General features: G+C 67.0%; 54 protein-coding genes and 2 pseudogenes. 27 read left to right on the top strand and 29 right to left on the bottom strand.

Features of this window, described 5'->3' with window-relative positions; all coding sequences use genetic code 11:
- Positions 1-264 precede the first annotated feature (264 nt).
- From Q0D93_RS08610 to Q0D93_RS08595, 4 genes are all read right to left on the bottom strand, one after another.
- Positions 265-519, bottom strand: a complete 255-nt coding sequence (locus Q0D93_RS08610) for a hypothetical protein (RefSeq protein ID WP_294392940.1) — start codon at positions 517-519, stop codon at positions 265-267.
- 12 nt (positions 520-531) lie between these two features.
- Complete coding sequence (locus Q0D93_RS08605; protein WP_294392938.1) at positions 532-3,303, bottom strand: PAS domain S-box protein; 2,772 nt, start codon at positions 3,301-3,303, stop codon at positions 532-534.
- A gap of 215 nt (positions 3,304-3,518) precedes the next feature.
- Positions 3,519-5,648: an EAL domain-containing protein gene (locus Q0D93_RS08600; RefSeq protein ID WP_294392936.1), complete on the bottom strand. Its 2,130-nt coding sequence runs from the start codon at positions 5,646-5,648 to the stop codon at positions 3,519-3,521.
- 636 nt (positions 5,649-6,284) lie between these two features.
- Entirely contained in the window at positions 6,285-6,812 is a 528-nt protein-coding gene (locus tag Q0D93_RS08595; RefSeq protein WP_294392934.1) for a TolC family protein, read from the bottom strand.
- Between the two features lie 73 nt (positions 6,813-6,885).
- On the opposite strand from Q0D93_RS08595, the gene Q0D93_RS08590 reads away from it, so the two are divergent.
- On the top strand, positions 6,886-7,191 hold the full coding sequence (locus Q0D93_RS08590; protein ID WP_294392932.1) for a LysR substrate-binding domain-containing protein: 306 nt from the start codon (positions 6,886-6,888) through the stop codon (positions 7,189-7,191).
- A gap of 25 nt (positions 7,192-7,216) precedes the next feature.
- On the opposite strand, the gene hemN is transcribed toward Q0D93_RS08590, so the two are convergent.
- A complete protein-coding gene (gene hemN / locus Q0D93_RS08585) occupies positions 7,217-8,593 on the bottom strand; it encodes an oxygen-independent coproporphyrinogen III oxidase (protein WP_366510268.1) in 1,377 nt (458 codons plus the stop codon).
- A gap of 74 nt (positions 8,594-8,667) precedes the next feature.
- Between hemN and Q0D93_RS08580 the strand changes: the two genes are divergently transcribed.
- The 3 genes from Q0D93_RS08580 to Q0D93_RS08570 all read left to right on the top strand — a co-directional run bounded on the left by Q0D93_RS08580 (position 8,668) and on the right by Q0D93_RS08570 (position 10,460).
- Complete coding sequence (locus Q0D93_RS08580; protein ID WP_294392930.1) at positions 8,668-9,318, top strand: OmpW family outer membrane protein; 651 nt, start codon at positions 8,668-8,670, stop codon at positions 9,316-9,318.
- An 81-nt stretch (positions 9,319-9,399) separates the two neighbouring features.
- A complete protein-coding gene (locus Q0D93_RS08575) occupies positions 9,400-9,948 on the top strand; it encodes a hypothetical protein (RefSeq protein WP_294392928.1) in 549 nt (182 codons plus the stop codon).
- Between the two features lie 143 nt (positions 9,949-10,091).
- The gene (locus tag Q0D93_RS08570; RefSeq protein WP_294392925.1) at positions 10,092-10,460 is read left to right on the top strand and encodes a hypothetical protein; all 369 of its coding nucleotides are present in this window, start codon (positions 10,092-10,094) and stop codon (positions 10,458-10,460) included.
- A gap of 51 nt (positions 10,461-10,511) precedes the next feature.
- Here the strand turns inward: Q0D93_RS08570 and Q0D93_RS08565 are convergent, their stop codons facing one another.
- The 4 genes from Q0D93_RS08565 to Q0D93_RS08550 form a co-directional block, all read right to left on the bottom strand.
- Positions 10,512-11,222 carry a Crp/Fnr family transcriptional regulator gene (locus tag Q0D93_RS08565; RefSeq protein ID WP_294392924.1) on the bottom strand — a complete coding sequence of 237 codons (711 nt, stop codon included), beginning with the start codon at positions 11,220-11,222 and terminating at the stop codon, positions 10,512-10,514.
- Positions 11,223-11,369: 147 nt separating this feature from the next.
- Positions 11,370-11,492 carry a cytochrome bd-I oxidase subunit CydX gene (gene cydX, locus Q0D93_RS08560; protein WP_294392921.1) on the bottom strand — a complete coding sequence of 41 codons (123 nt, stop codon included), beginning with the start codon at positions 11,490-11,492 and terminating at the stop codon, positions 11,370-11,372.
- A gap of 17 nt (positions 11,493-11,509) precedes the next feature.
- A complete protein-coding gene (gene cydB / locus Q0D93_RS08555) occupies positions 11,510-12,655 on the bottom strand; it encodes a cytochrome d ubiquinol oxidase subunit II (RefSeq protein ID WP_294392919.1) in 1,146 nt (381 codons plus the stop codon).
- Between the two features lie 24 nt (positions 12,656-12,679).
- The gene (locus tag Q0D93_RS08550) at positions 12,680-14,251 is read right to left on the bottom strand and encodes a cytochrome ubiquinol oxidase subunit I (protein ID WP_294392917.1); all 1,572 of its coding nucleotides are present in this window, start codon (positions 14,249-14,251) and stop codon (positions 12,680-12,682) included.
- A 127-nt stretch (positions 14,252-14,378) separates the two neighbouring features.
- Between Q0D93_RS08550 and cydD the strand changes: the two genes are divergently transcribed.
- The gene (gene cydD, locus Q0D93_RS08545) at positions 14,379-16,040 is read left to right on the top strand and encodes a thiol reductant ABC exporter subunit CydD (RefSeq protein ID WP_294392992.1); all 1,662 of its coding nucleotides are present in this window, start codon (positions 14,379-14,381) and stop codon (positions 16,038-16,040) included.
- A complete protein-coding gene (locus Q0D93_RS08540) occupies positions 16,037-17,680 on the top strand; it encodes an ATP-binding cassette domain-containing protein (RefSeq protein ID WP_294392915.1) in 1,644 nt (547 codons plus the stop codon). Before cydD ends, Q0D93_RS08540 begins: the two co-directional genes overlap by 4 nt.
- Positions 17,681-17,899: 219 nt before the next feature.
- Here the strand turns inward: Q0D93_RS08540 and Q0D93_RS08535 are convergent, their stop codons facing one another.
- Positions 17,900-19,552, bottom strand: coding sequence for a peptidase S10 (locus Q0D93_RS08535; RefSeq protein ID WP_294392913.1), 1,653 nt, complete (start codon positions 19,550-19,552; stop codon positions 17,900-17,902).
- 240 nt (positions 19,553-19,792) lie between these two features.
- Between Q0D93_RS08535 and Q0D93_RS08530 the strand changes: the two genes are divergently transcribed.
- The 3 genes from Q0D93_RS08530 to Q0D93_RS08520 are packed head-to-tail and all read left to right on the top strand — an operon-like array spanning position 19,793 to position 22,088.
- Complete coding sequence (locus Q0D93_RS08530; protein WP_294392911.1) at positions 19,793-20,209, top strand: hypothetical protein; 417 nt, start codon at positions 19,793-19,795, stop codon at positions 20,207-20,209.
- A 20-nt stretch (positions 20,210-20,229) separates the two neighbouring features.
- Positions 20,230-21,804: a PepSY-associated TM helix domain-containing protein gene (locus tag Q0D93_RS08525; RefSeq protein ID WP_294392909.1), complete on the top strand. Its 1,575-nt coding sequence runs from the start codon at positions 20,230-20,232 to the stop codon at positions 21,802-21,804.
- Positions 21,801-22,088 carry a DUF3325 domain-containing protein gene (locus Q0D93_RS08520; protein WP_294392907.1) on the top strand — a complete coding sequence of 96 codons (288 nt, stop codon included), beginning with the start codon at positions 21,801-21,803 and terminating at the stop codon, positions 22,086-22,088. The genes Q0D93_RS08525 and Q0D93_RS08520 overlap by 4 nt, the downstream gene beginning before the upstream one ends.
- Positions 22,089-22,126: 38 nt before the next feature.
- Here the strand turns inward: Q0D93_RS08520 and Q0D93_RS08515 are convergent, their stop codons facing one another.
- The 4 genes from Q0D93_RS08515 to mutM all read right to left on the bottom strand — a co-directional run bounded on the left by Q0D93_RS08515 (position 22,127) and on the right by mutM (position 27,185).
- Positions 22,127-24,046 (bottom strand): peptidase M61, encoded by a 1,920-nt coding sequence (locus Q0D93_RS08515; protein ID WP_294392905.1) that lies wholly within the window; start codon positions 24,044-24,046, stop codon positions 22,127-22,129.
- 135 nt (positions 24,047-24,181) lie between these two features.
- Complete coding sequence (gene dnaA, locus Q0D93_RS08510) at positions 24,182-25,567, bottom strand: chromosomal replication initiator protein DnaA (RefSeq protein ID WP_294392990.1); 1,386 nt, start codon at positions 25,565-25,567, stop codon at positions 24,182-24,184.
- A gap of 447 nt (positions 25,568-26,014) precedes the next feature.
- Positions 26,015-26,278, bottom strand: a complete 264-nt coding sequence (gene rpsT, locus Q0D93_RS08505; protein WP_294392903.1) for a 30S ribosomal protein S20 — start codon at positions 26,276-26,278, stop codon at positions 26,015-26,017.
- A 91-nt stretch (positions 26,279-26,369) separates the two neighbouring features.
- Positions 26,370-27,185, bottom strand: a complete 816-nt coding sequence (gene mutM, locus Q0D93_RS08500) for a bifunctional DNA-formamidopyrimidine glycosylase/DNA-(apurinic or apyrimidinic site) lyase (protein WP_294392901.1) — start codon at positions 27,183-27,185, stop codon at positions 26,370-26,372.
- 46 nt (positions 27,186-27,231) lie between these two features.
- Between mutM and Q0D93_RS08495 the strand changes: the two genes are divergently transcribed.
- The 7 genes from Q0D93_RS08495 (at position 27,232) to Q0D93_RS08465 (ending at position 32,575) form a co-directional block, all read left to right on the top strand.
- Entirely contained in the window at positions 27,232-27,963 is a 732-nt protein-coding gene (locus Q0D93_RS08495) for a class I SAM-dependent methyltransferase (RefSeq protein WP_294392898.1), read from the top strand.
- 7 nt (positions 27,964-27,970) lie between these two features.
- Positions 27,971-29,500 carry a 2-polyprenylphenol 6-hydroxylase gene (gene ubiB / locus Q0D93_RS08490; RefSeq protein WP_294392896.1) on the top strand — a complete coding sequence of 510 codons (1,530 nt, stop codon included), beginning with the start codon at positions 27,971-27,973 and terminating at the stop codon, positions 29,498-29,500.
- 157 nt (positions 29,501-29,657) lie between these two features.
- A complete protein-coding gene (gene dut, locus Q0D93_RS08485) occupies positions 29,658-30,113 on the top strand; it encodes a dUTP diphosphatase (protein WP_294392894.1) in 456 nt (151 codons plus the stop codon).
- Positions 30,114-30,115: 2 nt separating this feature from the next.
- Complete coding sequence (locus tag Q0D93_RS08480; RefSeq protein ID WP_294392892.1) at positions 30,116-30,865, top strand: HesA/MoeB/ThiF family protein; 750 nt, start codon at positions 30,116-30,118, stop codon at positions 30,863-30,865.
- Entirely contained in the window at positions 30,850-31,206 is a 357-nt protein-coding gene (locus Q0D93_RS08475) for a DsrE family protein (RefSeq protein ID WP_294392891.1), read from the top strand. Before Q0D93_RS08480 ends, Q0D93_RS08475 begins: the two co-directional genes overlap by 16 nt.
- A gap of 645 nt (positions 31,207-31,851) precedes the next feature.
- Positions 31,852-32,019, top strand: coding sequence for a hypothetical protein (locus tag Q0D93_RS08470; protein ID WP_294392889.1), 168 nt, complete (start codon positions 31,852-31,854; stop codon positions 32,017-32,019).
- Between the two features lie 88 nt (positions 32,020-32,107).
- Positions 32,108-32,575, top strand: a complete 468-nt coding sequence (locus Q0D93_RS08465) for a hypothetical protein (RefSeq protein WP_294392887.1) — start codon at positions 32,108-32,110, stop codon at positions 32,573-32,575.
- 91 nt (positions 32,576-32,666) lie between these two features.
- Here the strand turns inward: Q0D93_RS08465 and Q0D93_RS08460 are convergent, their stop codons facing one another.
- Together Q0D93_RS08460 and secG are read right to left on the bottom strand one after the other, a co-directional pair.
- Positions 32,667-34,301 carry a CTP synthase gene (locus Q0D93_RS08460; protein ID WP_294392885.1) on the bottom strand — a complete coding sequence of 545 codons (1,635 nt, stop codon included), beginning with the start codon at positions 34,299-34,301 and terminating at the stop codon, positions 32,667-32,669.
- A 70-nt stretch (positions 34,302-34,371) separates the two neighbouring features.
- A complete protein-coding gene (gene secG / locus Q0D93_RS08455) occupies positions 34,372-34,725 on the bottom strand; it encodes a preprotein translocase subunit SecG (RefSeq protein WP_294392883.1) in 354 nt (117 codons plus the stop codon).
- An 87-nt stretch (positions 34,726-34,812) separates the two neighbouring features.
- On the opposite strand from secG, the gene treF reads away from it, so the two are divergent.
- Positions 34,813-36,417, top strand: coding sequence for an alpha,alpha-trehalase TreF (gene treF / locus Q0D93_RS08450; RefSeq protein WP_294392881.1), 1,605 nt, complete (start codon positions 34,813-34,815; stop codon positions 36,415-36,417).
- On the opposite strand, the gene pspF is transcribed toward treF, so the two are convergent.
- On the bottom strand, positions 36,353-37,387 hold the full coding sequence (gene pspF / locus Q0D93_RS08445; protein WP_294392878.1) for a phage shock protein operon transcriptional activator: 1,035 nt from the start codon (positions 37,385-37,387) through the stop codon (positions 36,353-36,355). The two genes, treF and pspF, sit on opposite strands and share 65 nt — an antisense overlap.
- A gap of 182 nt (positions 37,388-37,569) precedes the next feature.
- Here pspF and Q0D93_RS08440 point away from each other — a divergent pair, with 182 nt between their 5' ends.
- The 8 genes from Q0D93_RS08440 to Q0D93_RS08405 all read left to right on the top strand — a co-directional run bounded on the left by Q0D93_RS08440 (position 37,570) and on the right by Q0D93_RS08405 (position 41,375).
- Positions 37,570-38,073 carry a hypothetical protein gene (locus Q0D93_RS08440; protein WP_294392877.1) on the top strand — a complete coding sequence of 168 codons (504 nt, stop codon included), beginning with the start codon at positions 37,570-37,572 and terminating at the stop codon, positions 38,071-38,073.
- Positions 38,074-38,164: 91 nt separating this feature from the next.
- Complete coding sequence (gene pspA / locus Q0D93_RS08435) at positions 38,165-38,845, top strand: phage shock protein PspA (RefSeq protein WP_294392876.1); 681 nt, start codon at positions 38,165-38,167, stop codon at positions 38,843-38,845.
- A gap of 4 nt (positions 38,846-38,849) precedes the next feature.
- Positions 38,850-39,167: an envelope stress response membrane protein PspB gene (gene pspB, locus Q0D93_RS08430; protein ID WP_294392874.1), complete on the top strand. Its 318-nt coding sequence runs from the start codon at positions 38,850-38,852 to the stop codon at positions 39,165-39,167.
- Positions 39,168-39,207: 40 nt separating this feature from the next.
- Positions 39,208-39,591, top strand: a complete 384-nt coding sequence (pspC, locus tag Q0D93_RS08425) for an envelope stress response membrane protein PspC (protein WP_294392872.1) — start codon at positions 39,208-39,210, stop codon at positions 39,589-39,591.
- A gap of 30 nt (positions 39,592-39,621) precedes the next feature.
- Entirely contained in the window at positions 39,622-39,885 is a 264-nt protein-coding gene (locus Q0D93_RS08420) for a hypothetical protein (RefSeq protein ID WP_294392870.1), read from the top strand.
- Between the two features lie 28 nt (positions 39,886-39,913).
- The gene (locus Q0D93_RS08415) at positions 39,914-40,192 is read left to right on the top strand and encodes a hypothetical protein (RefSeq protein ID WP_294392868.1); all 279 of its coding nucleotides are present in this window, start codon (positions 39,914-39,916) and stop codon (positions 40,190-40,192) included.
- Entirely contained in the window at positions 40,189-40,422 is a 234-nt protein-coding gene (locus tag Q0D93_RS08410) for a hypothetical protein (protein ID WP_294392866.1), read from the top strand. The genes Q0D93_RS08415 and Q0D93_RS08410 overlap by 4 nt, the downstream gene beginning before the upstream one ends.
- Before the next feature lie 41 nt (positions 40,423-40,463).
- Positions 40,464-41,375, top strand: coding sequence for a DMT family transporter (locus Q0D93_RS08405; protein WP_294392864.1), 912 nt, complete (start codon positions 40,464-40,466; stop codon positions 41,373-41,375).
- Between the two features lie 7 nt (positions 41,376-41,382).
- Here Q0D93_RS08405 and Q0D93_RS08400 read toward each other — a convergent pair whose 3' ends face one another.
- Positions 41,383-42,309 carry a bifunctional riboflavin kinase/FAD synthetase gene (locus Q0D93_RS08400; protein ID WP_294392862.1) on the bottom strand — a complete coding sequence of 309 codons (927 nt, stop codon included), beginning with the start codon at positions 42,307-42,309 and terminating at the stop codon, positions 41,383-41,385.
- Between the two features lie 35 nt (positions 42,310-42,344).
- On the bottom strand, positions 42,345-42,827 hold the full coding sequence (locus tag Q0D93_RS08395; protein ID WP_294392861.1) for a dihydrofolate reductase: 483 nt from the start codon (positions 42,825-42,827) through the stop codon (positions 42,345-42,347).
- Positions 42,828-42,954: 127 nt separating this feature from the next.
- On the opposite strand from Q0D93_RS08395, the gene aat reads away from it, so the two are divergent.
- Complete coding sequence (gene aat / locus Q0D93_RS08390; protein WP_294392859.1) at positions 42,955-43,668, top strand: leucyl/phenylalanyl-tRNA--protein transferase; 714 nt, start codon at positions 42,955-42,957, stop codon at positions 43,666-43,668.
- Here the strand turns inward: aat and Q0D93_RS14875 are convergent.
- The 6 genes and pseudogenes from Q0D93_RS14875 to Q0D93_RS08360 all read right to left on the bottom strand — a co-directional run.
- Positions 43,557-44,147, bottom strand: a pseudogene (locus tag Q0D93_RS14875) (DUF2155 domain-containing protein); the annotation flags it as partial. The gene aat and the pseudogene Q0D93_RS14875 overlap by 112 nt on opposite strands.
- Positions 44,144-44,653, bottom strand: a complete 510-nt coding sequence (gene mlaD, locus Q0D93_RS08380) for an outer membrane lipid asymmetry maintenance protein MlaD (RefSeq protein ID WP_294392857.1) — start codon at positions 44,651-44,653, stop codon at positions 44,144-44,146. The pseudogene Q0D93_RS14875 and the gene mlaD, both read right to left, overlap by 4 nt.
- On the bottom strand, positions 44,653-45,042 hold the full coding sequence (locus Q0D93_RS08375; RefSeq protein WP_294392855.1) for an NADH:ubiquinone oxidoreductase subunit NDUFA12: 390 nt from the start codon (positions 45,040-45,042) through the stop codon (positions 44,653-44,655). Before Q0D93_RS08375 ends, mlaD begins: the two co-directional genes overlap by 1 nt.
- Positions 45,043-45,052: 10 nt before the next feature.
- Positions 45,053-45,541 (bottom strand): DUF192 domain-containing protein, encoded by a 489-nt coding sequence (locus tag Q0D93_RS08370; protein ID WP_294392853.1) that lies wholly within the window; start codon positions 45,539-45,541, stop codon positions 45,053-45,055.
- Positions 45,538-46,143 carry a cold shock domain-containing protein gene (locus tag Q0D93_RS08365; RefSeq protein ID WP_366510266.1) on the bottom strand — a complete coding sequence of 202 codons (606 nt, stop codon included), beginning with the start codon at positions 46,141-46,143 and terminating at the stop codon, positions 45,538-45,540. The genes Q0D93_RS08370 and Q0D93_RS08365 overlap by 4 nt, the downstream gene beginning before the upstream one ends.
- 85 nt (positions 46,144-46,228) lie before the next feature.
- Positions 46,229-46,768, bottom strand: a complete 540-nt coding sequence (locus Q0D93_RS08360; protein WP_294392851.1) for a RecX family transcriptional regulator — start codon at positions 46,766-46,768, stop codon at positions 46,229-46,231.
- A gap of 101 nt (positions 46,769-46,869) precedes the next feature.
- Between Q0D93_RS08360 and Q0D93_RS08355 the strand changes: the two genes are divergently transcribed.
- Positions 46,870-48,618: a fatty acyl-AMP ligase gene (locus Q0D93_RS08355; protein WP_294392849.1), complete on the top strand. Its 1,749-nt coding sequence runs from the start codon at positions 46,870-46,872 to the stop codon at positions 48,616-48,618.
- Between the two features lie 152 nt (positions 48,619-48,770).
- Here Q0D93_RS08355 and Q0D93_RS08350 read toward each other — a convergent pair whose 3' ends face one another.
- The 4 genes and pseudogenes from Q0D93_RS08350 to Q0D93_RS08335 all read right to left on the bottom strand — a co-directional run.
- On the bottom strand, positions 48,771-49,841 hold the full coding sequence (locus tag Q0D93_RS08350; protein ID WP_294392847.1) for a type I restriction endonuclease: 1,071 nt from the start codon (positions 49,839-49,841) through the stop codon (positions 48,771-48,773).
- A 166-nt stretch (positions 49,842-50,007) separates the two neighbouring features.
- On the bottom strand, positions 50,008-50,253 hold the full coding sequence (locus Q0D93_RS08345; protein ID WP_294392845.1) for a hypothetical protein: 246 nt from the start codon (positions 50,251-50,253) through the stop codon (positions 50,008-50,010).
- Between the two features lie 272 nt (positions 50,254-50,525).
- Entirely contained in the window at positions 50,526-54,797 is a 4,272-nt protein-coding gene (gene rpoC, locus Q0D93_RS08340; RefSeq protein WP_294392842.1) for a DNA-directed RNA polymerase subunit beta', read from the bottom strand.
- A gap of 138 nt (positions 54,798-54,935) precedes the next feature.
- Positions 54,936-55,688, bottom strand: a pseudogene (locus tag Q0D93_RS08335) (DNA-directed RNA polymerase subunit beta); the annotation flags it as partial.

The raw sequence follows: 55,688 nt of genomic DNA, 5'->3' as shown, positions 1-55,688 counted from the left end.
GGACGACACAAGGCCCGATCCCGATCGGTCCTGACAGGTGCTGCCGTCAGCGACATGCCCCGCTTTTCGTATTCCGTTACGCCCCGGCAACAACCGGGCGGAACCGATGCTATTCCAACGGGGTGACATCCACCGATCATGCACACACCCCAAGGCTCCGGACAATCACCTTCCTCTGGCGGAGGATGCGGATCGCTTCACTAACCCACATTGTCGCAGAAGCCGTTTCAGCGGTACGGACATGTGCGCCGCTGACCCGGAGGCTCAGCTCTCGACCAGTTCGACCACTTCGAAGTCATAGCTTTCCCAACCGCGTTGGCGCGCCGCGTCCCCGGTCGCGATCTGCTTGCCGGTTGCCTCGCGCAGCGACTTGGTGTGCCCCCAGAACACCTCTGTCCGGCCGCCGCCGACATGGGCGACGATGCGCCAGTAATGCGTGAATGGGGCCGCGGTCGGTCCGATCGTCTTCACATAGCCGTCGGCGAGCGTCGCGGTCAGCATCCGCTTCCTTTTCGCCATCGCGACGATCGCCTAGCCGTCCGCCGGCAGGACCGCGCCGGCCCGCAGCGCGCGTGCATGGCCTTTGTGGATCAGTTCACGGACGTAGGAGGCCAAAGCCTCCATCGCGAACGGCTTGGTCATCACGTGCATGCCGGGGTCGAGCTGGCCGTTGCCCACCACCGCATTTTCGGCATAACTCGTGACGAACAGCACTTCGAGGTCCGGGCGATGCTCGCGCGCCAGGTCCGCCATCTGCCGGCCGTTCATGCCGCCGGGCAAGCCGACATCGGTCACCAGCAGGTCGATGCGGGTATCGGATTGCAGGATCTTGAGGCCGGCGGCGCCGTCGCCCGCCTCCAGCGCAGCATAGCCCAGCTCGTCCAGCACTTCCATCACCAGCATGCGCACGGTCGGCTCGTCGTCCACCACCAGCACGGTTTCGCCCGCAATCGCGCGGGGCACGTCGGACAGCGCGGCCTCCTCCTCCATTTCGTTCGCCTCGGCATGATGACGGGGCAGGTAGATGCACACGGTGGTGCCCTCCCCCTCCTCCGAATAGATGCGCACCTGCCCACCGGACTGGCGCGCGAAGCCGTAGACCATGGACAGGCCCAGGCCCGTCCCCGCCCCCAGCGGCTTGGTGGTGAAGAAGGGATCGAACGCCTTTTCGATGACTTCCTTGGTCATGCCCGCCCCGCTGTCGGACACGCACAAGGAGATGTAGTGCCCGGGATCGAGGTCGCGCTCCTTGGCGGCACGGCGATCCATCCAGCGATTGCCGGTTTCGATCGTCAGGCGGCCGCCCCCCTGCATCGCGTCGCGCGCATTGATGCAGAGGTTGAGCATGGCGTTTTCGAGCTGGTTGGGATCGACCAGGGTCGGCCACAGCCCCGCCGCGCCGACCACCTCCAGGTCGATCTCCGGCCCCACCGTGCGCCGCACCAGATCCTCCATGCCGTCGATCAGGCGGTTGACGTCGGTCGGCTTGGGGTCGAGCGTCTGGCGGCGCGAAAAGGCCAGCAGGCGATGGGTGAGCGAGGCCGCGCGCTTGGCCGCTCCACGCGCGGCGACCACATATTTGTCGACGTCGGCGAAGCGTCCCTGCGCGATCCGGATTTCCAGCAATTCCAGGCTGCCGGTAATGCCGGTCAGCAGATTGTTGAAGTCGTGGGCGATGCCGCCGGTCAGCTGCCCCACCGCCTCCATCTTCTGCGACTGGCGCAGCGCCGCTTCGGCGTCGGCAAGCGCGGCTGCGCCCTCCAGTTCGCCGGTGATGTCGCGACCGAAGCCATAGAAGATGCCGTTTTCGGGCACAGTGGTCCATTGCACCACGCGCCGGTCGCCCGCCTTGGTGGTCAGCGTGGTCGTGTAGTTCAGCAGCGGCTTGCCGGACGACAAGGTTCTTACGCGATCTTGGAAGGCGATTTCGTCGTCCACCATGAAGTCGGTGCTGCGGCGCCCCACCGTCTCCTCGCGCGCCCAGCCCAGCGTGTGCGTCCAGGACGGGTTTACGTCGGTGATGACGCCCTCCGGATCGGTCACCACCTTCATCACCGGTGACAGACGCCAGATGCGTTCGCGCTCGCGGACGAGCCGGCGTTCGTCCGTGATGTCCCGGCCGACGCCGTGAATGCGCCCCTGCTCCGGCACCGCCGTCCAGGCGAGCAAGCGATAGTCGCCCGCCTTGGTGCGATAGCGGTTCTCAAACGCGAGCGTGGTTATGCCGCGGGCCAGCAGCTCCATTTCCGCCGCCGTGCCTGACAGATCCTCGGGGTGGAGGAAGGCGGAGATGGGCTGGCCGACCATCTCCTGTTCGCTCCAGCCGAGCATGCGCGCGGCCGATGGGTTCACCGCCGTGATCTCGCCCTCGACGGTGCAGACCAGCATCAGGTCCTGCGACATCGACCAGAGCCGGTCACGGTCGGCGGTGCTGGCGACCTCCGTGCGTTTCTGGTCGTCGATGTCGGTGTTGGTCCCGACCCAGCCGGTGATGGCCGCCGTGTCGTCGCGAACCGGCTCCCCCCGGGTCAGGAACCAGCGGTACGCGCCGTCCGCGCGCTTGAGCCGGTATTCATGCTCGTAATTGTCGCCGCTGGCGCGCGCCGCCTGCCACGCCGCCAGCGTGGTCGGGACGTCGTCCGGATGCACGAACCGCTGCCACCCGTCGGGGGCGAGCAGTTCGTCCAGCGGCAGGCCCGAATAGGCCACCAACTGATCGTTGAACCAGTAGATGGTGCCGTCCGGACGCGCCGCCCAAATCTGGTTGGGCATGGCCTGCGCGAAGGTGCGGAACTGCTGCTCGCTGGCCTGCAATGCCGCGTTCACCCGCGCATTTTCCTGTTGCGCCTGCAACAAGGCCTGGCGCGCCTCATGTTCGACGGTGCGGTCCCGCAGGATCTTCACATAGCCGACATGCTCGCCCGCGGCATCGCGCAGCAGCATCATCTTGCCCGAAGCCCAGAAACGCTTGTTGTCGGCGCGCAGGTGCCATCGCTCATCCTCCGCCCGCCCCTGATTGCGGGTCACCTGCATTTCATGCTCGGGCCTTTGCGCGGCGCGATCCTCCGGCGTGAAGAAGTATTCGGCCGATCGGCCGATCATCTCTTCGACAGGCCAGAGCAGGATCTCCTCCGCGCCGGTGTTCCAGTCGGTAACCACGCCGTCCAAGTTCGTGACGATGATCGCGAAGTCGGTGCTGCTGTCCAGAACCGCGCGGTCGCGGGCGGCGGCCTTGCGCAATGCCTGATTCTCGCGCTCCAGCGCGGCCAAGCGCGGATCGACGTCCTGTCCGGGTGCCGACATCAGCCGTGCAGGCCCCCGCAACCATGCGCTTGACGTGCGGCCGCGCGCCGGCGGTTTCCACGCCTGCCGATCGTCGCCACATCCCCGGCACGGCACGGCATGGTGGGTTCCGCCGCGAACGGCAGGACGATCGGCAATCTGCGGGTCATCATCACGGAACGCTCTACATCAACCTTCGACACATCCGGCCGATGTTGGGCCCATAAAGCTTCCGGTCACGCCTGCAAACGGTCGTGGCCAGGACGGGCGTGACGCTGTGGTACCGGACGGCAGGCGGCGGCGGTGACGATGCTGTCGACCGCCTCGGGACGGCCGATCAGGAAGCCCTGCACCTGGTCGCAGCCCCATTCGCGTAGCTGAGCGAGCTGATCCTCCGTCTCGACGCCCTCGGCCACGATCGGGATTCGCAGGCTTTCGCCCAGCGCGATGATGGTCCGCACGATGGAGGCGGACGGCGCGTGGGTCAGCAGCGACAGCACGAAGCCGCGATCGATCTTCAATTTGTCGAACGGGAAATCGCGCAGGTTGCCGAGCGACGAATGGCCCGTGCCGAAATCGTCCATTACGATCCGCGCCCCCCGGCTCTTGAGGTGGCGCAGCGTCGCCAGCACCTCCTCGCGGTGGCTGCCGAGCAGCGTGGCGCTTTCCGTCACCTCGATCTCCAGCCGGCTCGGGCTCATGCCATGCACCCCGCACAAGGCGAGCAGGTCGTTGCCGAGGTCGCCCTTGCGGAACTGGATGGGTGACAGATTGAGCGCCAGCGAGATGCCGGGGTGCCAGTGGGTCGCCACCGCCATCGCCTGATCGGCCACCCACAGCCCGAGTTCGTAGATCAGGCCGGTGGACTCGGCCAGCGGGATGAACATGTCGGGCGCGATGCGGCCAAGTTCCGGATGGACCCAGCGCAGCAGCGCCTCGTAGCCGGTAATGTCCAGCGTCCGTGCCTGAGCCAGCGGTTGAAATGCGACGTGCAGCTCGCCCCGCGCGGCGGCCGCCTCCAAGTCGGCGGTCAGCCGCCAGCGCAGGCGCACCTCGTCCTTCAGCCCGGTGTCGAAGAAGCGCGCGGTGTTGCGCCCGTCCGACTTGGCCCGGTACATCGCCATGTCGGCCAGGTTGTGCAGTTCCTCCATATCCTGTTCCGGATCGGAGATGACGACGCCCACGCTCATCCGGATCGCGGAGCCGCCCTCCATGGCGTCACCCATGATCGCGAACAGGCGGGACACCAGCGCCTCCGCCGCACGGGGTTGATCGGGCGTGACCTGGATGATCGCGAACTCGTCGCCGCCCAGCCGCGCGACCAGATCGTCCGGCCGCACCGATCCCTGCAGGATTTCCGCCGCCTGCTGGAGCACGCGATCGCCGCCGGCATGGCCATGGCGATCATTCACCGCCTTGAAATTGTCGAGGTCGATGGCGAACACGGCAAGCCGTTCGCCTGTGCGGCGGCTGCGGGCCAGCTCATGCGCGAGACGATGGTCGAACAACAGGCGATTGGGCAGTCCGGTCAGCACGTCGTGATGCGCCAGAAAGTCCGCGCGCTGTTCCGCCGAGCGCCGTTTTTGCACCGCAAGGCAATATTGCGACAGTCCCCGTGCGAGATCGCCCAGTTCGTCCCGCCGATGCATGCCGGGCACCGCCAGGTCGCCCATGTCCGTGCTGCTGAAATGGCGCAGCCGATCGGCGATCAACTCAATCGGCCGGATCACGCGGCGGCGCAGCCACGCGGTCAACAGGCACATGATCATCAGGCACGCCGCACCGCCGGCCAGAACCTGCAACATGCTGCGGTACAATTCGCCGGAGGTGCGGGACACTGCGGCATCGATGCTGCCAGCCAGACCGGAGCGGAAGTCGGCGCGTGCCGTCTCCCGTCCACGCAGGGAGGACAGGAACAGGCCCATCACCGCTCTGATGGACCCGGACTGGCTTTGGGCCGTGCGGATCAGGATTTCCGACTGGGTCGAGAAGGTCGTGGATGCCGCGCATCGATCGGCCAGCATGTGGCGAAGGTGCTGCGGCAACCTGTCGCCGGAAGCCGCGCAGTCCGCCGACATCCTGGTGAATTGGTCGGCGTGGCGGACCAATCGACGCCACTCGGATGCGGGCACCGCATTCCCGCGCTCGGCCATCCGCGTGATCTCACCAATTTCCAGCCGAAGCTCCTGCTGGTGACGCTCCTGCCGGTCTTCTGACTGTAGCAGCCCGCTCAATCGTGCGATGTCGAGATTGGAATCCCTGACTTGTTGCGCCACCATCAAACCGGTGGCGAGCAGCAGGATCGACAGGAAAAGCAGCGCCCCGAACGCGACATAGACGCGATTGGAAATAGACCAGGGCGACATCCATCCCTCCAGCGCGCCAAGCCAAACAAAGCCACGTCGAGGGGCGATTATAAAGAGTAATCCAGATTACACCAGTCGCAAGCGAACGGTGCTACCGTGCCATTCTTGACCGAAACACACACCGTAATTGCCTCTATCTGTCAGATAAATCGGCCGCAATCCGATGCGTTGGGCGCTTTACATGACAATGAACAACGTCATTGTTGCTCCGCCATTGTATACTGCAAAACAAGCAGGCTTATTACGGCACAATCGTTTTTGTCATGCAAGATTTAGCCTATTCCGGTCCACTTGCGGCAGAGTGACATCGCCTTGAGCGCATCACGAGAAGCACGAACGTGCGTGCCGCAGCCAAGCCGCCGCGGCTCAGCTATCAACTATGTTACATAAGCCATTTAGGTCCGCACCGGACCTTGTCGTGACACAATGCGCCATTATCCAGTGAAAAGGCTGGGTCGACTTGGTCGAAGGCCGCGCCTCGTCAACAGGGAGCGCCGGCTGATCGGATGGAATCGATCGCGGTCGCCAACTGTTCGGTGCGCACCTCCAGCAAGGCGCGGTCGGCATCCAGCGCCGCCGTTTGCGCGGTGACGACCTCCAGATAATCGGCCGTGCTGTCGCGGTAGCGGATCAGGGTCAGGTCGCGCGCATGTTCCGCCGCCGTGGTAGCCGTCCGCTGATTACCCCCTGCGTGGCGAGCAGGTGGGACGCCGCCAGATTGTCCTCCACCTCACGAAAGGCAGTCAGCACGGGCTGGCGGTAATCGGCCACGGCCTCATCATATTCGGCACGCGCGATCCGCACGCCGGCGCGACGCCGCCCGCCGTCGAAGATCGACAGCACCGCCGCCGCCGGACCGAGCGCCCAGAAACCATTGCTGGCGCTGAGCGGATTGCCGCCGCTCGCCTCGAACCCGCCGGATGCACCCAGCGTCACCGCCGGGAACAGGGCGGCACGGGCAACGCCGATGCGGGCATTGGCCTCCGCCATGCGCCGTTCGGCAGCGGCGATCTCGGAACGGCGTTCCAGCAAGGTCGAGGGCAAACCGGCCGGCAGCGCCGGGGGCACGATCGGCCTGCGGCGCACCGCGATCGAAAAAGTGGCCGGCGCCTGCCCGACCAGCACGGCGATGGCATGCTCGGTGCGCTGGCGATCGCGCCCCACAGCGGACAGTTCGGCCTGCGCTGAACAACTGGTTCTGCGCCCGGCTTACGTCGACGCCGGAGGCAATGCTCCCTTGATCCACGGCGAAGCACGCCCCACGGGTTTTACCGAGGAGTTGCTGGCGCTGCTGCAGGCGAACGGCATCACAGCGGTGATCGCGCAGACCGTGCAGGAAATCTCCACCCTGTTCGGGCTGACCGCCGCCGGCCTGGACGTCAGCGTGCTGGCGGATTCGCTGCGGGCTTTGCGGTCCGCGAACCTGGTTCACCGTCCCCTGCTGGACGACAGCGCGATCACGGGCATGTGGCTGATCTGCCGCCACGACAATATGGCCCTGCCCTGTCGCAACTTCATCCGCATGATCGACGAGCGGATCTGATCCGGCCACCCGCCCCGCCTGATGGTCAGACGGCCTTGCTGAAACGATGGTCGGCCGGAGCACGGTAGAGGTCGAACGCCGCCGCGATCAGGCGGGCATAGGGCAGGGCTCCCTCGGCCAGCGTCAGGCGCCAGCCGTCCAGCACCACCAATTGCCGCGCGGCCAGTTCCTGCAATGCGTCCCATGCGCCGATCAGCACCTCCGGCATGTGGCCATGCGCCTGCGCCACGGCCGCGACGTCAACCGTCCCGTTGCACAGAAACTGCTCGATCACCGCCCCGCGCAGTTGATCCTCGGCCGACCGAGCAACGCCCCGCGCCGCCGCCATTCCACCGTTGCCGGCCCGCATCCGATAGCGTCCGACATGTTTCTCATTCTGCACCAGCAGTCCGTCGAACTGACTGATCGACGATGCGCCGAGGCCGACAATGGCCGCGCCGCCTTCATCGCTGAAACCCTGGAAGTTGCGCCGCAGCCGCCCCTCCTCCGCCGCGATCGCCAGGCTGTCCGAAGGCGTGGCGAAATGGTCGAACCCGATCGCGCGATAGCCCGCCTGCACCAGCATGTGGTGCGCCAGGTCGCTTTGGGCGAAGCGCGCCGCCGCGTCGGGCAGCGCGCTGTCGTCGATCATCCGCTGGCGCGGCAGCAGACGCGGCATGTGGGCATAGCCGAACATGGCGACACGATCGGGATAGAGGCGCAGCGCCGCCGCGATCGTGTCGGCTACATCGTCGGCGGTCTGGCCGGGCAATCCGTACATCAGGTCGAAGTTGATGTGCGTGATCCCCGCATAACGCAGGTTGCGCACCGCCTCCGCAATCGTCCGATAGGGCTGCACGCGGTTGATCCGCTTCTGCACATGGGCGGCGAAGGTCTGCACGCCCAGGCTCACGCGCGAGACGCCGACCTCGGCCAACATTTCCGCATAGTCCGCGTCGAACCCGCGCGGATCCAGTTCGACCGCGATCTCGGCATCCGCCGCCACCTTGAAATGACTGCGCAGCGACGCGACCACCCGGCGGAAATCGTCGGTGGAGAGGGCATTGGGGCTGCCGCCGCCGAAGTGGATGCCGGTCACGCGACCGCGCAGGCGGGATGCGACCGCCGCCATCTCCTGTTCCAGCGCGGCGACATAGGCGTCCAGCCGCTGCGACCGTCCCACCGCGCCCGTGTTGCAGCCGCAATACCAGCAGATCTGGTGGCAGTAAGGGACATGCACGTAGAGCGACACGGCGCTGTCCGGATCGATCGCCGCCAGTGCGGTCGCCTGATCCTCCACACCGACGCGTTCGTTGAATTCGGCTGCGGTGGGATAGCTGGTGTAGCGCGGCACGGACCGCGTCGCGAGCTCTGATATATAGCGGTGCATGGCGATGCTGATGCCGAAAGCCTGCTCGGCCATCCTTGACCGTGGTCAATGTCAGGCCCGCCCGCCGCTCCTAGCCGCCCCTCATCTCAAACGAGGGAGGCAGTATCATGAAGCTTCACATTGCACTGGGCGCCGCGATGATCGTGGCGGCGGCCGCGCCGGCTTATGCGGACCAGGGGGACCTGCTGGTGCGCGGACGCGCGATCCTGGTCGCGCCGACCGAGAAATCGGGCACGGTGCAGCCCAGCTTCCCCGGCGCGCATGTGGCGGTGGACAACAGCATCGCGCCGGAACTGGACTTCACCTACATGCTGACCAACAGGATCGGGGCGGAGCTGATCCTCGGCACCACCAAGCATCATGTGTCGGGGCGCGACGGGCTGGACAGCCTGGGCAGGATCGCCGGCACCTGGGTGCTGCCGCCGACGCTGACGCTGCAATATCATTTCGCGCCGCTGGCGAAGGTCCGGCCCTATGCCGGCGTCGGCTTCAACTACACCTTCTTCTACAACGACAAGGCCAGCGACGCGCTCAACAACGCCATCGGCAAGACGGCGGTCCGGCTGAAGGACAGTGCGGGTTATGCCGTGCAGGCGGGCCTGGACTTCGACCTGACGCCCCGGATCTTCGCCAATATCGACGTCAAGTATATCGACATCGACACCACCGCCCGGCTAACCACCGGCAATGCGGTGAACCGCGTGCGGGTCAGCCTCGATCCGATCGTGGTCGGCGTGGGCATCGGCACCCGCTTCTGACTGTCCACGCGCGGCTTTGACCCCGGTCAAGGCCGCGCCCACCCTTTTCCACGATCCTGCGCCCAGGATGAGGAGTGGCGTATGGCGGTTCGGGAAGACTATCGGAGCATGGTGCCGTTCGCGCGGCGCTGGCACGTGATCGCCGAGATCGACCTGATGCGCATCGTGGCGGAACATGCCGCGATCGAGCATCTGTGCAAGCGGCTGGAGAGCATTGCCGACACCCTGCCCGAACGGCCAAGCCCCGGCGCGGTCGTGATCGTCACGGAGGAGCTGGAAGAGCTGCTGGGGGCGCACAACTCGCACGAGGATCAGGTGCTCGAAGCCATGTTCGCGCGCGACCTGCCGCGTTTGCTGACCCACAGCCTGCTCGACCATATCCACGCGCGCCATATCTCCTGCGCGGTGCAGGCGCAGGACCTCTCCGCCGCCCTCATGGCGGGCGCGGAGGGTGAACATGCCGTCCCCGCGGAAACCCTCGGCTACATGCTGCGCTGCTTTTTTGAAGGGTGCCGCGACGCCATGGCGTTCGAGCAGCTGGCGATCCTGGCGCTGGCGGGCAATCGCCTGACGGACGGCGCGAGAGCCCTGATGACCGAGCGGATGGCGCAAACATGCCGGACGGTGTGAGGCGGCGCTGAGGCTCTTCCAAGCGATCCCCTACCCCCTTCGCTATCAATCACCGATCGCGCGCTGTCCTGGTGCAGAGCGGGTGCTTGCCGCCCCTCAGGCCGCAGGACATAATCGCCCCTGATCGATGGGGGGAGAAGATCATGCGCGTAGGATTTGTCGCATTTGGTTCGGCGTTGGCCGGCCTGTTGGCCGTTCCTGCTTATGCAGCAACGGACAATTACGCGGACGCGCTCCGCACGATGCTGACGCAAGCGGTGGCCGGAAATTGCTCCGCCGAGCTGATGGCTGCTCCCTTGCTGACCGCCTGCCGCGAACAGATCGGGGCGATGGCGACCGACCTCAAGGCGGCCGGCCCGGTCACCACCTTGACCCTGGAGAAAGCGGAGGGCGAGGCAGCCCAGCGCGTCGAAACCTACAAGGTCACCTTCGCCAAGGGCGAGAGCAGCACCTGGCATATCGGCCACATGACCGACGGCAAGTTCCAGACGGTCTATTCCCTCGGCAATTGAGGCGCGGGACAATCGCCCCTGCTTTCTCCCGCACAGGAACGGGCGGCGGGACTAGGCCGGCTCCGCCCGCGCGCCCAGGGCCTCGCGGTCGCGGATGGTGACCGCACGCGCGCCCGGCAGCGCGATGATGCCGGCCGTCTTCAGCTTGGTGAGTTGGCGGCTGACCGTCTCGATCGTGAGGCCCAGCACGTCCGCGATCTGGCCGCGCGTCAACGGCAGGTCGAACGTCACCGGCCCATCCGCCGCGCCGCGACAGCCGGTCTTTTCGGTGCGTGTCGCCATGTCCAGCAGGAAACCGGCGATCCGTTCCTCGGCGGACTGGCGGGCCAGCATCAGCATCCGGCTCCGCGCCTCCGTCAACGCGGCGAAGGTCCGCTGGAGCAGCAGCCGCTCCATCCGCACATGATCCTCCAGCACCCGCTCGAACGGCTTGCGCGGAAATACGCAGAGTTCCGCATCGGTCAGCGCGGTGATCGTGAAGGCGGCGCTGTCGACATAAGGCTGGCCCACGAAATCGGCGGGATAGAGCAGGCCTACGATCTGTTCACGCCCATCGGCGGTAGAGGCGCTGAGCTTCAGCACGCCCGCCAGCAGGTTGCCGCACACGATGCTGTCGTCGCCCGCCCAGACGAACGTGTCGCCGCGCGCGATCGTCTGCCGCCGCCCAAGTTGGTTCAGCGCGGTCAGTTCCTCATCGCTGAGGCTGCCGCACAAGGCCTGGTCACGCACCGCGCAGTCGGCGCAAATCTCACTTGCTGCCATGGCGCCGCATATAGGACCGCCATTCCCGGGTGTCGCCCCTTTTGCGTCCGTTCCTAGCCACGACGTCGTAACGCTTTGGCGCGGGGAACAAAAAAGGCCGGGTGGCAATGTCGCCGCCCGGCCTGTTCTTGGCCTGAATGCCCCGCCTTACTGGTTGGCGGGCGCTTCGCTGTCATCCTCTATCGGCAGGTGGAATTCGTGCCAGATGCCGTTCAGGACACCGAAGCCGATCGCCAGGCCCAGGCCCAGCACCCACGTGAAATACCACATCGTCATACCCTCCCGGATCAATAGAAATCGACGTTGGTGTGGACGTCGTGCGACGTCACCCGGCCGAACATCACCTTGTACGCCCAGGCGGTGTAGGCGAGCACGATCGGCAGGAAGACCACCGTCACGAACACCATGATCCCCAGCGTGTGTGCGCTCGACGAGGCGTTCCAGACCGTCAGGCTGGAATGCGGATCAATCCGCGACGGCAGCAGGAACGGGAACATCGACAGGCCGACCGTGGCGATGATGCCCGCCGCCGACGCTGACGATCCGGTAAACGCCGCCACCTCGTTGCCGCGCCGAATGCCGAACAAAGCCAGCAAAGCGCCCGCAAAGCCCAGCACCGGGGCGATCACCATCCACGGATACAGGCTGTAATTGGTCAGCCAGCCGCCGGTCACCGCCTCGCTGGTGGTGCGCAGCGGATTGGACGGGCCCAGCGGATCGACCGGGCTGGTGATGCGGAAGCCCACGTCGCCATAGGCCACGAACGCCCAGCCGGCCGCGAACAGCAGGATCGAGGCGATGCCCGCCACCGTGCCGATCGCGCGCGCCTTGTCATGCACCGGGCCACGCTCGACCTTCAGCGCGATCCACGCCGAACCGTGCAGCAGCAGCATCGCCACCGACAGCAGGCCGCAGACCAAGGTGAACGGCGTGAACAGGCCGAGCAGGGTGCCTTCGTAGAAGGCCCGCATGTCGCTATCCAGGCGGAAGGGCGCGCCGAGCAGGACATTGCCGACCGCGACACCGAACACCAGGGCCGGCACCAGCCCGCCCACGAAAAGGGCCCAGTCCCAGCGGGTCCGCCAGGCAGCGTCCGGCCGCTTGGAGCGATATTTGAACCCCACCGGCCGCAGGATCAGCGCCGACAGCACCAGGAACATGGCCAGGTAGAAGCCGGAAAAGCTGACCGCGTAGACGAACGGCCAGGCGGCAAAGATGGCGCCGCCGCCAAGGATGAACCACACCTGGTTGCCTTCCCAGGTCGGGCCGACCGTGTTGATCACCATCCGCCGTTCGACGTCGGTCTTGGCGACCCAGGGCAGCAAGGCCGCCACCCCCAGGTCATAGCCGTCGGTCAGTGCGAAGCCGATCAGGAGGACGCCCAACAGCGCCCACCAGATCAGTCGCAACACTTCATAGTCGAAGAATGCCATTGTCTTGATCCTTGCTTCTGGCCGTCAGCCGACGACCGGGGTGGCCGGCAGCGGGCCGGGTGCGGGCTGCGGATCCTCGGAATGATCGTGCGGACCCTTTTTGATGGACGCGATCATCAGCCGGACCTCGATCACGGCCAGCACGCCGTAGAGCAAAGTGAAGCCGACGATGGTGGTCCACAGCGCGCCCCGCGACAGCGACGACGGCGCCAGAAAGGTCGGCAGCACCCCTTCGATCGCCCACGGCTGGCGCCCCAGTTCCGCCACGATCCAGCCCAGTTCGATCGCGACCCATGGCAGCGGGATCGACAGCACCGCCAGCTTCAGGAACCACCGGGTCTGGAGGTGCAGCCGGAGCGAGCAGAGCACGAAGGCGATCGCGAACAATGCGATCAGGTAGAAGCCGATCACGGCCATGACGCGGAACGCCCAGAACATCACCGGCACGTTGGGCACCGTGTCCCATGCCGCCAGGCTGATCTGCTGCGGCGTCGCCATGCGCGGATCGGCCATCTGGCGCTTCAGCAGCAAGGCATAGCCGAGGTCGCGGCCGTGCATCGCGAACTGCTCCCGCGCGGCGATGTCGTTCGGATTGACCTTCAGCTTCTCGACCGCGTCATAGGCGGTGATCCCTGACGCAATCCGCTCCTGCGCCTTCAGCACCAGTTCGGACATGCCCGTCACCTCCTTGTCGAGGCTGCGGGTGGCGATCACGCCCAGAACCCACGGCACTTCCACCGAATAGCGGGTGCTGCGGGCAACCGTGTCGGGCATCCCGAACAGGGTCAGGCCGGCGGGCGCGGGCGTGGTGTGCCAGGCCGCCTCGATCGCGGCCAGCTTCATCTGCTGGTTGTCGGTCAGCGCATAGCCGCTCTCGTCGCCCAGGACGACGACCGACAGCGAGGAGGCGAGGCCGAAGGCGGCCGCGACCGTCATGGAACGCTTGGCGACGCGGGTCCACTTGCCCTTCAGCAGGTAATAAGACGAGATGCCGAGCACGAACACCGATGCGAGCACATAGCCCGCGCTGACGGTGTGGACGAACTTGGCCTGCGCGATCGGATTAAACAGCACCTGACCGAAATCCGTCACCTCCATCCGCATCGTCTCGGGATTGAACTTCGCCCCGACCGGATTCTGCATCCAGCCATTGGCGATCAAGATCCAGGTCGCCGACAGGTTCGTGCCCAACGCCACCAGGAAGGTGACGATCAGGTGTCCGAGCTTCGACAGCCGGTTCCAGCCGAAGAACATCACGCCGACCATGGTCGCTTCGAGGAAGAATGCCATCAGTCCCTCGATCGCCAGCGGAGCGCCGAAGATGTCGCCGACATAGTGTGAGAAATAGGACCAGTTGGTTCCGAACTGGAACTCCATCGTCAGTCCGGTGGCGACGCCCAGCACGAAGTTGATGCCGAACAACTTGCCCCAGAAGCGAGTGATCTCCCGCCAGATGGGACGGTTGGTCATCACGTAAACGGCTTCCATGATGACCAGCATGAAGCTGAGGCCGAGCGTAAGCGGCACGAATAGAAAGTGGTATAAAGCGGTCAGCGCGAACTGCAGTCGCGACAGGTCTACGACCCCGACGTCCATCGATTGTCTCCCCAGGGACCGAGAACGGCCTCCTCGGACAGTGCGGTAGGAGCCTCGCACGCCAGCAACATTGACTCCGGTCAAAGACCCGGACGCCGCGCCGCGGCACGATCGGGCCATGGTTGCGATGACGATCGACAGGCAGGCCGCGCGGGCGCGCCGCCGCTATCTGAAGGGCGTGGTGGCGGATGGCGGGCGGGCCCGCGCCTCCACCACCCTGCTGCTGGGCGACACGCTGGCGGCGGTGGGGTTCGCCGCCGGGCTGGCGCTGGCGATCGTGGCGGTGCCGCATGGAGTAGCGGCAATGCTGCCGTGGGCGTTGCTCGCGCTCGGCTCCGGCATGGTGCGCGGCCTGTGCGCGATGCTCGCCGCGCGGGTGGGGGCCGATGGGGCGCGGACGGCCAAGCTCAACCTGCGCCGCCGGATCGTCGCCGCCGCCCTGCGCAGCCCGCCCGGAGGTTCCGCCACCGCCGGCACGCTGATGAGCGCGGCGGTGGACGAGGTGGACGCCATGGACGGCTATGTCGCCCGCTTCCTGCCGGCGCGAATGGCGGGCGGCATCGCGCCCCTCCTGGTCATGGCCGCGACCGCGGTTGCCAGCCCGATCGCCGCCGGCATCCTGCTGGCGACCCTGCTGCCATTCGTCCTGGCGATGGCGCTGGCGGGCGGCGCGGCGGCGGACGAAAGCCGCAAGCAGTTCACGGCACTGGCCCGCCTGTCCGGCCTGTTCGCCGATCGGGTGCGCGCCCTGCCGGTCGTGCTGGCATTCGGTGCGGCCGAAGGGGAGGCAGAGCGGCTGGGCCATGCGGCCGACGATCTGGCCCGGCGCACCATGCGGGTGCTGCGTGTCGCATTCCTGTCGTCGGGCGCGCTGGAATTCTTCGCGGCGCTCTCCGTGGCGCTGGTCGCGGTCTATGCGGGCTTCAACCTGCTGGGGCTCCTGCCCTTTCCCGTGCCGGAGAAGCTGGACCTGACCCGCGCCTTCTTCATCCTGGCGCTGGCGCCGGAATTCTACGCGCCGATGCGCCGGCTGGCCGCCGCATACCATGACAAGCAGGCGGCGGAGACGGCGGCCGAACGGCTCGACGCGGTGGAGGCTGTCGCGGTTACGTCCGGCCATGCGGCGGCACGGCGCCTTACGGCGGCGCCCGACCTGCGGTTCCGCAACGTGGCGATCCGCTATGCCGGGGACAAGACGGCGGCCGTGTCCGGCTTCTCGCTCGACGTGCCCGCCGGCGGCATCGTGGCGCTGGTCGGCCCGTCCGGCAGCGGCAAGAGCAGCCTGCTCCACCTGCTGCTCGGCCTTGCACCCTTGAGCGGGGGCGAGGTGCTGGTGGATGGCCTGCCGCTCACCGAAACCGGTGGCGTGGCCGCATCGGCGGCATGGGCCGGACAGATGCCGCTGATCGTGGCGGGCACGGTGCGCGACAACATCCTGCTCGCGCGGCCCGATGCTGGCCAGCAGGAAGTTGCGGCGGCGATCCGCGCGGCCGGGCTCGGCCCCGCTCTGCTGGCGCGCCGCTGCGGCCTGGATGCGCGGATCGATGCGCGCGGCGGCGGCCTGTCCGGCGGCGAAAGGCGGCGCATCGCCCTGGCGCGGGCGCTGTTGAAACAGGCGCCCTTGCTGCTGCTGGACGAACCGACCGCCCATCTCGACGATGCGTCGGAGGAGGCTCTGGTCGCGGTGATCGCGCGGGCCGCACGCGACCGCACCACCCTTATCGCAACCCATAGCAAGCAGCTGGCGGCCATCGCCGACCGCATCGTGCACCTGGGAGTGGAGTCATGACCGAGCGGCTGGAAAGCTTGATTGCCGGCGAACGGCATCGTCAGCACCGGTTGCTGCGCAGGGCCGCCCTGTTCGCCATGCTGGTGGCGACATCTTCGGTGCTGCTGCTGGGCCTGTCCGGCTGGTTCATCACCGCCGCCGCCGGCGCGGGGCTGGCGGGCGTCGCGGCGGCGCAGGCGTTCAACTACATGCTGCCCAGCGCCGGCATCCGCCTGCTCGCGATCGTGCGCACCGGAGCGCGCTATGGCGAGCGACTGGCTAGCCACGAAGCGGCCTTCAGCGCGCTCGCCCGGATCCGCCCGGCCTTGTTCCGGGCGCTGGCTGCGGCGCCGGGTGGCCGTGCCCTTGCCGTCACCACGGGCGAGGCGACGGCCCGGCTGGTGCAGGACGTGGACGCCATCGAGGCCCGCTTCGTGCGCCTGCCCGCGCCGTGGAGCGTGGCGGCGGCGTTGGCATCCGGCGTCGCGCTGACCGCCCTGGGCGGATGGTGGGCAGCCTTGTCCACCGCCCTCTGCCTGGCCATGCTGCTGATCGCCACACATCTGCTGACGCGCCGCCTGGCCGCGCCCGGCCGACAGGTTCAGCAGGCCGCCGGCGCGTTGAAGGAGGAAATCGCCGGTCTGTGCGAGGCCGCGCCCGAACTGCGCTGCTACGCCTTGGAGGCGTGGGCGGCCGACCGCGCGCAGGTGCGAAGCCGGTCGCTGGCGGATGCGCAACATGCCCAGGCCCGGATGCTGGGCTGGCTAGAACTGTTCCAGGCGACCGCCATCGCACTCGCCGCGATCCTTGCCGCCTTGCTCTCGCACGCGGCGGGTGGGCCGATCGCAGCGCTGGCCGCGCTCGCCGCCGCGATGACGGTGGACGGCGCATCGCCTTTGCTCCGCAGCTTCGCCCAACGCAGCGCGGTCGAGGAAGCGACGGCACGGATCGATGCGATCTTGCAAGGTGCCACGCCGCGCCGTCCCGAGCAGGAGATGGCGGTTGCGCCAACGATCGACCTGATCCTGCACAGGCCTCATCGCCTGCATCCGGGCGAGCGGGTGTTGATCGGCGGCCGTTCGGGTTCAGGCAAGACCACCCTGATCGAAGGTATGCTCGGCCTGCGCCTGCTGGAGAGCGAGCGGGTCCGGATCGCCGGCAAGGACGCTGCCGCAATCCCCGATGCCGTGCGCCGCCGCTGCTTCGGCTGGTCGCCGCAGGACGCCGCCTTGCTGTCGGGCACGGTCCGCGACAATCTGCTGCTGGCCCGGCCGGACGCCGACGAGGCCGCCTTGTGGGCGGCGCTGCACGATGCCGCGCTGGACCAACGGGTGCGCGCCTTGCCGCAGGGCCTCGATAGCTGGGTGGGTGAAAACGGTGCCCGTTTGTCCGGGGGCGAACGCCGCCGGCTGTCACTGGCCCGCGCCTATCTGGCGGACGCGCCCTGGCTGCTGCTGGACGAGCCCAGCGAAGGGCTGGATGCCGCGACCGAGGCGCTGGTGCGCAGCCGGCTGGCAAACAGGCTGGCACGGACCGGACAGGGCCTGATCCTGACCAGCCACAGCCCGGCGCTGGCGGCCCTGGCCGATCGGGTGATCCCCATCGAACCGCCGGCGCCGTGCTCCCTGCCCGGCCACGATGCCCTGCCGCTGGCATCCTGAGCACCGTCCCGGCGAAACCATGTGCCGCGCCAAATATTGCCGCTCCGGATTGGCATACTCGGCGCGCGCCCTCCCCGCCGTCGCCCCTGCGGAGGCAGGGGCCCATGTCTCTCCGTCGCATACCGCCATTCCGGGCAATCTCTCTGCCAGTATCTAGGCGAAAGAGAGATCGGACCCTGCCTCCGCAGGGGCGACGGTGAGTAGCCGACTGCTCCGCTCTTAGTTCGGGGTGGAAGGCGTCGGCGCAGCGCCCGCGACCGATCCCGGCTGCGGCGGCGTCGGCTGGCGCGCGACGTCCACGGCGTGGTCGTACCACGCCGCCAGGTCGCGCTTCATGGCGTGCAGAGCATCCGGATTCAGATACGCCATGTGGCCCGCCGGATAATATGTGAAGCGCAGATTGCCCTGCTGCGACCGCTCCAGCATCATGTGCGACAGGTCATTCTCCGTCCCGAAGAACGGCGTGGCCATGTCGTACCAGCCGTTCATGGACAGCACCTGCAGATAGGGGTTGGCCCGCATCGCCGCGCCAAGGTCGACGGCGGTGTTGGGGTTGTTCTGCTGCCCCATGCGGTTGGGCGCGTCATGCTTCCAGTTCCAGGTCCAGCCCGCCGCGTCGCGCGCCGACAGGCGATACGGCATGTCGGTGTTGTAGCCGAGCGTGTGCGTCACATAATCGTGGAAGGTGGCGATGAACGCGCCGGAGATGGCGTCGGACGACGCATCGGTTTCCGGCCGGTCGCCCGCCGCATCGACATCGACACCGGTGTAGCGCGCGTCGAACCGGCCGATCGTCTGGCGGGTGCCGCGCAGCAATTCCTTCTGGAATCGCGGCAGGTCGATGCGCAGATTGGCGCGCTTGATGTAATCGGGGTTGATGCCGATCAGCTGGCTCATCTGCTCGGCCACCTGATCGCGCTCCGCATCGGAAATCGCCTGCCCCTTGGCGAGCGCGGTCATGTACGGGCCGGTGGCGAAGGCGCGCGCCTGGGCGACGATCGTGGCGACATCCGCCGGCCGGTTCGGGATGCGGTTATGATACCAGGCCGTCGCCGCATAGCTGGGCAGATAATTGAGGTAGACCTGATCGAGCCCCGGCTGGCGATAGCCGTAGTTCATGATGCTCGACAGCAGCACCACGCCGTTCAGCGCCATGCCGCGATCCTGCAACTGATACGCCAGCGCACCCGAACGTAACGTGCCGTAGCTTTCGCCGAACAGGAATTTGGGGCTGTTCCAGCGGCCATATTTGGTGGCGTAGCGCAAAATCGCCTTGGCGAACGCGTCCGCATCCTCATCCACGCCATAGAAGGCGCCCGGCTTCATGTCGCCGAGCGGGCGGGAATAGCCGGCGCCGATCGCGTCCAGGAAGACCATGTCGGTCTTGTCCAGCAACGTGTCCGGGTTGGGGCCGAAATCATAGGGTGCCGGGCGAATGAATTCGGGATTGCCGGTCTTCAGCCGCATCGGCGCGAACGATCCCATGTGCAGCCAGAAGGTGGGGCTGCCCGGACCGCCATTGTAGAAGAATGTGATCGGCCGTTTGGTGCCCGGCTTGCTCCCGTCAAGCGTATAGGCCGTGTAGAACATCGACGCGGTCGGCTTGCCTTCGATGTCGCGGATCGTCAGCGTGCCGGCGGTGGCGATGTAGGGCAGGATCTTGCTGCCCACCGTAACCTTGCCGCGCGATGTTTCCGCACGCTCCTCGATCGGTGCATTGGCATATGCCGCCTCGACCGCGTCCTTCTCCACTTCGGCATTGGCCTTGCCGGCGGGCTTGGCCGCGGCGCCGCCGCTTTTCCCTGGCCCGTCCTGCGCGGCCAGAGCGGGGGAAGCGGCAAGAAGCAGGGCAGCGGCAAGGCCAAGGCGCATGATCGTTCCTTTTCGATGACGATCGGCGTCTAATCACCGCCGCCCCGGCCACGCAAGCGGCTCGCCAATGCGTTCCATCAACAATATCCCGGCAATTCATTCGGATGCGGCGTCCACCAAGCGTGCGGGCGGCTCCAAGACCCGGTTCCACCCGCATCATCCGCCTGCCCTGTCGTGGCGGTTTACTTCCGCGCCATCCATGCTATTGCGAGTTACACGCATTAGCCGGAGAATACGGACATGCTCACATCGCCGACATTCCAGCCGAACGGTTCGATCCGACGGGGGGTGTCCGTCACCTGGCCCGTTGCCACTGACGGGGCGGCGAAGCGGACGGCCGGCACGCCCAGGATCGGCAGCAGGGCGGCAGTCGGCACGGCGGATCGGATCGCCGTCGGCCTCCGCATCCTGGCGGCGACGTTGGGCAATTACGCGGTGACCTCGCTCGCCATCGCCCTGCTCGCGCGGCTGCTGCCGATGCAGCGGGCCGAGGCGACGATGACCGCGACGCTGGCATCCTTTGCGATCTTCGCCGTGATCGCCATGGCGTCGTTCGGCGTGCGATCCATCGGGCGGTGCTGGGCATGGCTCGCGGGCAGCGGCGCCCTGCTGACGCTGGCCCTGTGGCTGTCGCTGGTAATGGCGGGGCGGGTGTGAAGGAGGGATTCCGCCAGTGCATGGCGTGGCTTCACACCTGGACGGGCCTGGTGCTCGGCTGGCTGTTGTTCGCCATGTTCACGACGGGAACCACCGCCTATTTCCAGGACGAAATCACCCGCTGGATGCAGCCTGAACAGACCGAGCGCGTCTCGCCGGCCCGGGCGGCCGAGGGGGCGGTGCGCTGGCTTACGCAAAATGCGCCCGGCGCGGCCAGCTGGTACATCACCCTGCCCAATGCGCGCGGGGTCGGCACCACCGTCTACTGGCAGCCGGGTGAAAAGCCCGCCGCCGCCCCGGCCGACAAGCAGGCGAATGGCAAGGCCAAGGGGCGTTCACACCGCGCGGAGACGCAGGCGACCCTGGACGGCCAGGGCAACACGGTGGAGACGCGCGACACGCGCGGCGGCTTCTTCCTCTACCGCTTCCATTTCGACCTCCACTACATGCCCGTTATGTGGGCCCGTTATCTGGTGGGGGTGGCCGCCATGTCCATGCTGGTCGCGATCCTGTCGGGCATCGTCACCCACAAGAAGATCTTTGCGGACTTCTTCATGCTCCGGTTCGGGCGGGGACAGCGCAGCTGGCTGGATGCGCACAATGTCACGGCGGTTACGGCCCTGCCGTTCCACCTGATGATCACCTATACGGGACTGGTGACGCTGGCGACGATGTACATGCCGTGGAGCGTTGCCGCCAATTACGCGTCGCCCATGAGCTATTATCAGGAAATGCGTGGGGATTTGCCCCCGGTCGCGCCCTCCGGACGGGTGGCCGCGCTCGTGCCGATCGGCCCGATCCTGGCGGAGGCGAGCCGCCGCTGGGACGGCGCGGATGCCGGCGTGGTGATCGTCTCCAATCCCGGCGATGCGACCGCGAACATCACGGTGACGCGTGCCTGGGGTGCCGGCATGGGCACGCGTGGACCGTCCTTGACCTTTTCCGGCGTTTCCGGACGGATGCTTTCCGCCAGCCCGGCCCAGGGCAGAGCCACCGCCACCGAAAGCGTGATGGTGGGCCTGCACGCCGGCCGTTTCGCCAATCTTGCGTTGCGCTGGCTCTATTTCCTGGCGGGGGTCGGCGGAACGATCATGGTCGCCAGCGGGCTGGTGCTGTGGACGGTGAAGCGGCGCGCCAAGCTGCCCGATCCCGCCCGCCCGCACGTCGGCTTCCGACTGGTGGAAAAGCTGAACGTCGCCACCATCGCCGGGTTGATGGTAGGGCTGGCATGCTATTTTCATGCCAATCGGCTGCTGCCACTCCACCTCGCCGATCGCGCGGAGTGGGAGATCAACAGCCTGTTCATCGCCTGGGGCGCCTGCCTGGTGTGGTCGATCGTACGGCCGGCACGGCGGGCGTGGGTCGAGGTGCTGGGCGTGGGCGCGGTTTTGTTTGCCGCCATCCCGCTCGTCAATGCGCTCACCACCGCGCACAATCCGCTTGCCAGCCTGCTTGAGGGCGACTGGCTGTTCCCGACCTTTGACGTGGTGATGCTGGTCACCGCCTGGGTGCTCGCCCTTGCCGCCCTGAAAGTGCAACGCCGCCGTGCGCCAGCGGGCCGCCGCGCACCGCCCAAGGAGCTTGCCGCGGCATGATCCACCTGCTCGTCCTGCTGGTCGCGATCGCAGGCTTTGCCGGGCTGCTCTACGGCACGCCGCGGCACCAGCTTTGCCTGGTGGGACGCACCTTGCCGTCGCGGATCGGTACACGCGTGCGATGGGCCGGCTGGGTACTGCTGGTGGTCAGCTATGCAATGGCGGTGCTGTTGCTGGGCGGCGGCTATGGAACGGTGGAATGGGCGGCGCTGCTGACCGTCGCCGCCCTGCTTTCCATCGTCTATCTGACGTTGCGCACGATCGCTTACGAGGCGCGCCGCTAAGGCCTGGCCCGACGCGGCCCGCCCCTGTCATCACGCGGTCAGCGCGGCGCCAGCAGGCGGTCGAGCCCGCCATCGCCCTTTCCGACCTTTTCCAGTTTCGGGTAACGCGGCCCGCCATGATAATCGATCGTGAGCGTGCGGAAACGCGCGCCGTTCTTTACGATCAAGCGGATGGGATCCTTGCCGTCCTTGGCGGTCAGGATGGCCGCCTTGACCGCCTCGCCCGAATAAGCCTCGTCATTCACCGCCTGGATCTGCGTACCGACATCGATCCCGGCCTTGAAGGCGGGCGAGTCCCAGATGGTCGCGCTCACAATTCCGTCATTGCCGACGACCACACCTAGCGAATAGCTGAGGTCGACATTCTTCTTGGTCGCCTCGCCTTCCTTCAGGAAGCGCGACTGCTCCGGCCCATAGACCAGGCGGTAGCCGTTCATGGCGAAACCCTGCGTCGGCGCGGGCTGGCCGGTTTCGGTCAGCCGCTTGTTCAGGAACCCCGCCCAATCATAGGGCATGAGTCCGTTGAGCGTGGCGACCACGTCCTCGAACCGGTAGGTCACCTCGCCCCAATCGCCGTCACGGATGCCGAAAAAGGCGCGCGCGAAATCGTCCAGCGATTTGCCGCCGCCGGATTTCTGGCGGAGCATCGCGTCCACCTCCATCCACACCATCAGCCCCTCGTTGTAATAATCCTCCGACCGCTGCCAGCTGGTCCAGCCCTTCGGTCGTCGTTGCGAGATGACGGGATCGTTGGTGGTGTCGATCAGCGGCCGCCACTGCCGCGCGGGCGCGGTGTCGTAGATGCCCAGGATCGAGGCATAGGCGTCCAGCGTGTCCTGCTTGGACACCAGCCCCGACCGCGCCTGCAGCACATAGCCCCAGAATTGCGTCTGGCCTTCATAGACCCACAGCGACTGGTCGTGCATCGGCTGGCGGAAATCCGGCGTCCACAACTCCGCCCCGCGCCGGAACTTGCCGTCCCAGCTATGGGTGAATTCGTGCGGCAGCAGGTTGCGCGCGGCGACATTCTGGTCCCACTCGGTAAAGTAACCGGTGCGCGACCCGTTTTCGGAACTGCGATGATGCTCCAGCCCGATCCCGCCCAGCTGATCGGACAAGGACAGCAGGAATTCGTAATGGTCGTAATGCTGCGCGCCGAAGGTCTTCACCGCCTGGTCGACCAGCTTGCGATGCGCCTCGATCTGCTCGGGTTTGGCCGCCAGCATGTCGGGTTTGTCGGCAAAGACATTCAGCCTGACACGCGGGCTGAGCGGCCAGACCTTGCCGTAGCGCCCGGCCAAGATCGGTGAGTCGACCAGAATTTCATAATTGGTCGCATCATAGACGTAGGTGGATCCGCTCGCCTTGCTCGGGATCGCGCCGGCCGCGGTGAAGCCGTCCGGGAAACGGGCGGTCATCCGCACCGGGATCTGGCGGGTGAAGTAACCGGCGGGATAGAGGCTGACCGAGTTCGGCTGCAGGCTGACCAGATTGGGCGTCATCACCACCCGGCCCTGGTCGGCCTTGGTCGCCGACACGAATTGAAAACGCACGTCCAGCGTGGTCGCCCCCTGCGGCACGTCGATGTGGAAGGCGTATACGTCTGTCCGATCGCGCGTCCACGGTACGGTCTGGCCGTTGGCGGTGATGACCAACCCCGCCAATTTCTCGATCTGCCCCGTGGGCGAATGGTTGCCGGGCAGCCATTTGGGATAAAGCAGCACCATGTGCCCGCCGTCGCGCACGGGGATCGTTTCCGTCACCCGAAAGATGCCGCGCTCGGTATCGGTCGCGTCCACATCCAGCAGGATCGTGCCGCCCGGGAACGGCGTGTCGCGCGCCGTCGGGATCGTGTCGACCACGGCCAGCGGCTGGGGCGCGGAATTGCCCGGGGGCACTTGCGCCAGCGCGGGCAGCGCGGAGGAAAGCAGGAACGCAGTGACAGCCGATCGGATCATGAAGCGCCGCATCTCTCAAGCAAAGGAAGATGCGCTCGTTATCAGGTCAGCGCCGGATTGCGACATGGCATTGAAAAAACATGCGATCCGCCGCGTTCCACGGGCGGATCAGGCGATTGCCGCGATGGGTGGGGATCAGCCTTCCAGTTGGCGCATCAGCAGGCGGACGTCGCCGTCGATCTCGGCATCCTTGACGCGCAGCGCCTCGATCGTGCGGACGGCGTGGATCACCGTCGTGTGATCGCGCCCGCCGAAACGCCGGCCGATCTCCGGCAGCGACCGCTGGGTCAGCTGCTTGGCCAGGTACATGGCGATCTGGCGCGGGCGGGCGACTTCGCGGGCACGGCGGGCAGAGCCCATCTCCGCCTGGCGGATGCGATAATGCTCGCACACGCGGCGCTGGATCTCGTCGATGGTCACGCGGCGCTGGCTGGCGCGCAGCTGTTCCGCCAGGGCGTTTTCCGCGAACGCCACGTCGATCTGGCTGTTGCTGACATTGGCCAGCGCCACCACCCGGTTGAGCGCGCCTTCCAGTTCACGAACGGAGGCGCTGATCCGCTTGGCAAGGAACATCGCCACTTCGTTCGACATGGTGCCCGCCGGCATCGCCTCAAGCTTCTTGAGGATGATGTTGTAGCGCAGCTCGAAATCGGCGGGGTTGAGGTCCGCCACCAGGCCCCACGACAGGCGCGACTGGATGCGGCTCTCGATGCCGTCCAGGTTCTGCGGGCTGCGATCGGCGCTGATCACCAGGCGGCGCCCGGCCGAGATCAGCTCGTTCATGGTGTGGAAGAACTCGTCCTGGGTCGAATCCTTGCCGGCGATGAACTGCACGTCGTCGATCATCAGCACGTCGGCGCTGCGCAGCCGCAGCTTGAAGCTGTGCACGTCCTTGGCGCGGAGCGCGGCCACGAACTCGAACATGAACTTCTCGGCCGACATGTAGACGACCTTGGCATTGGGGAAGCGCGCGCGATATTCCTTGCCGATCGCGTGCATCAGGTGCGTCTTGCCGAGGCCGACGCCGCCATGCAGGAACAAGGGATTGAAGGCGAGCTTGCCGCCCTCCGCCAGCGTGCGCGCCGCATTGTAGGCAAGCTCATTGGCCTTGCCGACCACGAAATTGTCGAAGCTGAAGCGCGACGCCAGCACGCTGCCCGGCTGATGCTCGGCCTCGGCCGGCGCGGCGTCATCCTGCGGCTCGGGCGTGGGCTCCGGCGCGGGCGCGTCCACCGCCACCCGGCCCGGCGCGTCCATCGCGGCCTCGATCGCGATATGGCGGACCTGCGGCAGCATGGCGCGCCACGCGGCCGAAATCTGTTCGGCGAAGTGATTCTGGATCCAGGTGGCCATGAATGCGGACGGCGCCTCCAGCCGCACCTCGCCCGCGTCCAGGTCGCACTCGCCCAGCTGCAGCTGCTTCAGCCAGCCGTCGAAGATGCGCTCGCCGCAGCTGCGACGCAGGCTGGAACGGATCGCGTCCCATGCTGCCTCGACTGGAAGCAGTCCGTCTTCATGCATCTTCAGGCCTGCCTTCACTTCATGCTCCCACCCATGCCGCACCCGTTGCCGAAAGCACCTCGCGGCACACCGGTTCGATCAGGGCGGACAAGACTCAACGCTCGCGCAACGAGCCCCCGTGCGCGCCGACGATTACATTCCATCGGTTGGCCCGAACCGGAGAATCACCGAACGGGCAAGCGGACCTTAGGTACATCGCGAGGCCCCTTTCAAGCGCAGGAACCGTCACCGACTTGAAATAAAGGGGCTTGACGGCGGAAGTCCGCCAAATTTGCCGGAAGCACCATCCATGTGACTGATATGTATGGGTTTTCTTGTTTTGATCGCTTGCCCGGGGACAAAGAATCAAGCGATTTCGGACCATTGCCGGAGGCCGGACGGCGAACAGCAAAAAGCCCGCCGGCGGGTGCCGGCGGGCTCCTTGAAAGCCGATCGGAAAGCGCGGCTTCAGCCCAGCGCCGCAACCCGCTTGGTCAGGCGCGCAAACTTGCGGCTGGCCGTGTTCTTGTGCAGCACGCCCTTGGACACGCCACGCTGAAGCTCCGGCTGGGCCGCGGCCAGCGCGGTCGCCGCCGCATCCTTGTTGCCTTCCAGCAGCGCGCTCTCGACCTTCTTGATGAAGGTGCGGATGCGGCTGACGCGCGCGCCGTTGACTTCGGCGCGGCGATCGTTGCGGCGGATGCGCTTCTTGGCTTGCGGCGTGTTCGCCATACTTTTCGTGACCTCAAGATTCAAAAGGAATGGCGGCGCCGGGCAGGCCCGCACCGTGAAGCGCTGGCTGTACCGAAACCCGCCGCGTTCGTCAACGCTGACACTTCGGACACCACCAGGTCGAACGTCCGCCGTCCACCTGCCGCAGGATGGTGCCGCCGTCGAACGGGCAAGGCTGCTCTTCGCGCCCGTAGACACGAAATTGCTTGGAGAAATAGCCGAGCTCGCCATCGGGCCGGGCATAATCGCGCAGGGTGGAGCCGCCCGCTTCGATCGCCGCCTCCAGCACCTGCGGGATCGCCGCCACCAGCCGGGCGAGCGCGGGCCGCGACACCGCCCCGCCGGGCTTGCGCGGGTTGATCCGCGACAGGTTCAGCGCCTCACACACATAGATGTTACCGAGTCCCGCCACGACTCGCTGGTCCAGCAGCAGCAGCTTGATGGGTGCGATTCGACCGTCCAGCCGCCGCGCCAGATAGTCTGCCGTCATCTCCGGGCCGAGCGGCTCCGGCCCCAGGGCGCGAAAGGCGGGGAAATCCTCCACCGCGTCGGTCGGCAGTAGGTCCAGCGATCCGAATCGGCGGGGATCGTTGAGCGCCAGCCGCCGCCCCTCCTCCGTCTCGATCAGCAGATGGTCGTGGGTGCCTATCTCCTCCGGATCGACCCGCCAGCGCCCCGACATGCCGAGGTGGAAGACCAACGTATCGCCGCGATCCGTGTCGATCAGGCCATATTTGGCGCGGCGGCGCAGCCCCACCACCCGCGCGCCCGTCATCCGCTGGCGAAGGTCCGCCGGGATGGCGCGGCGCAGGTCGGCGCGGCGGGGCTCCACCCGCACCAGGCGGCGCCCTTGCAGCACCGGGCGCAGGCCGCGCACGGTTGTTTCGACTTCGGGCAGTTCGGGCATGGCGACCGCCTAGCCGATCCCGCATCGCCCCGCTATGGCCGCTCGCATGACCGAGACCGTCTCGTTCGGCTATGCCGAAGTCACCCCCGCCGAAAAGACCGCCAAGGTCGGCGAAGTGTTCGCCCGCGTGGCGCGCCGCTACGACATCATGAACGATGCCATGTCGGGCGGCATGCACCGCCTGTGGAAGGATCGCTTCGTGGCGCGGGTGAAGCCGCGCGCCGGCGAACGCATCCTCGACATGGCGGGCGGCACGGGCGACATCGCCTTCCGCATGCGCGCGCGCGGCGCCGACGTCACCGTGTCCGACATCAACCCCGCCATGCTGGATGTAGGCCGGCAGCGCGCGGCCAAGAAGGGCATCGCCGGTCTCGACTGGTCGGTGCAGAATGCGGAAACGCTGAGCTTCGGGGATGCCGGCTTCGACGCCTACACCATCGCCTTCGGCATCCGGAACGTCACCCATATCGACCGCGCGCTGGCGGAGGCGCATCGTGTGCTGAAGCGCGGCGGGCGCTTCTTCTGCCTCGAATTCTCGACCACCCTCTGGCCCGGCTTTGCCGACGTGTACGACTTCTACTCGCACCGGATCGTGCCCAAGCTGGGCAAGATGATCGCGGATGACGAGGAGAGTTACCGCTACCTGATCGAATCGATCCGACGTTTTCCGGACATGGAGCGGTTCAAGGGCATGATCGCCGACGCCGGCTTCGTCCAGGCCAAGGCGGAGCCGATCCTAGGCGGGCTGGTCGCGATCCATTCCGGCTGGAAAATCTGACCGGCGGATGACCCAGCCGATCACGCATATCTGGCGCCTGCTGCGGTGGGGACGGACGCTGGCGCGCCATGGCGCGCTGCGCGGGGTGGAGCGCGACCCCAATACCCCGGCGGCGGTGCGGCGACTGATCAAGCTCGCCCATATCGGCCTGCGCGTGCCGCGGACGCCGCGTTATGCCGACGCCTTCCAGGCGATCGGCCCGGCGGCGATCAAGCTGGGCCAGGCGCTCGCCACCCGCCCCGATCTGGTCGGCGAAGAGGCGGCGCACGATCTGACGCGCTTGCAGGATTCGGTGCCGCCGGTCTCCTTCGACCTGATCCGCCACGCGATCGAAAGCAGCCTGGAGCGGCCGCTGGAGGCCCTGTTCGCCTCCTTCGATCCGGAGCCGATCGGCGCGGCCTCCGTCGCGCAGGTTCACCGCGCGGTCACCACCGACGGGCGGCAGGTGGCGGTCAAGGTACTGCGTCCCGGCATCGAGGACGAGCTGCATCGCGCGATCGAGACCTATGAATGGGCCGCCGCGCAGGCCGAGGCGATGGGCGGCGAACTCGCGCGCCTGCGCCCGCGCCTGACCATCGCCACCTTCCGCCAATGGACGTTGCGCGAACTCGACCTGCGGCGCGAGGCGGCGTCCGCCTCCGAACTGTCCGAGCATATGGCGGCCGAACCCGGCTTCGTCGTGCCCGCGATCGATTGGTCGCGCACCACCCGCCGCGTGCTGACGCTGGAGTGGATCAACGGCGTCAAGCTGTCCAAGCGGGCGGAACTGGTCGCCGCCGGGCATGACATGCGCGCGCTCGCCGCCCTGCTGGTCCGCGCCTTTCTGCGCCAGGCGATCAGCGACGGCTTCTTCCACGCCGATCTGCACCAGGGCAATCTCTTCGCCTTGCCGGATGGGCGCATCGCCGCGATCGATTTCGGCATCATGGGCCGGGTCGACCGGCGCGCGCGGCTGTGGCTGGCCGAGATCCTGCATGGCCTGATCACCGGCAATTACGAGCGCGTGGCTGAAATCCACTTCGAGGCGGGCTATGTCCCGCCGCACCACAATCTGGCCGAGTTCACCACCGCGCTGCGTGCGGTGGGCGAGCCAATCCGGGGTCTCCCGGTCAAGGACATCTCCATCGGGCAGATGCTGGACGGCCTGTTCGCGATCACCCGCGATTTCGACATGGCGACCCAGCCGCACCTGCTGCTTTTGCAGAAGACGATGGTGATGGTGGAGGGCGTCGCCACCGGCCTCGATCCCGACATCAACATGTGGGAGGTGTCCGGCCCGTTCGTACGCGAATGGCTGCGCGACGAACTGGGACCGGAGGCGTGGTTGGCCGACCGCCTGCGCCGCGATTTCGGCACCTTGCTCGCTCTCCCCGATCTGCTCCGCCGGATCGAGGCGCGCTATCCCGCGCCCGGCGCCGCCCCGCCACCCCCGCCGCTGGCGGAGGTGCAGGTCGTCCGCATCGGTGGCGGCTGGCGCTATGGCGTGGTCGCGCTGCTGGCGGGGGGGCTGGGTGCCGCCGCCGCCTGGCTGCTGTAAAGTCCGTTCCACATCCGCAACGGGCGGAACTTGCCCCTGCCTCCGACGCTTTCCCCTCATCCCGCGCCAACATAGGTTGATGCGGACGGTGTATGAGTAGCATTGCGTATCGGCCGGGCGCTGGAATTGGATAGCCGCGCTCGGCTAAGACGGGGCCATGTCGCAGCTCCCCTCCCCTATCCAGATCCGCCTCAAGCGCCTGCCCCACGGCGACGGGCTACCCTTACCCCGCTACGCCACCGATCAGGCCGCCGGGCTGGACATCGTGGCGGCGGAAACCGTCACCGTGCAGCCGGGTGCGCGGATGGCGATCGCCACCGGTTGGGCCATAGCCATCCCGGACGGCTATGAGGTGCAGGTGCGGCCCCGTTCGGGCCTGGCGCTGAAGCATGGCGTCACCTGCCTCAACACGCCCGGCACGATCGACGCCGATTATCGCGGCGAGGTGAAGGTGATCCTCGCCAATCTCGGGCAGGAGCCGTTCCATGTGGCGCGCGGCGAACGGATCGCGCAACTTGTGCCCGCCCCGGTCCAGCGGGCCGCCTTTGCCGAGGTCGACGTGCTCGACGAAACCGCGCGAGGCGAAGGCGGATTCGGCTCGACCGGGCGGTGACCATGCTGTCCGACGCCCAGTTCGACCGTTATGCCCGTCACATCATCCTCAAGGAGATTGGCGGCGCGGGGCAGATGCGCCTGCTCGACGCGCATGTCGCCTTGATCGGCGCGGGCGGGATCGGCGCGCCGGCCATCCAGTATCTCGCCGCTGCCGGTGTCGGGCACCTTACCCTGATCGACGATGACGCGGTCGCCCTTTCCAACCTCCAGCGCCAGGTACTGTATGGCACCGATCAGGTCGGCACGCTTAAGGTGGAGGCCGCCCGCGCCGCCGTGGCCCGCCTCAATCCTGACGTGCGCGTGACCGGCTGGGCCGAACGCATCACCTCCGTCAACGCAGCCGCTCTGCTCGACAGTGCGGACGTGGTGGTGGACGGCTCGGACAATTTCGCGACCCGTCTGGCCGTGTCGGACGCCTGCACCCAGGCCCGCATCCCACTCGTCTCCGCCGCTGTCGGGCAGTTTGATGGGCAGCTCGGCGTGTTCCGAGGCTGGGAAGCAGACCGCCCCTGCTATCGCTGCCTGGTCGGGTCCGACCCGGACCGGCCGGATGTATCGTGTGCGGATCAGGGTGTGCTCGGGGCCTTGACCGGCATGCTCGGCAGCCTGGCCGCGATCGAGGCGATTCGCGCGATCGTTCCGTTCGGCGCCGATCCTGCCGGAACCCTGCTGCTGGCCGACCTGCTCGACCTCCGTTTTCGCACCATCGCCTTGCCCAAGGATCCGGGCTGCCGGTGCGGCGCGGGGTGACGCCGCTCGCTGTCCTCGTTTCCAGCGACGATCCCGCGCGGCTCCGCACCGCACTCGGCCTGGCGGCGGCGCAGGCGGCGCTGGGCGGGCGCGCTTCGCTGTTCTTTGACGCGCTGGCGGTTCCCGTCCTCGGCCGGTGCGAGCAGGTCAGGTCCGATGATCTGCCGAGTCTGGCCGCGCTTCTCGACACCTGCCTCGACATGAATGTCGCCGTCACCGTGTGCCAGACCGGACTGGCCGCGGCCGGATTGCGCGCGGAGGATCTCGATCCCCGCCTGACGTTCGGCGGCATGATCGGCCTTCTCTCCGTCCTGCCCGACGCGCGGCTGGTGATCGCCTGAACGCCCCTGTGGCGGCGACACCACAGCGTGACCGCAAAGATGTAGTTAACGCACGTGAGCCGATGACAAGCTATGAACCCAGGATTACCAAGCTCTCACGAACGGTGCCATGTGGCCAAGGGTTCGGGGAGGCTGAGGCCCCGCTCGTCAACGAACGAAGCGCGCGGGCCAAGCCACCGAAGAAGGGGGCTGACGAGCGATCGTCACGCAGGCGCCCGAGCTGGCAACGGCTCGGGCGTTTGCTTTTCCGGCGACGCGGGCACGATATTCCTCCGCCGGCGTTGAGTTCTCGGAAGAGGAGACACGCCATGGCCAGCCAGCCCCCGAGCCCCGAAATCCCGACCGACCTGCCGATCGACGACCCGGTCCCCAGCCCGACCGACCCGATCCCGCCTCAGCCGAGCGATCCCGTCACCAGCTGATGGAAGGCGATGGTGCCGGATCGGGGCCGTCTGCACACGCGGAGACTGCGCCTCGATCTGGCATTGCGCCCTCGCCCCGTTCGACTCGCGGGTTCACCCCCGCTCTGAGCAGGTCTCGTCCGCGGCCAGTCCACCGGCGCCATGGACTGCGCCGACTGCCTGGCACTGACCGTCGCTTTACCGCTTCGCAACCGTGGTGGCGTAAAGTCGGGCCATGATCCCGATGCGTCATGTATTCCGCAGCCGCTGGGCCGCGCTCGCCTGGGCGGTCGGCATCTGCTGGACCGCCATCAGCTTCGCCGGCGGCGAGCACGCCACCGTCAACGCCGCCAACAGCGCGGACGACACCACCGCCTCGGTCAAGGCGCTCCTGGCCGAAGATCCGGACTGACCCGGCGCGGGTTCCGCGCCGGCAAGATCGGCGGCCCCGCACCGACCGGTGCAACCTCGCTTTAAGCGTTTAGCGGCAAGAAGCGGACATGACCGCACACTCAAAGCCGCTTCGTTTCGGGCATCATGCCCTCGCTATATTGGGCGCGGCGATGCTGGGGGCGACGATCTCCGCGCTGCTCTGGGCCGCCACGGTGTTGATCACCGCTCAGGGCCGATTGCCCGGATGGGGGTGGCTGGCGACGGTGACCATCCTGTTCTGGCTTGTCATGTTCTGCCTGGCGCTGCCGGCAGCGGGGCTCGTGCTGTCGCTGCTGTTTCCGATACTCCGCCGCAGAACTGCCGCGGCAAACGGCATCTGCCTTCTCGCCGGCGCGACGACGGGGTTGATTCTGGCACCCCTGGCGAGTGCAAAGCTGCACGGCGGCACGATCCCGCAACTCTGCCTGTTCGCGCTGATCGGAGCGACCGTTTCCGGGCTCTACCTGCTGCTATGCGGGCGGCTCGCACGAGATGTGCGGGCAACTGCGCATCCCCGTGCGGCGCAGACTGCCTGACAAAGGCCAGCCGCACGAGACACAAGCCCGGCGGGGATACGCACAACGTGCGTCCCCCCGTCCTCATGCCTGCCGTCGCAGCGCGCTTCGTCTAGACCAGCCGGCTCTGCTTGACCGCCGCTTCGATGAAGCTGGCGAACAGGGGATGCGGGTCGAACGGTTTGGACTTCAGTTCGGGGTGGAACTGCACGCCGATGAACCAGGGGTGGTCGGGCCGCTCCACGATCTCGGGCAGCGCGCCGTCCGGCGACATGCCGGAGAAGACCAGCCCGCCCTGCTCCAGCGCGTCCTTGTAATGGACGTTCACCTCGTAGCGGTGACGATGGCGCTCGTGGATCTCGTTCGCGCCGTAGACGCTCGCGACATGGCTGTTGCCCGCCAGCGCCGCCTGATAGGCGCCAAGCCGCATCGTCCCGCCCAGGTCGCCGCCGGCTTCGCGCTTCTGCAGGCCTTCCGCCGTCATCCATTCGGTGATCAGACCCACCACCGGCTCATCCGTGGGACCGAACTCGGTTGTGGAGGCCTTGGCGATGCCCGCCGTGTTCCGCGCGCCTTCGATGCAGGCCATCTGCATGCCGAGGCAGATGCCGAGATACGGCACCTTGCGTTCGCGCGCGAAGGTGACGCTGGCGATCTTGCCTTCGGATCCCCGCTCGCCGAAGCCGCCGGGGACGAGGATGGCGTTCATCGGCTCCAGCTTGGCCGCGATCTCGTCCGCGTCGGATTCGAACAGTTCGGCGTCGATCCAGCGGACGTTCACCTTCACCCGGTTGGCGATCCCGCCATGGACCAGAGCCTCGTTGAGCGACTTGTACGCATCCGCCAGGCCGACATATTTGCCGACCACGCCGACCGTGACCTCGCCTTCCGACTTCTGCTGCGCGTCGACGATGTCGTGCCAGCGGCGCAGGTCCGGTGCCGTGCCCGGATCAATCGCGAAAGCGCGCAGGACCGCGGTATCGAGCCCGGCGGCGCTGTACTGGATCGGCACGGCATAGATGCTGGACGCGTCCAGCGCCGGAATCACCGCATCCTTCGGCACGTTGCAGAACAACGCGATCTTGGCGCGGTCGCTTTCCGGCAATTCACGCTCGCAGCGGCAGACCAGCACGTCGGGCTGGATGCCGGCGCTGGTCAGGTCGCGCACGCTATGCTGGGTCGGCTTGGTCTTCAGCTCGCCCGCCGCCGCGATGTAGGGCACCAGGGTCAGGTGGACGAAGCAGGTGCGTTCGCGCCCCAGGTCGTTCCGCATCTGGCGGATCGCCTCGATGAACGGCAGGCTTTCGATGTCGCCCACCGTGCCGCCAATCTCGCACAGCACGAAATCGAGCCCGTCCGTATCGGCCTGCGCGAATTCCTTGATGGCGTCCGTGACGTGCGGGATCACCTGCACCGTCGCGCCGAGGTAATCGCCGCGCCGCTCCTTCTGGATGATCGTCTGATAGATCCGGCCGGAGGTGATATTGTCCGACTGGCGCGACGGCACGCCGGTGAAGCGTTCGTAATGGCCGAGGTCGAGATCGGTCTCGGCCCCGTCATCGGTGACGTACACCTCGCCATGCTGATACGGGCTCATCGTGCCCGGATCGACGTTGAGATAGGGATCGAACTTGCGGATGCGGACCCTGTAGCCACGCGCCTGAAGCAACGCCGCGAGCGACGCCGCCATCAGACCCTTGCCAAGCGAGGAGACCACGCCGCCGGTTATGAATATATACCGGGTCATGGGAGGATGGGGTTAGCCGTCCGAATCCATGCGGCGCAAGGGGCTTGTGATCCCCGCGCCGCCAGGACCGTCAGCGCGCCAGCGGAACCGTGCCGTTGTCCGCCGGGGCGGGCGCGGGCGTGGCGGGGTTGGCAGGCGCGGCGGCGGGCGCCTCCACCGGCTGGGCACGCTTCAGCGACGTATCGATCCGTGCCGGCGCCGCCGTCATGGTCGCCAGCGCCGCCAGGCCGATCGAAAGGATGATGAAGATCGCCGCCAGCACCGACGTGGTGCGCGTCAGGAAATCGGCCGCGCCGCGCGCGCTCATCAGCCCGGCCGGGCTGCCGCCGGACGCCAGGCCGCCGCCTTCCGAACGCTGCATCAGGATGACGGCGACAAGGGCAGCTGCGACCAGCGCATGAACGACGAGCAGAAAGGTAAGCATGGGACCGGTCCGATACAGGAAGCGGCATCGCGGAGCAACCGGACCCCTTTGCTTGCGACACCGGCATTTGCGTCTTTAGATGGCGCCATGACAAGGATCGCCCGTTTCGGGGCTGTCGCGCTGCTGCTTGCGACCGCCGTTTTCGCGCAATCGACGCCGGCCGACGAATATGGCGACCTGTTCCGCGCCGTGCAGACCGCCCGCATCTTCGCGGACGGCAAGACCTTCGCCGATGCGGAGCCCAGGCGGTCCGTGGCCGCGATCATGGCGGACTATCGGGCGCAGGCTCCATCGGACCCGATCGCGCTCAAGCGGTTCGTGCTCGCCAACTTCGTCGTGCGGGGGGAGCCGGGAACGGCCGCGCCCGACGTGCGGGCTCATGTGCGCGCGTTGTGGCCGCAGCTGGTGCGCATGCCCGCGCAAAAGGTGGCCGGCGGTTCCGCCGTGCCGCTGCCCCGCCCCTATGTCGTGCCGGGAGGACGCTTCCAGGAAATCTATTACTGGGACAGCTATTTCACGATGCTGGGCCTGAAGGCGGACGGCCGTTCCGATCTGGTCGAGGCCATGATCGACGATTTCACCAGCCTGATCGAGCGCTACGGCCATATCCCGAACGGCACGCGCACTTATTATCTCAGCCGGTCGCAGCCGCCCTTCTACGCCCTGATGCTCGACCTATCGGACAATATGGATCCGGCGGTGGCACGCAGCCGGCTGGCCGCGCTGCGGGCCGAGCATGATTTCTGGATGAAGGGGCGGATTTGCGTCGATCGCGCCCGCCTCGCCTGTCTGCGGGTGGTGCGTATGCCCGACGGCACCCTGCTCAATCGCTACTTCGACGATCGCGACACGCCGCGCGACGAATCCTATGCGGAGGACGCCGCCACCGCGCGGGAGGCCGCGCCGCGCCCCGCCGCCGACACCCAGCGCGACCTGCGCGCGGGCGCGGAAAGCGGATGGGATTTCAGCAGCCGCTGGCTCCGCGACCCCCGATCGCTCGCCTCCATCCGCACCACCGAAATCGTGCCGGTCGACCTCAACAGCCTGTTATGGGCCATGGAACGGCGCATCGCCCAACGCTGCGGCGACATAGGCGACACGGCCTGCGTGCACAGCTTCGCCACCATGGCGCGGCGGCGCAAGGCGGCGATCGGCCGCTATCTCTGGCAACCCCGGCTGGGGCGCTACGCCGACTGGAGCCTGCGCGACCATCGACCCACGCCGGTCCTCTCCGCCGCGACGCTGTATCCGCTCTTCGTCGGTCTATCCGCGCCAGGCCAAGTCCGGCAGGTAGCGGATACCGTGCGCGGCCAACTGCTCGCCTCCGGCGGCCTGCGCACCACGACCCTGCGCACCGGGCAGCAATGGGATGCGCCGAACGGCTGGGCGCCGCTCCAGTGGATCGCCGTGGAGGGGCTGCGGCGCCACGGCCAATTTCCTCTGGCGAAGGAGATCGCCGCCCGCTGGCTGACCACCGTAACCGACACCTATCGCGAAACCGGCAAAATGCTGGAAAAGTACGATGTCGAGGAAAACAAGCCCGGCGGTGGCGGCGAATATCCGCTGCAGGACGGTTTCGGCTGGACCAACGGCGTGACCAGCGCGCTGCTGGACCGCTACCCCGACCTCAGCCGGCCGATTTCTCCAGCAGGTCATGCCGGCGCAGGGCATGACGCAACTGATCGTAACTGAGTTTCAGCGCGGTGGCGGTCGCCCGCTGGTTGAAGCGGCACCGCGCCAGCGCCACCTCCAACAGCTGCCGCTCAAAAGCATGGCAGGACGCGCGCAGGTCGTCGCAGTCCAGGCTCGGCACGCCGGCCGCGGGCGATACCCTGGCGGGCTCCTCCGCAGCCGCCCCGGCCGCGTCCGGCTTCAGCGCGGCCATCCGCCAGGGAGAGGCGAAGGGATCGAACTGGATCGCATCCACCGGCCGCCCCTCATCCTCCCAGCGATAGACCGCACGCTCCACCGCGTTGCGCAGCTCGCGGACATTGCCGGGCCAATCGTGCCGTTCCAGCGTGGCAGCGGCCGTGGCGGAAAAGCCCGGCCAGCGCGTCCACCCCAGTTCCGACGCCATGCGCCGCCCGAAATGGTCGGCCAGCACCGCGATGTCGCCCTCCCGCGCGCGCAACGGGGGCAGGGTGATGACCTCGAACGACAGGCGATCGAGCAGGTCGGCGCGAAAGCGGCCTTGCTCCACCAGGTCGGGCAGATGTTCGTTGGTTGCCGCCACGATCCGCACGTCCACCCGCAGCGGGCGTGACGCGCCGATCCGCGTCACCTCGCCATACTCAGTCGCGCGCAGCAATCGCTCCTGCGCGCCCTGGCTGAGCGTCGCCAGTTCGTCGAGAAACAACGTCCCGCCGTCCGCCTCCTCGAACCGCCCGGCCCGCGCCTTGGTCGCGCCGGTGAAGGCACCGGCTTCGTGCCCGAACAATTCGGCCTCGATCAATGTCTCCGGCAGGGCAGCGCAGTTCATGGTCACCAGCGGCCCGGCCCAGCGCGGGGACAGGCGATGAAGGCGCTCCGCCACCAATTCCTTGCCGGTGCCGCGCTCGCCGATCACCAGCACGGGGCGGTTCAGCGCGGCGGCCCGGCTGGCGCGCTCCACCGCATCCAGGAACGGCCCGGACTGTCCGATGAATTGCGCATCTCGCTCCATGGCCTCAACTTGGCGGATTTTCCTACTATTTAGCAAGTGGCAAGAATGCAGCTGCCAAGTCCCGGGCAGCTAAGTCGATGTATTGTCGCGAAAACTTCATTTGGCACAGCTCCTGCAATGCCTTGGTCGACACCGGACGGACCGGTGCAGGTGAAGACACCAAGGTTCTCGGGAGACAGTCCATGTTCAACGTCAACAAGACCGATCTGCAACGCTTTGCACTTTCCTCGATCGGCGCGCTGGCCCTATCCGGCGCGTGCATCCTCGCCGCCGTGGGTCCGGTAAAGGCCGCGACGTCGCCGCTGACCGCCGCCGCCTGGGAAGACAAGGTTGCGGGCAAGATCCGGAACCTGCGTGAATCGGACACGGCCTACACGCCCACCACGGCCGCCAGGTCGGTGGTTGCGGCGCATTTCGGCGCGGACGGCGAGTTTGCCGGCGCGACCCTGCTGCGCTCGTCCGGCGACAAAAGGCTCGACCGGCGCGCGGTGAAGGTCGCCCGCAGCATCCTCTATCCCGCCCTGCCCGCCGGCTATCGCGGTACGCGGCAGGCCGTCCGCATGAACCTCTATTTCGGCACTGCCGGCAGCGAGGCCCAAATTGCCGAGATGCAGCGCCGCGACGCCCATGCCGTGCAGTTCGCCGGCCGCGACGAAACCCCCACCACCCGGATCGCCGCCCGGTGAACGGCGCTGCCGGGGCGGGCACCCCCTTGACCCGCCCCGACTTTCATCATTGCCTTTGTTCAAGGCCGAACGCGTAAAAGGAGCATCACGAATGGGAATCTTCTCCCGCACCCGCGACATCATCGCCGCCAACATGACCGATCTGCTCGATCGGGCCGAAGACCCGGCGAAGATGATCCGCATGATCATCCTGGAGATGGAGGAGACCCTGGTGGAGGTGCGCGCATCCGCCGCCCGCCACATCGCCGACCAGAAGGAAATGCGTCGCCAGATCGCCAAGCTGGACCAGGTCCAGGACGGCTGGTTGGAGAAAGCCGAACTGGCCCTGTCGCGCCAGCGTGAGGACCTCGCCAAGGCCGCCCTGGTCGAGCGCCAGAAGGCCGCCGACCTGGCCGAGCAGCTGAAGGACGAGATCGGCGTGATCGACGAGGCATTGTCCGCGTGCGAGGCGGACATCGCCAAGCTCCAGAACAAGCTGCGTGAGGCGCGCGCGCGCCAGAATTCGGTCACAACCCGGCTAGAAAGCGCCGAAAACCGCACCCGCCTGCGCGAAATGTATGCCGGGCAGAAGGTGGAGGACGCGTTCTCCCGCTTTGAACTGCTGGAACGGCGGGCGGACATGGCCGAGGGCCGCGCCGATGCCGCCGGCCTGGGCGTCCAGAAGAGCCTGGAGGAGGAAATTGCCGAGCTGCGCTCCGCCGACAAGGTCGATGCCGAACTCGCCGCGCTGAAGGCGCGGGTGTCGGGCGGGCCGTCGGGACAGGAGGGCTGAGGCGATGGAGGACGTCCTAATCCCCATCTTCGCGGTCGGCATCCTGTTCCTGGGACTGCCCTGGCTGCTCTTCCACTATGTCACCCAGTGGAAGAAGACCGGCACGCTCAGCCTGGAGGACGAGAATCTGCTGGACGAGCTCCACGATCTCGCCCGCCGGCTGGACGACCGCATGACCACCATCGAACGCATCGTCGCGGCCGACAGTCCCGACTTCCGCCTCCGCGTAGCGGCGCGTGACGAGGAGGAGCGGGACGGCCGCTCCGCCTTCCACCGCCCGCTGGACCGCGACCCTCAACCACGCAGCCCCCGCAGCCTGTGAGCGCGACCGGCCACCCAACGCATCGAAAGGGATACAGACGATGACACCCCGCCGCACCAGTTTCTATCTCGACAAGCGCCACGGCAAGTTCATGGGCGTCTGCGCCGGCATCACCGATTATACCGGCATCGACGTCACCTTTGTCCGGGTCGGCGTGCTGCTGCTGACGGTGTTCGCCACGGGCGGGCTGGGCCTGGTCGCCTATCTCGCGCTCGGCCTGATCGCCCACGACAAGCCGCGCGAGCTGGATTATGCCGATCGCGAGGATCGCAAATTCTGGCAAAAGGTCCGTGCGCGCCCCGCCAATTCGATCCGCGACGTCCGCGCCAGCTTCCGCGACATCGACCGCCGCCTGGCAGACATAGAACTGCACGTCACCAGCCACAATCGTCGCCTCGCCGACGAGATCGAGGCGCTGCGCTGAGCCGCGCATCCCCAACAAGGAGCCCCGACCATGAACCCCCTCCTCATCCCCATCCTCGGCATCAGCTGCGGCCTGCTGGCCATCTTCGGCGGCGTCTTCGTCCGCCCCTGGATCCGCTACAAGCACCGCCAGCTTGAACTGCTCAGCGAACATACTGCGGAAAAGGCAGCGCAATACGCCGCCCGCACCGAACGGCTGGAACAGCGCGTCGCCGTGCTGGAACGGATCCTGACCGATCGCTCCACCATGCTGGGTGAAGAGATCGAGCGGCTGCGCGACGCGCCCGTCAACTGACACAGGGAACGAAACAGGGAGTGCAGGCATGAACCCGTTCGAAATGGTGGTGCTGATCGTCGCGATCGTCGGCATCTCCAGCGTCCTCAAGGCCCGCTATGGCGTGGTCCGCCACAAGGGCGAGGACGTCTTTGTCGGGTCGCCCCGTGACGACGCGGCCGATCAGCGACTGCGTAGCGAGATGCAGCAGCTGAAGGACCGCATCCAGGTGCTGGAGCGGATCGTCACGGACGGCGACCGCAACCGCGCCATCGAACTGGAGCGCGAGATTGAGGCGCTCCGCATCGAAAAGGAAACACGGCGATGACCGAACCCTTTGCCTGGACCGCGATCACGCTGGCGAGCCTCGCCGCACTGGTGATCGTGACGGCCGCCGCCCTCAAGGGCTGGCACGAGTGGATCGAGCTGCAACGCCTCTCGCTGCAGGGGCGTGGCGGAGCCGAGGGTTCGCCCTTGCCGGCCGCCCGCATCGAACTGGCCGACCTCAGGGAGCGCGTCCGCAAGCTGGAGGCAATCGCGACCGGCGTCGACCTGTAAAGGGCTCGGCATGGCTGCCGCATTGCGGTAGCCGGGCGGCCATGACCGCTTCTCCGCCCGAACGCCGGTTGCAGGGCATCCTGCTCCGCAGCGCCTCCGCCACCGCCTTTGCCGGCATGGCGGCGCTCCTCAAGGCGGCGAGCGATCGGGGCGTCGCCACGCCGGAAATGATCTTCTACCGCAACGGCTGGGCGCTGCTGGTGGTCAGCGCGTGGATCGGCGCCGGGCCCGGCTGGTCGGCGGTCAGGACCGCCAAGCCGCTGGCCCACATCACCCGCTCCACCATCGGTCTCGTTTCCATGCTGCTGACCTTCGGCGCGCTGGCGCTGCTGCCGCTGGGCGAGGCGACCACCCTCACCTACGCCGCGCCGTTGATCGCCACCATCCTGTCGGGACTGGTGCTGGGGGAGGCGATCGGCCCGCGCCGCTGGGCGGCGGTGGCGGTGGGCTTCGTCGGCGTGGCCCTGGTGGCGCAGCCGGGCGGGAGCGCCGTGCCGCTGCTGGGCGTCGCGGTCGCAATCGCCGCCGCCTTCGGCCAGTCGGCGGTGATGATCACCGTGCGCCAAATCAGCCGGACCGAGGGGACGGCGGCGATCGTCTTCTGGTTCAGCACCTTCACCGCGCTCGCCGGGGCGGCGATGCTGCCGGTCTTCGGCCGTTGGCACGATCCACTCACCATGGCGATGCTGGCGGGTGCCGGGTTGCTCGGCGGCTTCGCGCAGATCGCCATGACCGGATCGCTCCGCTTCGCGCCCGTATCGGTGGTGGTGCCGTTCGACTATCTCCAGATCATCCTAGCGACCGCGATCGGCTGGGCGGTGTTCGGCTCGGCCCCGACGCCGCTGATGCTGGCGGGCGCGGCCCTGATCGCCGGCAGCGGCCTCTACACCGCCTACCGCGAGCGGGTGCGCGGGCGCGAACCGGTGGAGGCGCGCTCCATGCCCGAGGGCTGACCGGCCGTCAGCCGGCCAGTATCGCCTGCGCCGCCGCGCTGTCGCAGCCCATCTGCCGGATCAGCGCATCCATGCTGTCGAACCGTGCCTCGCCGCGCAGGAAGGCGATCAGCGCCACTTCGATCACCTGACCATAGAGGTCGCCGGAAAAATCGAAGAAGTACGGCTCCAGCAATTCCTTCGGCGGATCGAAGCTGGGGCGGATGCCGAGGTTGGCGACACCGCCCACCACGCGCCCGTCCGCCAGATGGCCGCGCACCGCATAGATGCCGTAGCGCGGGCGGACATAATCACCGAGTTCCAGGTTCGCGGTGGGATAGCCGAGTTCGCGCCCGCGCTTGTCGCCATGCACCACCGCGCCTTGGATGGCGAAGGGGCGGCTCAGCAAGCGGGCGGCCGTCGCGCAATCGCCATCGCGCAGGGCCTGGCGGATGCGGCTGGACGACACCACGCCTTCCGCGCTTGCGACCGGCGCCACCGTGTCCGCCGCCAGCCCCCGCTCCGCACCGAGTGCCGCCAGCAAGGCCGCGGTGCCTGCCCGCGCCCGGCCGAAGGTGAAGTCCTCACCCGTCACCACCCCCGCCGCGCCGAAGCGGCCGACCAGTTGGTCGTGCACGAACTGCTCGGGCGATAGGCCCGCCAGCGCCCCGTCGAACCCAAGCACCAGCGTCGCATCCGCCCCCGCCTGCGCGAACAGGCGCGCCCGCTGGGCGATGGTGGTCAGGCGAAAGTGCGGCGCATCCGGCCGGAAATGCCGCGCGGGGTGCGGATCGAACGTGGCCACGATCGCCGGCCGCCCCTGCTCCCGCGCGCGGGCGACCGCGCGGCCGACCACCGCTTGGTGGCCAAGATGGAAGCCGTCGAAATTGCCGAGTGCGATCACCCCGCCCCGTAGCGCCTCGGGCAGCGGCGCGTCGTTCGCGATGATGGTCATGGTGCCGCGCCTATAAGACGGGCGGAGCCGGGACGCTAGCGGCGGACGAAGGTTACGAAACTCAACGCCGGCGTGTCGCCCTCCGCCGGCTGCTCGCTCCGCGCCGCCTCGCGCCACTCCGCGCCCGGGGGGGGCAGGATCGTGTCGCCGTGGGGGCGGGCATGGACCTCGGTCAGCTCGATCCGGGTCAGGCATGGGGCGAGGGCCGCCAATATCTCCGCCCCGCCGATCACCGCGACCGTCCCGCCCGCCAGCGCCAATGCCGCATCCACGTCGCCCGCCCTCTCCACCCCTGGTGCGGACCAGCCGGCGTCGCGGGTCAGCACGATGTGGCGCCTGCCGGGAAGCAGGCCGGGCAGGCTGTCGAACGTCCGCCGCCCCATGATCATCGGCAGGCCGGCGGTGATCCGCTTGAAGTGCCGCAGGTCCGCCGGAATGTGCCAGGGCAGCCTGCCTTCGCGCCCGATCACGCCATTGTCGGCGCGCGCCACCACCGCGATGATCTCCTGATCCTGCATGGCCGAGCCGCTAGCAGCCCCCCGCCTTCGCCGCCAGCGCGTCCTCCGCCTGGCGAGGGAGGGTCCATGCCTGCTTCCCTCAAGGACGTTGTTGCGTTGGCGCGTGCGCCCGCGTTAGCGTCGGGGCATGACGCCGCTCGATCCGGATCTGCTGCTGCGGGCCTATTCGGTCGGCGTGTTCCCGATGGCCAATGCCCGCGACGCGCCCGACATCTTCTGGGTGGAGCCCAGGAAGCGCGGCATCCTGCCGCTGGACGGCTTTCACCTCTCCCGCTCGCTGGCGAAGACGATCAGGTCCGACAGGTACCGCGTCACGGCGGATCAGGCGTTCGAGCAGGTGGTGGCGCTCTGCGCGCAATCCACCACCGACCGGCCGGACACGTGGATCAATCCCGTGATCGAGCAGGCCTATGCCGAACTGCATCGGCGTGGCTACGCCCATTCGGTGGAGGCATGGCAGGACGACCGGCTGGTCGGCGGCCTCTATGGCGTGCGCCTCGGCGGGGCGTTCTTTGGCGAAAGCATGTTCAGCCGCGCGCGCGACGCGTCCAAGGTCGCGCTGGCGCATCTGGTCGCGCGGTTGAAGGCTGGCGGCTTCCGCCTGCTCGACTGCCAGTTCCTGACCGAGCATCTCGCCTCACTCGGCACGATCGAGGTCGGGCGCAACGCCTATGTCGCGTTGCTGGACTCGGCGCTGGGGCTCGGCTCCTCGGCCGCAGGCGACGGTAATCCGGCCGACTTCTTCGCGCTGGAGCGCACGGCCGGCGGGCCCGATGCCGCCACCGTATCCGGTCCCATGTCCGGGTGTCGCATCGTGCAGCTCTTGGGCCAGACGTCGTAAAGCGGATCTTCCACCACGTTCAGCGACGGGCTTTCCTTGTAGAGCCAGCCGGAGAAGATCCGGTGCCACGTCCCGTCGGCACTCTTCTTGTCAGCCTGGACGAAGGCGCCGGTCAGTTGCTCCGGTTCCCAGTCCGCCGTGGTTTCGCACGCGCGCAGGCGGACGATCAGGTCTCCGAACCGCGCCGCCTGCCCCATCCGCAGCGTTGCGTCGCGTGACAGGCCGTTACGCTTGTTGAGCAGGCCCAGCACCGCCACCCGCTCGCCCATCGGCGTCTCGGTGGTGGTCGGCTTGGGTGCGGGGCTCGCGCGGCGGCCGGTCGGCGCCGGCTCCGCCATGCTGTTAGCGAGTGCGGTGTCCGGCGTCAGTTCCGCCGCCGCATCGGGGCGCTCACCTTGGTTCTGCGATCCCGCGCTCCAGGCGATCGCCCCCAGAGCGACAAGGCAGATGGCGATGCCGCCCGCGCGGCGCAGGATCATGGAGTAGACGTGGGCGCGGCCGCGTTGTCCGCGCCGCCGGCATCACCGCCGCCCGCCGGACGGTTGATGAACTGGCCGATCAGGGCCATCAGGTCCATCGACCCTTGCGTATCGGTGATCGTGTCGCCGCTCTTCAGTACCGCCGTGCTGCCGCCCGGCGTGAAGGCGATAAAGGTCGAGCCGAGCAGCCCTTCCGACGTGATCGCCGCGCTGCTGTCCGCCGGCAGCTTGACCGTGGGGTCAAGCGCGACGTTCACTTTCACCTGATAGCTTTGCGGATCGAGCGACAGCGCCGACACGCTGCCGACCTTCAGGCCAGCCACCCGCACGTCCGTGCCGACATTTACGCCGCTGGCATTGGGGAAGATCGCCGCAATCTCCATCGCGCCTGCCTTGCGGCCGCCGCCGGTCCGATCCCAGGCGAACAGCACGAACCAGATGGCCAGCAGCACCACGGCCAGCCCGACCAGCGCCTCGCCGATATTTTCCCGCAATAAGGACCGCATCAATTAGGGCTCCACGCCTCATAGTCGCCGGTGGCGGCGGCGCGATTGCCGCCACGCTCCAGCGCGCCTTGCGGGCGATATGCCTCGCCCGTGCCGGTTAGGTTCGGCACCGCCGGCTTCACCCAGGCGCGCGGCGCCGGCAGATCGGTGGGAACCACGTCGGTCTGGTGATGCAGCCAGCCGAACCATTCGGGCGGAACCCGGCTGGCATCGTTGGAGCCCTTGTAGATCACCCACCGGCGCATCCGGCCGCTGATCGGCTTCTTCGATTCGTAATACAGGTTGCCGAGCGCGTCGCGCCCGGTTTCACGACCGTTGCGACGGGTAAACAGCGACGTGGTGAGCGTAGCGCCATTCCACCAAGTGAAGATGCGAGCAAGGACGGACATGGAATGGCGCTTAGCCTGCCTGGGGGCGGTCGCGCAACGACGAACCCTGCCAGTTCACCCGATCACCGGGCTTGATGCCGCGCCGCGCGGCCTCCCCGCCCTTCAACTCCAGCACCGCCGCCACCGGCTCGATCGATTCGATCGGCGCCAGCGACAAGGGCGTGGCGTTGGGCGAGATGGACGAAATCGTGCCGTCCGCCCGTACGAACAGCAGGTCCAGCGACGCCAGCGTGTTCTTCATCCAGAAGCTCGCCATGCGCGGCGGCTGCAGGGGAAAGATCATGCCATGATCGGCGGGGATCACCTCGCGGAACATCAGGCCGATCGCCTGCTGCTGCTGGCTGCGCGCCACTTCCACCTGGAAACGATGGCTGGTGCGGTCACCCGTAATGGTGAGCGGCTGGGCGGGAAGATGCTGCGCCCGGTCGAACGCCTCCGCCACGACCGGCTGGAGCGGGACGGCGGCACCCAGCAACGCCGCGAACAACAGGGCCTTCACGCATTCCCCTCCACCATCACCACCAGCGGACCCTTGCGCCCGTCCGCGATTCGCGCGCGGAGCGGCTGTTCGGGGTCCAGCACCGAAAAGCCGGCGCGGCGTACCGTCTCCATATGGATGAAAATATCCTCGCCGCCACCCTCGCGGACGACAAAGCCATAGCCTTTCAGCTGGTTGAACCATTTGACGCGCACCGCTTCATAGGGCCCGGCCTCCTCGGCCAGCCCCAGCGGATCGACGCGGTCGGCATTGCGCTTGGCGAGCAGGTCGGCGTCCGGGCCGGTGGCGGTGGACAGGTCGAAGCTGATGACCCGGCGCGCCTGCAAGCCGCGATCGCGCCGCATCGTCTCGCACACCACGCGGGTGCCTTCGGGCAGGGTGCGCCGGCCATGGTCGCGCAACAGGGAGAAATGCAGCAGGATGTCGCCCTCGCCACCATCACCCACCACGAAGCCGAAGCCGCGCGTGGCATCGAACCACTTGACCGACCCGCTCACCACGGGCGCCGGGGCGCCATCCGCACCGTCCATGGCCGCCGCGACGAACGCCTCTCCCTCAATGCCCTCCTTCGCGGCGAGCATCACCGCTTCGGCATTCTTCATCGTCGTTGCACCCTGAAAACGAGGGCGACGGCTTAGCATTCCTGCAACAATCTTAAAGGAAAATATCCATGTTCGCCTTAATGGTTCAGCTTTCCGTCAGGGTCTCGCCGGGCTCGGCCGCGATGATTCGGCGCGACACATCCATGGCGTGGCCGGCGCGCAGCATGGCGCCCAACTGCCGCCGCGCCTGGTCACGATCGGCGCGCTCGGCCGCATAGGGGCCGATCCGCCGGCGCTGGGCGAAGCGCAACGCGGCCGCCAGCGCCTCCTCCCGCGCGGCGGTGACCACCGGCTCGGTATCTTGGGCCTCCACCCCTGCGGCGCGCAGCACCTGCGACACACGCCCAGCGCCATAACCCTGGCGCAGACAGGCCTGTCCACGCGCCTGCGCAAAGCCCGCATCGTCGACATAGCCCAGTTGCGCACAGCGGCTCACCACCGCCTCCACCGGCGGGGCACCATCATCCTCCCACCCCCTTTCGCCCAGCTTGCGCTGCAGGTAGAGGCGCAACTTGGCGCGCGTGGTGGCGTATCGCCCGACGTAATGGAGCGCGAGCGCCTGGAGCGACGCCGCATCCAGCGGCGGGCGGGGCTTGCCGCTATTTTTGTGAGAAAAAGGGCGCATGCGCCACGTTTGTGCCATAGTCGGATGGGAATTTGAACGTTCGACCGCATTTAGTTTACAAGCAGCGTTCCGCCTGTTTCGCGGAGAGGAGACCTTCGAGAGTGCAGACGGCCGGTGTGCAGGACCTCATAACGCCGACCCCCAGCGACGACGCGGTGCCACGGCGTTATGCCGACTTCCCGACGCTGTGCGACGCGCTGGACTATGCGGCGGGCGGCGAGCGCGGACTGAACTTCCACGATCCGCGCGGCACTTTGCTGCGCCCGTATCGGTTCGCGGAGCTGCGTGGCGATGCGCTGGATGCGGCGCAGCGGCTGGCGGGACGCGGGATCGCGCCGGGCGCGCGCGTGGCCTTGCTGGCCGAAACCGGCGCGGATTTTGCGGCGGCGTTCTTTGGCGCCATCTATGCCGGCATCTGGCCGGTGCCGCTGCCTTTGCCGACCAGCTTCGGCGGCAAGGACGCCTATATCGATCAGCTGGCGGTGCAGCTCGCCAGCTCCGATCCCGTCCTCCTGCTCTACCCGCGCGAGCTGGAGACCATGGCGCAGGCGGCCGCCCGCGCACGCGGCATCGCGGCGGTCAGCTATGAGGGATTGGCCGAGGAGGCGGTCGGCAACCACATCCTGCCCACGCCCGATCCCGACGCGATCGCCTATCTGCAATATTCCAGCGGCTCGACCCGGTTTCCGCATGGCGTGGCGATCACCCATCGCGCGCTGATGTCCAACCTGGCGGCGCATTCCATCGGCATGGAGGTGCGCGACGGCGACCGCTGCGTGTCGTGGCTGCCCTGGTATCACGACATGGGGCTGGTCGGCTGCCTGCTGTCGCCGGTCGCCAACCAGGTCTCGACCGATTATCTGAAGACCGAGGATTTCGCCCGCCGCCCGCTGGCGTGGCTCGACCTTATCAGCCGCAATGCCGGCACCACTTTGTCCTACTCGCCTACCTTCGGCTACGACATCTGCGCGCGCCGCATGTCGAGCCAGACCAAGGCGTCCGACCGCTTCGACCTCAGCCGCTGGCGGGTCGCGGGGAATGGCGCCGACATGATCCGCCCGGACGTGATGCAGGCGTTTGTCGATGCCTTTGCCGATGCCGGCTTCGACGCCACCGCCTTTCTTCCCTCCTACGGCCTGGCCGAGGCGACGCTGGCCGTGTCGATCATGCCGCCCGGTGAAGGGATCGTGGTCGAACTGGTCGAGGAGACGGAGCTGTCCGGCGGCGGCTTCGCCAATGTGGAACGGCCGCAGCGTTATCGCGCCGTCGTCAATTGCGGCGTGCCCGCGCGCGAAATGGAGATCCAGATCCGCGACGAGGACGGCAATCCCCTGCCCGATCGCGCGATCGGCAAGGTGTGGTGCCGGGGCCCATCGGTAATGGAGGGCTATTTCCGCGATTGCGAGGCGACGGAGGCCTGCCTGGTCGACGGATGGCTCGACACCGGCGACATGGGCTACATGTCCGGCGGCTACATCTACATCGTCGGCCGCGCCAAGGACATGATCATCATCAACGGCCGCAACCACTGGCCGCAGGACATCGAGTGGGCGGTGGAGCAGCTGCCGGGCTTCAAGGCGGGCGACATCGCCGCCTTCGCCATCACCACGCCCGGCGGCGAGGAAACGCCCGCCGTGCTGGTTCAGTGCCGCACCACCGACCCGCACGAACGCGCCCGCCTGCGCGACGACATCCGCGAGAAAGTGCGCGCGATCACCGGCATGAACTGCGTGGTGGAACTGGTGCCGCCCAAGACGCTGCCCCGCACCAGCTCCGGCAAACTCAGCCGCTCCAAGGCCCGCAACCTCTACCTCGCGGGCGAGATGGAGCTGTACGAACAGGCGGCATAAGGGCAGGCGGCTGCCGGGTCGCCCTCGCTCTCCGCCCCCCCCTGGATCAATACTTGCCGATGCACCCAGCAAGCTGGCGGCATCACGGCTTACCACGCTTAGCAGAAGCTGCTTTCACGAACGGTAAAGCAAAAGCAGCCTACGTGCCAATTTCAAGCAGGGATGGTGTCATCCAGCTCGCGCAGTCGGGTCTCTATGTGCGGCATCAACTGGTAAATGCCGGTGAGTTCCGTCACCAAATGCTTCGTTTCTTCTTTGCCTACAAACGTGCCGAAATAACGCGTTGTCGGCGAGTTGAACCACATCCGCGCTATGGTTTTCCGGTTATTGTCATCGAGAAGGATCGCGCAGTACGACTTGCTGTCGCGGATCACGACCCGCTTTGGATCAACGAAGCGGGAGGCAATTGCCTGGACAATATGATAACCACTAAGCTCCTCTTGCGTGGTGATTATTGCCTCGCCCGGAGCGGCAGGATCGATATCATCCGGCTCCACAATTGCGGGAGTCGTCGCGTTTAGAGCTGAGGACAGGCGCTCGCTGACTTTGTCGCGGATGATTGCAGCAATTGTGCTCGGAACCATGCGGGCGATGGTCTCCTTTACCGCAGGTGTCAATCGGCCCTCGACCACTCGCGCGGCAAACATCCGCACAAAATCATCCGTAGGTTCGGCAAATTCCTGCTCAATGGCTTTACGAAGAAGTGACTGGAGCTTTAAATGCCCCGCCTCTTCAATAATTTTCTGGATATCAAAGTTAACTTTTCCGAACTTTTCCAGAGTACGAATGTCCGAGGGCTTGATCGCTTCCATGCTAAACGTGAAGAATGGACGTTCGTCCATCTTGTTTGGCTTCTCCACGTCGGAAAAGAATTGGTAGCTGACACCGTTTGTGAGAATGGCCAGCCGCGCATCGGTAGCGCTGAAATAGCGGAACAGCTGGGAAGCATGCGCAACGTTCAGTTCAGCCGCAGCGGGCTTACACTCGATTAGGATATTAATCCTTCCATCTTCACAAATTGCATAATCAACCTTCTCGCCCTTCTTGATACCAACATCGGCGGTGAATTCGGGTACCACTTCCTTGGGATTGAAAACGTCGTAACCGAGCGATTGAAGAAACGGCATGACAAGCGCTGTCTTTGCCGCTTCTTCGGTAAGCAACACCTCACGATGTTCCACGGTACGCTTTTGAAGCTCTGCGAGGCGAGTAGCAAAATCCATTTTGGTGGTCCCCCTTGTTCCCCGCGCGCAGATTGGCCGGGGATTGCGGATCGGGCAAGCACTGTGGTGCGCTGATCGATTACGACCATCTCCATGGTGACGGTTTTGCCAGAGCCCCCGGCCACGCTGCGGCGGCAAAAGGTTTTTTCAAGCGAAACTGGCGCCATCAATCGCGTTGTTCCCGCTCCATCCGCTTGCGCTCTTCCTTTTGGCGCTTGCGGTCTTCGCGGGCCTGGCGTTGTTCTTGCTTGCGGATCTTGCGGCCGCGGTTGCGATCGGATTCGTCCTGGCTGGTGGTGGCCCAGTCGATGCCCTGGCTGGCCGCGCGGACGGGCAAGGTGACGACATTGGCCACCGTGCGGACGCAGCCGGTCAGGCTCAGGATCAACAAAGCGGCGGCAAGTCGGGGCATGGCTCTCTCCTCGGCGGGCCTTGCATAGCACGCCCGCATGGACGGTCGCTGTACAGCAACGATCCGCAGGGCTGCCAGCCTGCATCCCGCGGCGCTCCCCCGGTCCCGCTCGCATGCGACCGGCCCACAGGATCCACGCCCCGACCCAGGTCCACTTTCCGTCGGATGCGGACATCGCCCTCCGCCCGGCATGGTCACTGCCGAACACAAAAAGGCCGCCGCCTGGTTCCCCAGACGGCGGCCCTTGTTCCGACCTCAATGGACCGGGGCGATTACTTGTTCAGGTAATCGCCCGCATCCGCGTCGGTGCCGTGCGTGGTGGCGACCACCTCGCCCAGCGGATCGCTGCCGGTGCCGGCCGAGTCCCGCGGCGAACGCGCCAGTTCGGCGGCATGCTCCTCCGCCGCACTCTGCGGGGCGACGATCGCCGCCGCCACCGTGCGCTGCGACGCGCGCAGCGCCGCATCGCGCGAGGAAGCCGTGACGCGCAGCCGGTTCATGCCCGCGCCGGTGCCGGCGGGGATGAGACGACCGACGATCACATTCTCCTTCAGGCCGTTCAGGCTGTCCACCTTGCCCTGCACCGAAGCCTCGGTGAGCACGCGGGTGGTTTCCTGGAACGACGCGGCCGAGATGAACGACCGGGTCTGGAGCGACGCTTTGGTGATGCCGAGCAGGATCGGCTTGCCCTGCGCGGGCTGCTGACCCTTCTCCAGCTTGGCGTTGACCTCGTCCATCTCCTCGCGATCCACCTGCTCGCCGGGAAGCAGGGTGGTGTCGCCGGCGAACGTGATCTCGACCTTCTGCAGCATCTGACGAACGATCGTCTCGATGTGCTTGTCGTTGATCTTCACGCCCTGCAGTCGATAGACTTCCTGGATTTCCGACACGAGATATTCTGCAAGCGGCTCGATGCCGAGCACTTCTAGAATGTCGTGCGGATCCGGGCTGCCGCCGATCAGGTTGTCGCCGCGCTTGACGTAATCGCCTTCCTGCGCGTCGATCGTCTTGGACTTCGGGATCAGATACTCGACCGGCTCGGATCCATCGTCCGGACGGATGATGATCTTGCGCTTGGCCTTGTAATCCTTGCCGAACTCGACCCGGCCGGAGATCTTGGCGATGATCGCATTCTCCTTCGGCTTGCGGGCCTCGAACAGCTCGGCGACGCGCGGCAGACCGCCGGTGATGTCGCGGGTACGCGCCGCTTCACGCGGAACGCGCGCCAGCACCTCGCCGGCCTCGACCATCTGGCCGTCCTCGACCGCGACCACCGCGCCGACGATCAGGCGCGACACGCCCGCCTCGCCCGAACCTTCGTCCAGCAGGGTGATGCGGGGGCGCAGGTCTTCCTTCTTGGAACGGCCCACATCCTCGATCACCACGCGCTGGGTGAGGCCGGTCGTTTCGTCCGACTCCTCGCGCACCGTGCGGTTCTCGATCAGGTCCTGGAAGCGGACCATGCCCTTCTTGTCGGTGATCACCGGCATGAAGGCCGGGTCCCACTGCGCGATGCGATCACCCTTGCTGACCAACGTCCCTTCGTCGACCATCAGCTGCGCGCCGTACGGCAGGCGATGGGTCGAACGCTCGCGCCCGTCCATGTCGACGATCGCGATTTCGCCCGAGCGGCTGAGCGCGATGCGCTGGCCACGCGGATTGACGATGGTCGGCAGCCCGCGCAGCTCGACTTTGCCGTCGGCGACGGCTTCCAGGTTGGACTGCTCGTTCAACTGCGCCGCGCCACCGATGTGGAACGTCCGCATCGTCAGCTGCGTGCCCGGCTCACCGATCGACTGGGCCGCGATTACGCCGACCGCCTCGCCGATATTCACCGGCGTACCGCGGGCCAGGTCGCGGCCGTAGCAGGCCGCGCACACGCCGCCCTTGGATTCGCACACCAGCGGCGAGCGGATCTTGACGGCCTGGGGCGAGACTTCCTCGATCTTGGCGACCAGCGCCTCGTCGAGCAACGTCCCCTCCGGCGCGACCACCTCGCCCGACTTGCTGTCGACGATGTCCTCGGCCGTGGTGCGGCCCAGGATACGCTCGCCCAGCGACGCGATGGTGGAACCGCCCTGCACGATCGCGCGCATTTCCAGCGCCCGCTCGGTCCCGCAATCCGTTTCGACGACGACGCAATCCTGCGACACGTCGACCAGACGGCGGGTCAGGTAGCCCGAGTTCGCGGTCTTCAACGCCGTATCCGCCAGCCCCTTGCGGGCGCCGTGGGTGGAGTTGAAGTACTCAAGGACGGTCAGGCCTTCCTTGAAGTTCGAGATGATCGGCGTTTCGATGATCTCGCCCGACGGCTTGGCCATCAGGCCGCGCATACCGGCCAGCTGCTTGATCTGCGCCGCCGAGCCACGCGCACCGGAATGCGCCATCATGTAGATGGCGTTGATGTCCTTTTCCCGGCCGTTGTCGAGCTTCTTGACGGCCTGGATTTCCTTCATCATCTCGCCCGCCACGCGGTCGCCGCAGCGCGACCAGGCGTCGATCACCTTGTTGTACTTTTCCTGCTGGGTGATCAGGCCGTCCTGATATTGCTGCTCGTAATCCTTCACCAGCGCGCGCGTCTCCTCGACCAGCGGCTCCTTGGCGGCGGGGATGACCATGTCGTCCTTGCCGAAGGAGATGCCGGCCTTGAAGGCATGACGGAAGCCGAGCGCCATGATGCCGTCCGCGAACAGCACCGTCTCCTTCTGGCCGGTGTGGCGATAGACGGTGTCGATGACGTCGCCGATCTCCTTCTTGGTCAGCAGGCGGTTGATCGTCTCGAACGGAACCTTGTGGCTCTTGGGCAGCGTTTCGCCCAGCAGCATGCGGCCCGGGGTCGTCTCGAAACGCTTCATGTAGGTCTTGCCGGCCTCGTCCGTCTGCGGGACGCGGCTGATGATCTTGGTGTGCAGCGTCACCGCGCCGGCGTTCAGCGCCTGGTGCACCTCCGTCATGTCGCCGAGCAGCGAGCCTTCGCCGGGCTCACCCTCCTTCATCATGGAGAGGTAATAGATGCCCAGCACCATGTCCTGCGACGGCACGATAATCGGCTTGCCGTTGGCGGGGCTGAGGATGTTGTTGGTCGACATCATCAGCACGCGCGCTTCCAGCTGCGCCTCAAGGCTCAGCGGAACGTGCACGGCCATCTGGTCGCCGTCGAAGTCGGCGTTGAACGCGGAGCAGACCAGCGGGTGCAGCTGGATCGCCTTGCCCTCGATCAGCACCGGCTCGAACGCCTGGATGCCCAGACGGTGGAGCGTCGGCGCGCGGTTCAGCAGGACCGGATGCTCGCGGATCACCTCGTCCAGGATGTCCCAGACTTCCTTGCGCTCCTTCTCCACCCACTTCTTGGCCTGCTTCAGGGTCATGGACAGACCCTTGGCGTCCAGGCGGGCGTAGATGAACGGCTTGAACAGCTCGAGCGCCATCTTCTTCGGCAGGCCGCACTGGTGCAGCTTCAGCTCGGGACCGGTCACGATCACCGAACGGCCCGAATAGTCGACGCGCTTGCCGAGCAGGTTCTGACGGAAGCGGCCCTGCTTGCCCTTCAGCATGTCGGACAGCGACTTCAGCGGACGCTTGTTGGCGCCGGTGATGGTGCGGCCGCGACGGCCGTTGTCGAACAGCGCGTCGACCGATTCCTGCAGCATGCGCTTTTCGTTGCGGACGATGATGTCCGGCGCGCGCAGCTCCATCAGCCGCTTCAGGCGGTTGTTGCGGTTGATGACGCGACGATACAGGTCGTTCAGGTCCGACGTCGCGAAGCGGCCGCCGTCCAGCGGCACCAGCGGGCGCAGTTCCGGCGGGATGACCGGCACGACATCGAGGATCATCCATTCCGGGCGATTGCCGGAATCGATGAAGCTTTCCACGACCTTCAGCCGCTTGATGATCTTCTTGGGCTTCAGCTCGGACTTGGTCTCGGCCAGTTCCTTGAGCAGGTCGTCGCGCTCGCCCTCAAGATCGAGGTCGATCAGCATCTGCTTGACCGCTTCCGCGCCGATGCCGGCCGAGAAGGCATCCTCGCCATACTCGTCCTGCGCGCTCAGCAGCTCGTCTTCGGTCAGCAGCTGGTACTTTTCGAGCGGGGTCAGGCCCGGCTCGATCACGATATAGCTTTCGAAGTAGAGCACGCGCTCCAGCTGCTTCAGCTGCATGTCGAGCAGCAGGCCGATGCGGCTCGGCAGCGACTTCAGGAACCAGATGTGCGCGACCGGCGCCGCCAGCTCGATATGGCCCATCCGCTCGCGGCGGACCTTCGACACGGTGACTTCGACACCGCACTTCTCGCAGACGATGCCCTTATACTTCATGCGCTTGTACTTGCCGCACAAGCATTCGTAATCCTTGATCGGACCGAAGATGCGCGCGCAGAACAGGCCGTCACGCTCGGGCTTGAACGTGCGATAGTTGATCGTCTCGGGCTTCTTGATCTCGCCGAACGACCAGGAACGGATCCGATCCGGCGATGCGATGCCAATCTTGATCTGGTCGAACGTCTCCGGCTTGGCGACCGGATTGGCGAAGTTGGTCAGTTCGTTCATGTCTTCACTCCGCTTCACCCTCTCCCTTGAGGGAGAGGGAAGGGTGAGGGTGTTCCGCGATCGAGAGGGCGCGCCGTGCCGCGGCCGGCGCCCCCCTCACCCAACCCTCTCCCCGCCGGGGAGAGGGCCAGGCCTGTTTCACTCCGCCGCTTCGGCCATGCCGTCGTCCGCCTCGTCGTGCGACGACAGGTCGACGTTCAGGCCCAGGCTGCGCATTTCCTTGACGAGCACGTTGAAGCTCTCCGGAATGCCGGCCTCGAACGTGTCGTCGCCCTTGACGATCGCTTCGTAGACCTTGGTGCGGCCGACCACGTCGTCCGACTTCACCGTGAGCATTTCCTGGAGCGTGTAGGCGGCGCCATAGGCCTGGAGCGCCCACACTTCCATCTCGCCGAAACGCTGGCCGCCGAACTGCGCCTTGCCGCCCAGCGGCTGCTGGGTGACCAGGCTGTACGGCCCGATCGAACGCGCGTGGATCTTGTCGTCCACCAGGTGGTGCAGCTTCAGCATGTAGATGTAGCCCACGGTCACCTTGCGGTCGAACGCGTCGCCCGTACGGCCGTCGAACAGCTCCACCTGACCCGACGTGTCGAGACCCGCCAGCGTCAGCATGTCGGACACGTCGCTTTCGCGCGCACCGTCGAACACCGGCGTCGCCATCGGCACGCCATTCTTCAGCAGGCCCGCCATTTCGATGACCTGATCGGCGCCCAGCGCGTCGATCTCGCCATGATATTGCGCGCCATAGACGGTCTTCAGCCGCTCCACGACCGCGGCCGGCGCCTGGCCGCCCGCGCCGCTCGGATTGGCCTCACGCCACGCCTCCAGCGCCTCCGTCACCTGCTTGCCCAGGCCGCGCGCGGCCCAGCCGAGGTGGGTTTCGAAGATCTG

It is taken from the genome of uncultured Sphingomonas sp. (assembly GCF_934560975.1).
Lineage (GTDB): Bacteria > Pseudomonadota > Alphaproteobacteria > Sphingomonadales > Sphingomonadaceae > Sphingomonas_I.
This window is presented reverse-complemented; position numbering and strand designations above follow the sequence as displayed.

Bases quoted from the DNA above. Each gene is read 5' to 3' on its own strand.
- Q0D93_RS08610 (WP_294392940.1), bottom strand. From the start codon at position 519: ATGGCGAAAAGGAAGCGGATGCTGACCGCGACGCTCGCCGACGGCTAT.
- Q0D93_RS08605 (WP_294392938.1), bottom strand. From the start codon at position 3,303: ATGTCGGCACCCGGACAGGACGTCGATCCGCGCTTGGCCGCGCTGGAG.
- Q0D93_RS08600 (WP_294392936.1), bottom strand. From the start codon at position 5,648: ATGTCGCCCTGGTCTATTTCCAATCGCGTCTATGTCGCGTTCGGGGCG.
- hemN (WP_366510268.1), bottom strand. From the start codon at position 8,593: ATGGCCGAGCAGGCTTTCGGCATCAGCATCGCCATGCACCGCTATATA.
- Q0D93_RS08580 (WP_294392930.1), top strand. From the start codon at position 8,668: ATGAAGCTTCACATTGCACTGGGCGCCGCGATGATCGTGGCGGCGGCC.
- Q0D93_RS08575 (WP_294392928.1), top strand. From the start codon at position 9,400: ATGGCGGTTCGGGAAGACTATCGGAGCATGGTGCCGTTCGCGCGGCGC.
- Q0D93_RS08570 (WP_294392925.1), top strand. From the start codon at position 10,092: ATGCGCGTAGGATTTGTCGCATTTGGTTCGGCGTTGGCCGGCCTGTTG.
- Q0D93_RS08565 (WP_294392924.1), bottom strand. From the start codon at position 11,222: ATGGCAGCAAGTGAGATTTGCGCCGACTGCGCGGTGCGTGACCAGGCC.
- cydX (WP_294392921.1), bottom strand. From the start codon at position 11,492: ATGTGGTATTTCACGTGGGTGCTGGGCCTGGGCCTGGCGATCGGCTTC.
- cydB (WP_294392919.1), bottom strand. From the start codon at position 12,655: ATGGCATTCTTCGACTATGAAGTGTTGCGACTGATCTGGTGGGCGCTG.
- Q0D93_RS08550 (WP_294392917.1), bottom strand. From the start codon at position 14,251: ATGGACGTCGGGGTCGTAGACCTGTCGCGACTGCAGTTCGCGCTGACC.
- cydD (WP_294392992.1), top strand. From the start codon at position 14,379: ATGACGATCGACAGGCAGGCCGCGCGGGCGCGCCGCCGCTATCTGAAG.
- Q0D93_RS08540 (WP_294392915.1), top strand. From the start codon at position 16,037: ATGACCGAGCGGCTGGAAAGCTTGATTGCCGGCGAACGGCATCGTCAG.
- Q0D93_RS08535 (WP_294392913.1), bottom strand. From the start codon at position 19,552: ATGCGCCTTGGCCTTGCCGCTGCCCTGCTTCTTGCCGCTTCCCCCGCT.
- Q0D93_RS08530 (WP_294392911.1), top strand. From the start codon at position 19,793: ATGCTCACATCGCCGACATTCCAGCCGAACGGTTCGATCCGACGGGGG.
- Q0D93_RS08525 (WP_294392909.1), top strand. From the start codon at position 20,230: ATGGCGTGGCTTCACACCTGGACGGGCCTGGTGCTCGGCTGGCTGTTG.
- Q0D93_RS08520 (WP_294392907.1), top strand. From the start codon at position 21,801: ATGATCCACCTGCTCGTCCTGCTGGTCGCGATCGCAGGCTTTGCCGGG.
- Q0D93_RS08515 (WP_294392905.1), bottom strand. From the start codon at position 24,046: ATGATCCGATCGGCTGTCACTGCGTTCCTGCTTTCCTCCGCGCTGCCC.
- dnaA (WP_294392990.1), bottom strand. From the start codon at position 25,567: ATGCATGAAGACGGACTGCTTCCAGTCGAGGCAGCATGGGACGCGATC.
- rpsT (WP_294392903.1), bottom strand. From the start codon at position 26,278: ATGGCGAACACGCCGCAAGCCAAGAAGCGCATCCGCCGCAACGATCGC.
- mutM (WP_294392901.1), bottom strand. From the start codon at position 27,185: ATGCCCGAACTGCCCGAAGTCGAAACAACCGTGCGCGGCCTGCGCCCG.
- Q0D93_RS08495 (WP_294392898.1), top strand. From the start codon at position 27,232: ATGACCGAGACCGTCTCGTTCGGCTATGCCGAAGTCACCCCCGCCGAA.
- ubiB (WP_294392896.1), top strand. From the start codon at position 27,971: ATGACCCAGCCGATCACGCATATCTGGCGCCTGCTGCGGTGGGGACGG.
- dut (WP_294392894.1), top strand. From the start codon at position 29,658: ATGTCGCAGCTCCCCTCCCCTATCCAGATCCGCCTCAAGCGCCTGCCC.
- Q0D93_RS08480 (WP_294392892.1), top strand. From the start codon at position 30,116: ATGCTGTCCGACGCCCAGTTCGACCGTTATGCCCGTCACATCATCCTC.
- Q0D93_RS08470 (WP_294392889.1), top strand. From the start codon at position 31,852: ATGCGTCATGTATTCCGCAGCCGCTGGGCCGCGCTCGCCTGGGCGGTC.
- Q0D93_RS08465 (WP_294392887.1), top strand. From the start codon at position 32,108: ATGACCGCACACTCAAAGCCGCTTCGTTTCGGGCATCATGCCCTCGCT.
- Q0D93_RS08460 (WP_294392885.1), bottom strand. From the start codon at position 34,301: ATGACCCGGTATATATTCATAACCGGCGGCGTGGTCTCCTCGCTTGGC.
- secG (WP_294392883.1), bottom strand. From the start codon at position 34,725: ATGCTTACCTTTCTGCTCGTCGTTCATGCGCTGGTCGCAGCTGCCCTT.
- treF (WP_294392881.1), top strand. From the start codon at position 34,813: ATGACAAGGATCGCCCGTTTCGGGGCTGTCGCGCTGCTGCTTGCGACC.
- pspF (WP_294392878.1), bottom strand. From the start codon at position 37,387: ATGGAGCGAGATGCGCAATTCATCGGACAGTCCGGGCCGTTCCTGGAT.
- Q0D93_RS08440 (WP_294392877.1), top strand. From the start codon at position 37,570: ATGTTCAACGTCAACAAGACCGATCTGCAACGCTTTGCACTTTCCTCG.
- pspA (WP_294392876.1), top strand. From the start codon at position 38,165: ATGGGAATCTTCTCCCGCACCCGCGACATCATCGCCGCCAACATGACC.
- pspB (WP_294392874.1), top strand. From the start codon at position 38,850: ATGGAGGACGTCCTAATCCCCATCTTCGCGGTCGGCATCCTGTTCCTG.
- pspC (WP_294392872.1), top strand. From the start codon at position 39,208: ATGACACCCCGCCGCACCAGTTTCTATCTCGACAAGCGCCACGGCAAG.
- Q0D93_RS08420 (WP_294392870.1), top strand. From the start codon at position 39,622: ATGAACCCCCTCCTCATCCCCATCCTCGGCATCAGCTGCGGCCTGCTG.
- Q0D93_RS08415 (WP_294392868.1), top strand. From the start codon at position 39,914: ATGAACCCGTTCGAAATGGTGGTGCTGATCGTCGCGATCGTCGGCATC.
- Q0D93_RS08410 (WP_294392866.1), top strand. From the start codon at position 40,189: ATGACCGAACCCTTTGCCTGGACCGCGATCACGCTGGCGAGCCTCGCC.
- Q0D93_RS08405 (WP_294392864.1), top strand. From the start codon at position 40,464: ATGACCGCTTCTCCGCCCGAACGCCGGTTGCAGGGCATCCTGCTCCGC.
- Q0D93_RS08400 (WP_294392862.1), bottom strand. From the start codon at position 42,309: ATGACCATCATCGCGAACGACGCGCCGCTGCCCGAGGCGCTACGGGGC.
- Q0D93_RS08395 (WP_294392861.1), bottom strand. From the start codon at position 42,827: ATGCAGGATCAGGAGATCATCGCGGTGGTGGCGCGCGCCGACAATGGC.
- aat (WP_294392859.1), top strand. From the start codon at position 42,955: ATGACGCCGCTCGATCCGGATCTGCTGCTGCGGGCCTATTCGGTCGGC.
- mlaD (WP_294392857.1), bottom strand. From the start codon at position 44,653: ATGCGGTCCTTATTGCGGGAAAATATCGGCGAGGCGCTGGTCGGGCTG.
- Q0D93_RS08375 (WP_294392855.1), bottom strand. From the start codon at position 45,042: ATGTCCGTCCTTGCTCGCATCTTCACTTGGTGGAATGGCGCTACGCTC.
- Q0D93_RS08365 (WP_366510266.1), bottom strand. From the start codon at position 46,143: ATGAAGAATGCCGAAGCGGTGATGCTCGCCGCGAAGGAGGGCATTGAG.
- Q0D93_RS08360 (WP_294392851.1), bottom strand. From the start codon at position 46,768: ATGCGCCCTTTTTCTCACAAAAATAGCGGCAAGCCCCGCCCGCCGCTG.
- Q0D93_RS08350 (WP_294392847.1), bottom strand. From the start codon at position 49,841: ATGGATTTTGCTACTCGCCTCGCAGAGCTTCAAAAGCGTACCGTGGAA.
- Q0D93_RS08345 (WP_294392845.1), bottom strand. From the start codon at position 50,253: ATGCCCCGACTTGCCGCCGCTTTGTTGATCCTGAGCCTGACCGGCTGC.
- rpoC (WP_294392842.1), bottom strand. From the start codon at position 54,797: ATGAACGAACTGACCAACTTCGCCAATCCGGTCGCCAAGCCGGAGACG.